Annotated in this window: 47 protein-coding genes, 2 tRNA genes, 3 rRNA genes and 2 pseudogenes (2 of these 54 only partly in view); 31 read left to right on the plus strand and 23 right to left on the minus strand. The window is 39.7% G+C overall.

The window, feature by feature from the left end:
* The 3 genes in view from F948_RS11925 to F948_RS11935 are tightly spaced (at most 18 nt apart) and all read right to left on the minus strand, a layout consistent with a single transcriptional unit that may run on beyond the window.
* Positions 1–1,361: the 5' portion of an acyl-CoA carboxylase subunit beta gene (locus tag F948_RS11925; protein ID WP_004964157.1), read on the minus strand. It extends 253 nt beyond the left edge of the window; only the first 1,361 of its 1,614 coding nucleotides appear in the window; it begins with the start codon at positions 1,359–1,361; the stop codon falls past the left edge of the window.
* Between the two features lie 5 nt (positions 1,362–1,366).
* Positions 1,367–2,245 carry an SDR family oxidoreductase gene (locus F948_RS11930; protein WP_004964160.1) on the minus strand — a complete coding sequence of 293 codons (879 nt, stop codon included), beginning with the start codon at positions 2,243–2,245 and terminating at the stop codon, positions 1,367–1,369.
* 18 nt (positions 2,246–2,263) lie between these two features.
* The gene (locus F948_RS11935; RefSeq protein ID WP_004964163.1) at positions 2,264–4,069 is read right to left on the minus strand and encodes an acyclic terpene utilization AtuA family protein; all 1,806 of its coding nucleotides are present in this window, start codon (positions 4,067–4,069) and stop codon (positions 2,264–2,266) included.
* 191 nt (positions 4,070–4,260) lie between these two features.
* On the opposite strand from F948_RS11935, the gene F948_RS11940 reads away from it, so the two are divergent.
* Genes F948_RS11940 through F948_RS11950 form a run of 3 tightly spaced genes read left to right on the plus strand, consistent with a single transcriptional unit; the run spans position 4,261 to position 5,751 of the window.
* Positions 4,261–4,860 (plus strand): TetR/AcrR family transcriptional regulator, encoded by a 600-nt coding sequence (locus tag F948_RS11940; RefSeq protein WP_004964166.1) that lies wholly within the window; start codon positions 4,261–4,263, stop codon positions 4,858–4,860.
* Entirely contained in the window at positions 4,857–5,252 is a 396-nt protein-coding gene (locus F948_RS11945) for a DUF2750 domain-containing protein (RefSeq protein ID WP_228128838.1), read from the plus strand. Before F948_RS11940 ends, F948_RS11945 begins: the two co-directional genes overlap by 4 nt.
* Position 5,253: 1 nt before the next feature.
* Positions 5,254–5,751 (plus strand): GNAT family N-acetyltransferase, encoded by a 498-nt coding sequence (locus tag F948_RS11950; protein ID WP_100222376.1) that lies wholly within the window; start codon positions 5,254–5,256, stop codon positions 5,749–5,751.
* Positions 5,752–5,794: 43 nt separating this feature from the next.
* On the opposite strand, the pseudogene F948_RS11955 reads toward F948_RS11950, so the two are convergent.
* From F948_RS11955 to F948_RS11995, 9 genes and pseudogenes are all read right to left on the minus strand, one after another.
* A pseudogene (locus F948_RS11955) lies at positions 5,795–6,967 on the minus strand (acyl-CoA dehydrogenase family protein).
* 93 nt (positions 6,968–7,060) lie between these two features.
* Complete coding sequence (locus tag F948_RS11960; protein ID WP_004964184.1) at positions 7,061–8,224, minus strand: acyl-CoA dehydrogenase family protein; 1,164 nt, start codon at positions 8,222–8,224, stop codon at positions 7,061–7,063.
* 168 nt (positions 8,225–8,392) lie between these two features.
* Positions 8,393–8,950 carry a DUF4256 domain-containing protein gene (locus tag F948_RS11965; protein ID WP_004964186.1) on the minus strand — a complete coding sequence of 186 codons (558 nt, stop codon included), beginning with the start codon at positions 8,948–8,950 and terminating at the stop codon, positions 8,393–8,395.
* A gap of 245 nt (positions 8,951–9,195) precedes the next feature.
* Positions 9,196–9,585 carry a hypothetical protein gene (locus tag F948_RS11970; protein ID WP_004964189.1) on the minus strand — a complete coding sequence of 130 codons (390 nt, stop codon included), beginning with the start codon at positions 9,583–9,585 and terminating at the stop codon, positions 9,196–9,198.
* Positions 9,586–9,690: 105 nt separating this feature from the next.
* Positions 9,691–9,805 (minus strand): 5S ribosomal RNA (gene rrf, locus F948_RS11975).
* Positions 9,806–9,979: 174 nt separating this feature from the next.
* Positions 9,980–12,870 (minus strand): 23S ribosomal RNA (locus tag F948_RS11980).
* A gap of 424 nt (positions 12,871–13,294) precedes the next feature.
* A tRNA-Ala gene (locus tag F948_RS11985) sits at positions 13,295–13,370 on the minus strand.
* A 70-nt stretch (positions 13,371–13,440) separates the two neighbouring features.
* Positions 13,441–13,517, minus strand: a tRNA-Ile gene (locus F948_RS11990).
* A 59-nt stretch (positions 13,518–13,576) separates the two neighbouring features.
* Positions 13,577–15,113: ribosomal RNA gene (locus F948_RS11995) — 16S ribosomal RNA — on the minus strand.
* Together the 16S, 23S and 5S rRNA genes with 2 tRNA genes alongside form the textbook arrangement of a ribosomal RNA operon.
* A 565-nt stretch (positions 15,114–15,678) precedes the next feature.
* Here F948_RS11995 and F948_RS16165 point away from each other — a divergent pair.
* Genes F948_RS16165 through F948_RS12005 form a run of 3 tightly spaced genes read left to right on the plus strand, consistent with a single transcriptional unit; the run spans position 15,679 to position 17,869 of the window.
* On the plus strand, positions 15,679–16,152 hold the full coding sequence (locus F948_RS16165; protein WP_075696875.1) for a regulatory sequestration protein YfiR: 474 nt from the start codon (positions 15,679–15,681) through the stop codon (positions 16,150–16,152).
* Between the two features lie 5 nt (positions 16,153–16,157).
* Positions 16,158–17,381, plus strand: a complete 1,224-nt coding sequence (locus tag F948_RS12000; protein WP_004964192.1) for a diguanylate cyclase DgcN/YfiN — start codon at positions 16,158–16,160, stop codon at positions 17,379–17,381.
* 8 nt (positions 17,382–17,389) lie between these two features.
* A complete protein-coding gene (locus tag F948_RS12005; protein WP_004964195.1) occupies positions 17,390–17,869 on the plus strand; it encodes an outer membrane lipoprotein YfiB in 480 nt (159 codons plus the stop codon).
* Between the two features lie 43 nt (positions 17,870–17,912).
* Here the strand turns inward: F948_RS12005 and F948_RS12010 are convergent, their stop codons facing one another.
* Positions 17,913–18,923, minus strand: coding sequence for a metallophosphoesterase (locus tag F948_RS12010; protein WP_005403209.1), 1,011 nt, complete (start codon positions 18,921–18,923; stop codon positions 17,913–17,915).
* Between the two features lie 163 nt (positions 18,924–19,086).
* Here F948_RS12010 and F948_RS12015 point away from each other — a divergent pair, with 163 nt between their 5' ends.
* Positions 19,087–20,652 (plus strand): phospholipase D family protein, encoded by a 1,566-nt coding sequence (locus F948_RS12015; RefSeq protein ID WP_017397356.1) that lies wholly within the window; start codon positions 19,087–19,089, stop codon positions 20,650–20,652.
* Here the strand turns inward: F948_RS12015 and F948_RS12020 are convergent.
* Entirely contained in the window at positions 20,645–21,472 is an 828-nt protein-coding gene (locus F948_RS12020; RefSeq protein WP_004909182.1) for a lysophospholipid acyltransferase family protein, read from the minus strand. The genes F948_RS12015 and F948_RS12020 overlap by 8 nt on opposite strands.
* A gap of 395 nt (positions 21,473–21,867) precedes the next feature.
* On the opposite strand from F948_RS12020, the gene hflX reads away from it, so the two are divergent.
* The 5 genes from hflX (at position 21,868) to F948_RS12045 (ending at position 25,527) form a co-directional block, all read left to right on the plus strand.
* The gene (gene hflX / locus F948_RS12025; RefSeq protein WP_004909184.1) at positions 21,868–23,217 is read left to right on the plus strand and encodes a ribosome rescue GTPase HflX; all 1,350 of its coding nucleotides are present in this window, start codon (positions 21,868–21,870) and stop codon (positions 23,215–23,217) included.
* Positions 23,218–23,254: 37 nt separating this feature from the next.
* Positions 23,255–23,617 carry a hypothetical protein gene (locus F948_RS12030; RefSeq protein ID WP_005403212.1) on the plus strand — a complete coding sequence of 121 codons (363 nt, stop codon included), beginning with the start codon at positions 23,255–23,257 and terminating at the stop codon, positions 23,615–23,617.
* A gap of 12 nt (positions 23,618–23,629) precedes the next feature.
* Positions 23,630–24,298 (plus strand): LrgB family protein, encoded by a 669-nt coding sequence (locus tag F948_RS12035; RefSeq protein WP_004909187.1) that lies wholly within the window; start codon positions 23,630–23,632, stop codon positions 24,296–24,298.
* An 87-nt stretch (positions 24,299–24,385) separates the two neighbouring features.
* Positions 24,386–24,829: a DUF2147 domain-containing protein gene (locus F948_RS12040; protein WP_017397357.1), complete on the plus strand. Its 444-nt coding sequence runs from the start codon at positions 24,386–24,388 to the stop codon at positions 24,827–24,829.
* A gap of 236 nt (positions 24,830–25,065) precedes the next feature.
* On the plus strand, positions 25,066–25,527 hold the full coding sequence (locus F948_RS12045) for a DUF2147 domain-containing protein (protein ID WP_004909191.1): 462 nt from the start codon (positions 25,066–25,068) through the stop codon (positions 25,525–25,527).
* A 49-nt stretch (positions 25,528–25,576) separates the two neighbouring features.
* Here F948_RS12045 and F948_RS12050 read toward each other — a convergent pair whose 3' ends face one another.
* Positions 25,577–27,760 carry a carboxy terminal-processing peptidase gene (locus F948_RS12050; protein WP_004909194.1) on the minus strand — a complete coding sequence of 728 codons (2,184 nt, stop codon included), beginning with the start codon at positions 27,758–27,760 and terminating at the stop codon, positions 25,577–25,579.
* A 235-nt stretch (positions 27,761–27,995) separates the two neighbouring features.
* On the opposite strand from F948_RS12050, the gene nagZ reads away from it, so the two are divergent.
* Together nagZ and F948_RS12060 are read left to right on the plus strand one after the other, a co-directional pair.
* Positions 27,996–29,015 carry a beta-N-acetylhexosaminidase gene (gene nagZ, locus F948_RS12055; protein WP_004964208.1) on the plus strand — a complete coding sequence of 340 codons (1,020 nt, stop codon included), beginning with the start codon at positions 27,996–27,998 and terminating at the stop codon, positions 29,013–29,015.
* A 129-nt stretch (positions 29,016–29,144) separates the two neighbouring features.
* Positions 29,145–29,987 carry a class I SAM-dependent methyltransferase gene (locus tag F948_RS12060; RefSeq protein WP_004964213.1) on the plus strand — a complete coding sequence of 281 codons (843 nt, stop codon included), beginning with the start codon at positions 29,145–29,147 and terminating at the stop codon, positions 29,985–29,987.
* Between the two features lie 43 nt (positions 29,988–30,030).
* Here F948_RS12060 and F948_RS12065 read toward each other — a convergent pair whose 3' ends face one another.
* Positions 30,031–31,341, minus strand: a complete 1,311-nt coding sequence (locus F948_RS12065; protein ID WP_004909199.1) for an alpha/beta fold hydrolase — start codon at positions 31,339–31,341, stop codon at positions 30,031–30,033.
* Positions 31,342–31,685: 344 nt separating this feature from the next.
* On the opposite strand from F948_RS12065, the gene F948_RS12070 reads away from it, so the two are divergent.
* The 3 genes from F948_RS12070 (at position 31,686) to pta (ending at position 36,582) form a co-directional block, all read left to right on the plus strand.
* Positions 31,686–32,951 (plus strand): glutamate-5-semialdehyde dehydrogenase, encoded by a 1,266-nt coding sequence (locus tag F948_RS12070; RefSeq protein WP_004964216.1) that lies wholly within the window; start codon positions 31,686–31,688, stop codon positions 32,949–32,951.
* A 285-nt stretch (positions 32,952–33,236) separates the two neighbouring features.
* Entirely contained in the window at positions 33,237–34,412 is a 1,176-nt protein-coding gene (locus tag F948_RS12075) for an acetate/propionate family kinase (RefSeq protein ID WP_004964219.1), read from the plus strand.
* A gap of 34 nt (positions 34,413–34,446) precedes the next feature.
* Positions 34,447–36,582, plus strand: a complete 2,136-nt coding sequence (pta, locus tag F948_RS12080) for a phosphate acetyltransferase (protein WP_004909207.1) — start codon at positions 34,447–34,449, stop codon at positions 36,580–36,582.
* Between the two features lie 68 nt (positions 36,583–36,650).
* Here pta and F948_RS12085 read toward each other — a convergent pair whose 3' ends face one another.
* Entirely contained in the window at positions 36,651–37,547 is an 897-nt protein-coding gene (locus tag F948_RS12085; RefSeq protein WP_004964222.1) for a DMT family transporter, read from the minus strand.
* Positions 37,548–37,728: 181 nt separating this feature from the next.
* On the opposite strand from F948_RS12085, the gene F948_RS12090 reads away from it, so the two are divergent.
* The 3 genes from F948_RS12090 (at position 37,729) to F948_RS12100 (ending at position 40,903) form a co-directional block, all read left to right on the plus strand.
* Positions 37,729–38,595 (plus strand): helix-turn-helix transcriptional regulator, encoded by an 867-nt coding sequence (locus F948_RS12090; RefSeq protein WP_004964224.1) that lies wholly within the window; start codon positions 37,729–37,731, stop codon positions 38,593–38,595.
* Positions 38,596–38,734: 139 nt separating this feature from the next.
* Complete coding sequence (locus tag F948_RS12095) at positions 38,735–40,261, plus strand: fumarate hydratase (RefSeq protein ID WP_004909213.1); 1,527 nt, start codon at positions 38,735–38,737, stop codon at positions 40,259–40,261.
* Positions 40,262–40,360: 99 nt separating this feature from the next.
* Positions 40,361–40,903, plus strand: a complete 543-nt coding sequence (locus tag F948_RS12100) for a DUF2059 domain-containing protein (RefSeq protein WP_004964228.1) — start codon at positions 40,361–40,363, stop codon at positions 40,901–40,903.
* Positions 40,904–40,926: 23 nt separating this feature from the next.
* On the opposite strand, the gene F948_RS12105 is transcribed toward F948_RS12100, so the two are convergent.
* From F948_RS12105 to tig, 4 genes are all read right to left on the minus strand, one after another.
* The gene (locus F948_RS12105; RefSeq protein ID WP_004909219.1) at positions 40,927–41,643 is read right to left on the minus strand and encodes a DUF2846 domain-containing protein; all 717 of its coding nucleotides are present in this window, start codon (positions 41,641–41,643) and stop codon (positions 40,927–40,929) included.
* Positions 41,644–41,794: 151 nt separating this feature from the next.
* Positions 41,795–43,105 (minus strand): ATP-dependent Clp protease ATP-binding subunit ClpX, encoded by a 1,311-nt coding sequence (gene clpX, locus F948_RS12110; protein ID WP_004951909.1) that lies wholly within the window; start codon positions 43,103–43,105, stop codon positions 41,795–41,797.
* Positions 43,106–43,132: 27 nt separating this feature from the next.
* Positions 43,133–43,738 carry an ATP-dependent Clp endopeptidase proteolytic subunit ClpP gene (gene clpP / locus F948_RS12115; protein ID WP_004909225.1) on the minus strand — a complete coding sequence of 202 codons (606 nt, stop codon included), beginning with the start codon at positions 43,736–43,738 and terminating at the stop codon, positions 43,133–43,135.
* Between the two features lie 197 nt (positions 43,739–43,935).
* Entirely contained in the window at positions 43,936–45,267 is a 1,332-nt protein-coding gene (tig, locus tag F948_RS12120; RefSeq protein ID WP_004909227.1) for a trigger factor, read from the minus strand.
* A 384-nt stretch (positions 45,268–45,651) separates the two neighbouring features.
* Between tig and F948_RS12125 the strand changes: the two genes are divergently transcribed.
* From F948_RS12125 to F948_RS12150, 6 genes are all read left to right on the plus strand, one after another.
* Positions 45,652–47,940 carry a TonB-dependent receptor gene (locus F948_RS12125; RefSeq protein WP_004964235.1) on the plus strand — a complete coding sequence of 763 codons (2,289 nt, stop codon included), beginning with the start codon at positions 45,652–45,654 and terminating at the stop codon, positions 47,938–47,940.
* A gap of 97 nt (positions 47,941–48,037) precedes the next feature.
* Entirely contained in the window at positions 48,038–48,721 is a 684-nt protein-coding gene (locus F948_RS12130; protein ID WP_004678505.1) for a Fe2+-dependent dioxygenase, read from the plus strand.
* A 451-nt stretch (positions 48,722–49,172) separates the two neighbouring features.
* Positions 49,173–50,870, plus strand: coding sequence for a 2-isopropylmalate synthase (gene leuA / locus F948_RS12135; protein WP_004964237.1), 1,698 nt, complete (start codon positions 49,173–49,175; stop codon positions 50,868–50,870).
* A 103-nt stretch (positions 50,871–50,973) separates the two neighbouring features.
* Positions 50,974–52,134: a homoserine O-succinyltransferase MetX gene (gene metX / locus F948_RS12140; protein WP_004964240.1), complete on the plus strand. Its 1,161-nt coding sequence runs from the start codon at positions 50,974–50,976 to the stop codon at positions 52,132–52,134.
* The gene (metW, locus tag F948_RS12145) at positions 52,134–52,727 is read left to right on the plus strand and encodes a methionine biosynthesis protein MetW (protein WP_004678509.1); all 594 of its coding nucleotides are present in this window, start codon (positions 52,134–52,136) and stop codon (positions 52,725–52,727) included. Before metX ends, metW begins: the two co-directional genes overlap by 1 nt.
* Positions 52,724–53,311: a tetratricopeptide repeat protein gene (locus tag F948_RS12150; RefSeq protein WP_004964242.1), complete on the plus strand. Its 588-nt coding sequence runs from the start codon at positions 52,724–52,726 to the stop codon at positions 53,309–53,311. The genes metW and F948_RS12150 overlap by 4 nt, the downstream gene beginning before the upstream one ends.
* A 528-nt stretch (positions 53,312–53,839) precedes the next feature.
* Here F948_RS12150 and F948_RS12155 read toward each other — a convergent pair.
* Positions 53,840–54,159, minus strand: a pseudogene (locus F948_RS12155) (transposase).
* 100 nt (positions 54,160–54,259) lie between these two features.
* A complete protein-coding gene (locus tag F948_RS12160) occupies positions 54,260–54,736 on the minus strand; it encodes a helix-turn-helix domain-containing protein (protein ID WP_004677047.1) in 477 nt (158 codons plus the stop codon).
* A 349-nt stretch (positions 54,737–55,085) separates the two neighbouring features.
* Between F948_RS12160 and rdgB the strand changes: the two genes are divergently transcribed.
* The 5 genes from rdgB to F948_RS12185 all read left to right on the plus strand — a co-directional run.
* A complete protein-coding gene (gene rdgB / locus F948_RS12165; protein WP_004964253.1) occupies positions 55,086–55,709 on the plus strand; it encodes an RdgB/HAM1 family non-canonical purine NTP pyrophosphatase in 624 nt (207 codons plus the stop codon).
* Positions 55,710–55,875: 166 nt separating this feature from the next.
* Entirely contained in the window at positions 55,876–56,091 is a 216-nt protein-coding gene (tatA, locus tag F948_RS12170; protein WP_004909247.1) for a Sec-independent protein translocase subunit TatA, read from the plus strand.
* 12 nt (positions 56,092–56,103) lie between these two features.
* On the plus strand, positions 56,104–56,547 hold the full coding sequence (tatB, locus tag F948_RS12175; RefSeq protein WP_004964257.1) for a Sec-independent protein translocase protein TatB: 444 nt from the start codon (positions 56,104–56,106) through the stop codon (positions 56,545–56,547).
* Positions 56,548–56,618: 71 nt separating this feature from the next.
* Positions 56,619–57,329 (plus strand): twin-arginine translocase subunit TatC, encoded by a 711-nt coding sequence (tatC, locus tag F948_RS12180; protein ID WP_171133387.1) that lies wholly within the window; start codon positions 56,619–56,621, stop codon positions 57,327–57,329.
* 182 nt (positions 57,330–57,511) lie between these two features.
* A protein-coding gene (locus F948_RS12185; RefSeq protein ID WP_004964263.1) for a PhoX family protein crosses the window boundary here: on the plus strand, positions 57,512–57,671 show its 5' end (the start). 2,039 nt of this gene lie beyond the right edge of the window; only the first 160 of its 2,199 coding nucleotides appear in the window; the start codon lies at positions 57,512–57,514; its stop codon lies off the right edge, out of view.

A 57,671-nucleotide genomic window follows, 5' to 3' on the forward strand; every position in this document is an offset into this window, starting at 1 on the left:
CGCAACACTTTCCCCGCTTGTGCTGCCCCCATTACCGCAACATGTGAATTTGGCCATGCAAAGATAAAACTTGGAGAGAGACTACGCCCACACATCGCATAGTTGCCTGCACCGTAGGAACCAGCCACAATAATCGAGATTTTCGGTACAGTCGCATTCGCAACTGCTTGGATTAATTTCGAACCATGCTTAATGATGCCGTTCTGTTCAGCATCTGTTCCCACCATAAAACCTGTAGTGTTATGCAGGAATAAAAGTGGTCGTTTGGTCTGCTCACACAGATGAATAAATTGTGCTGCTTTGACCGCACCTTGTGGTGTGATAGGTCCATTGTTGGTAATAATGCCAATATGTACACCACCCATTTTCGCCCAACCACATACGGTTAAAGCATCGTATTCCTGTTTAAACTCAAGAAAATCTGAATCATCAATAATACGAGCTACAACCTCTTTCATATTAAAAGGTTGCTTTGGATCTTTGGGAATAATGCCAAGCAACTCTTCAGGCGCGAAACGCGGTTCTTTGTAGTTTTGATTTAGACTAGTGGTTTGTTCCTTCCAATTCAAATGCTCTAAAATCTCACGAGCAAGTCGAATCCCATCTGCATCATTTTCCGCCAAATATTCTGCTACACCTGAAACTTGGGTATGCATTTCAGCACCGCCCAACTCTTCAGCCGTTGCCACCTCACCAGTCGCAGCCAATAACAATGGCGGACCAGCCAGTAACATTTCGGTTTGTTTGCGCACCGCGATCACATAGTCAGACAGACCAGGCTGATATGCTCCACCTGCTGTGGCATTACCATGTACCACCGAAATTTGTGGAATCCCTGCCGCAGACATCCGTGCTTGATTGGCAAATGTCATACCGCCATAGGTAAATACTTCAGCAGCATAGTTAAGATTCGCCCCACCACTTTCCGTTAAAGTAACAATCGGTAGTTTTTGTTCAAGTGCGATTTTCTGTAAGCGTAAGGTTTTCTGTACACCCATCGGTGACATAGTTCCACCTTTGATCGCACTATTACTCGCAGAGACTAGGCAGCGTACACCACTAACAAAACCCAAACCCGCAATAATCCCACCACCTGCTTCTGAGCCATCTTTATCATCATGCATGTTGTAGCCAACTAGACCACATAACTCGACAAAAGGTGAATCCGCATCCAATAGTAAGCGCACACGTTCTTGCGGCAAAATTTTGCCTTTCTTATCAAACTTTGGTTTAGCCGCATAAGATTTATCAATACTCTTTTGCTGTACTGCACGTACTTCCGCAATTTGATTCAACAAAGCTTCACGGTTTTGTTGATACTGCTCACTACCGACTGCAATTTCAGATTGGAGAATGGTCATTCTTCTTATTCTCCAGCTTTGTCTTTAAAAATTTCTGGAATAAAAGCACGATGGAAACCATTAAAAGACTGGCTATTGGTTGCATCTGCCAATGGATACATGCGTGTTCCCTGAGATGCAGCACCATCAATACGTAAAGTTACCCCTGAAACAAAAGCCGCTGCATCAGAAAGCAAATAACAAATTGCTGAAGAAATTTCAGATTCTGTACCCATACGTTTTAGCGGAACATTACCTGCCAAACTCGGAATGATCACTTTGGCAAAGTCACCACTATAGTTGTCCATACCTGATGAAATAATCCATCCTGGCGCAACTGCATTGACGCGCACACCCGATTTACCCCATTCTACAGAAGCCGTTTTAGTCAGGTTATCCACACCTGAGCGTGCTGCACCTGAATGCCCCATACCTGGCATACCACCCCACATATCTGCGGTCATGTTGACGATGCTGCCCCCATGTTTAGCCATCCATTGGTTATAGGCTTCACGCATTAAATAGAATGTAGAATGCAAGTTATTGCGAACCACAGCATCAAAGCCATTAGCAGAAATATTTTCCAATGCCGAAGGAAATTGCCCACCTGCGTTATTCACTAAACCATCGAGCTTGCCAAATTTTTCAATGACTTCAGCAATCATGCTTTTGACTTGTTCTTCATCACGGTTATCACAAACGATAAAATGGACTTTTCCACCATCTTCGCTAATTTCTGCTGCAGTTTTTTCTAACTTTTCAATTTTTCGACCTGTAATCACAACTTGAGCACCTAGAGATGCCAGCTCATGTGCTGTACAGCGTCCAATACCTGAGCCACCACCTGTGACGATAATCACTTTGTCGTCAAATGCATCTGCTCTGAAAATTGATTGATAACCCATTTGATTTACATCCCTTACTTATTTTTCTAACAATTTCGCTGGTACTTTGACTGGCATATCTAACAACTGCTGTGCAAAAGCCTTACCTTGGGGATCAATGCGTAAACTTGTGATCCCACCGCCACCTAAGGCATTTTCCAACATAAAATTCAGTGCATTCATCGCAGGTAATTCATAACGAATGACCTTTGACTTTTCTGGATCTAAAACATGCTGCATATAGTCTGAAACATTTGCTTCAGTGAGCGCCGCTCGAATCCACGGCAAATATTCTGCTTTACGCGCAATCACACCAATATTGCTGTGGTTGCCTTTATCTCCACTACGAGCATGAGCAATCTCAATCAAAGGCACTTCTACTTCATCACCTTTATAAGTTGCGACATCACCAGTTGGATAGGGAACAAAATTCTGTGTAGCTAAGCCTGTTGGAATCTGAACTGGATGACGTTGCCCCTCAAAATCAACCTCAATCTTGATTTGATCTTTATCAATCAAGAAAGAAAACAACTTGACCACTGCTGAGGCTTTAGGGCGACCACCGACAATGCCCGCTAATGCAGGTGCCATACCTGTAGAAGCTTGTGCGATTTCCGAAGCGAAGAACATACACGCTTCTTTAAACAGATGTTTGACTGCAATTTTGACCACGACTTCACGACTTTCTTTAATGCGTGCATGTGCCCCATAGGTGCTTTCAATACCTAAAATTTCGATCGATTTTTCTGTAAATGGAGGAACAGAACGTAAAGCCAATACACGCTCACATTTATTAATAATGGCATTGGCAATGGTTTGTGCTTTCTCAGGCGCTTCGCGACCTGCGATTAAGAAACTGACTAAAACACGATAACCATCAGCATAAGTGGCACTCACTTTATATTGTTGAGTTGGTGCTCGACCTGTTGCACCTGTAACTTTAACTCGATCATCACCCACTTGTTCTAAATAGACTTGGCTAAAATCAGCTGTCACATCAGGAAGTAAATAGGCTTGTGGATTGCCAATTTCATAAACGATTTGCTCTGCGACCGTTGCAGTCGACACTAAACCACCTGTACCTTGTGGTTTAGTCACAACAAAAGAGGAATCTGCACTGACTTCTACAATTGGAAAGCCCATGTTGTCAAAGCCTTGTACTAAACGCCAATCAGTAAAATTACCACCTGTACATTGAGCACCACATTCAATTACATGCCCAGCCAATGAACCTTGTGCGAGTTTGTCATAGTCATCCAATGACCATTTGTATTCATGCAACAAAGGTGCAAGTACCACAGCCGAATCAACTACACGACCTGTAATCACAATATCCGCGCCCAAATCCAAAGCGTCACGAATAGCAACAGCACCTAAATAGGCATTACTGCTCGCCACATGTGCAGGCAAAGGCTCACCATTAAACATTTCTTTGATATATTTTTGCTGTAGTTCAGTGTGCTTTGGCAATACATCGTCACCAAGTACCACAGCTACTTTTAAATCTAAGCCCTTTTCATCAATGATTTTTTGTAAAGCATCACGACAAGCTAAGGGATTTACCCCACCTGCATTACTGATTACTTTGATTTTCTTTTCAGCAATTTTATTGATCAGTGGAGACATCACACGACTAACAAAATCCAATGCATAACCATGATTAGGATCAGTCATCATTGCTTTAGCCATGATTGACATGGTAATTTCAGATAGATAATCAAAGACCAAATAATCAATATCACTCAGATGCACCAACTGAAAAGCAGCTGTATTGGTATCGCCCCAAAACCCAGAAGCACATCCAATTTTTACTAACTTTTGGTCATCCTGCTTGACGCTTGTCATGAGCTTTCTCATTATTATTAAAAACAACACAACATTACCAAGCAAGTGCTTGGTTTGTAAAGTGCAGAATGATATGCTGTATTAGCAAAAACAGACAAATTCAAGCAAATGCTTGTTATAAAAAGATAAGACAATTCATGAAATGAATTTTGTTACAATACACTTTGATTAAACGGGATAGACGGACAGGCATGATCGCAACTTCAATTGAGCAAATACCAAAAATCGTATGTTTTGACGATAGCCCACGTGGACGTTTGCTCTTAGGTGCCGCCTATCTGTTTTATAAGCAAGGCTATGATAAAACCACGGTTCGCCAACTTGGTGAATTTATTGGTATTCAATCAGGTAGTCTCTTTCATCACTTTAAAAGTAAAGATGACATTCTTGCTACTGTGATGGAACAAACCATTATTTATAACTTTGCACGGCTTAAAGAAGCGGCTGAACGATCAAATGATCCTGAACAGCAATTGCGTGATTTAATCAGAGCTGAATTGATTTCAATTACTGGTGATACTGGAGCGGCTATGGCGGTGCTGGTACATGAATGGTTTGCTCTTTCTAAAGAAAAACAAGAATACCTTTTGAAAATGCGTAATGAATATGAGCAAGTCTGGCTTGATGTGATTGAAAAATTACGTACTCAAGGCAAAGTCAAACATGATGCATTTATTTGGCGACGTTTGGTCGGTGGTTCTATTTCCTGGACGGTGACTTGGTATAGACCTGAAGGTAAAGTCAAAATTGATGAATTGACAGAAATGGTTTGGGAAATGGCTTTGAAATGAGTTATCGAATGCATCCAAAACAACTAGAAAATGTATTTGCGTTAACAAGCAAACAACGTTATGAACATTTTATTTCAAAAGTTTGTGATTGGGAGGAACTTTGGATTCTAGAAGACAATAATGAAAATTTCCTAATTATTACTCCGCAACAGGACCTCGAATATTTACCTGTATGGCCTCATGCTGACTACGCATTAGCTTTTCATGAAGTTTACCCATCGCTTAAACCATCACAAATACAGTTAGATACCTTTCTTGAAATATGGCTTCCAAATTTAAATAATGACGGTCTAAAAGTAGGCGTGTTACCTAATCTAGGAACAACCGTTTGGATTATAGATCCTCTCGATTTAAAAGAAGAATTAGAAAATGAACTAAAGCAATATGAATAAAATAGAAAATATTTATTTACGTAAGCCTCAACTCAGTGATTTAGCTGAAATCAAAAAAGCCTACCAAAATAGTGTTCATCTACATCAACCATGGACATATCCTCCTACAGATTTTGAACAATACCTACAGCAAGAATATCGTTATTTTGTCTGTTTAACTGAAAACCATACAATTGTAGGAACCTTTAATATATCGAATATCATTCGAGGTCACTTTCATTCTGCTTATATAGGCTATGAAGCCTTTTATCCATATATAGGTCTTGGATATATGCGACATGGGCTTCAACTTATTTTACAAGAAGCTTTTCAAACACTGAACTTGCATCGATTAGAAGCGAATATCCAACCTGAAAATTCTCGCTCCATTCACCTTGTGGCAGGAGCAGGCTTTGTTAAAGAAGGGTTTTCACGCCAATATTTACGCGTTGGTGGTAAAGAATGGAAAGATCATGAGCGTTGGGCGATTTTAAATCATGAGTGGATTGAATCCACATAATTTTAAAAGGGGATGAATTAGTGATCACCCCCTTTTTTACCAATTAATATTGCAACTGCTTACTAATCAAATCCTTCATAATTTCTTCGGCACCACCACCAATCATATTCACCTTCACTTCACGATAAATGCGTTCGGACTTCATACCTCGCATAAAACCCATACCACCCAAGGTCTGTACCGCAGCATCAGCACAGAATTGCATCGTACGAGTAGCAACGTTCTTAAGCATTGATATCTGTGCAATGAGCTCACTACCTTGCAGTTCTTTTTTTCCCATTCGATATGCAGTATCTTCCAATAACGCACGAGTAGCTGTAAGTTGCGTAGCCATATCGACAAGTTTATGACGTACCACTTGATGATCAATTAGGCGCTTGCCAAAGGTTTTACGTTGTTGTGCCCATTCCAAAGCTTCTTCATAGCAAACTAATGCATAACCATAGGCTATCGCTCCTAGCCAAAAACGCTCCATATTAAAGTTATTCATAATCACTTTAAAACCAGCATTTTCCTGACCAAGCAAATGACTTACTGGTACCCTCACTTCATCAAAATGTAGGTGTGCTGTGTCAGAAGCCCACCATCCCATCTTTTTTAAAGGTGATTTTGTAATCCCTTCACTATGCGCATCTATCAAAAGCATCGAGATCCCTTATGGACCTTGTCCATTCGGATCTGTACGTACTGCAACCGTATAATAATCAGCTCGAATACCTGAAGTAATAAAGGTTTTCTCGCCACTCACAATATAATAATCCCCGTCACGAACTGCTTTTGTTTTTAAAGCGGCAACGTCGGAACCACCACTCGGTTCAGTAATCGCTAGGGCTGAAATTTTTTCACCTGCAATAATTTGCGGCATAACTTCATCACGAATCTCAGGACGTGCAAAGTGATGAATCGGTGGAGTACCAATGCTATGAATCATCAATGAAATATGAACCCCACCCGATGCTGCTTTTGCCATCTCAATTGCAGCAAGCAATACATGAAATGCATCAGCTTCAGGAATTCCTCCATGTTCTGCATCGAAACCTAAACCAAGTAAACCAATGCTAGCAGCTTTTTGATAAAGTTCTCGCGGAAAAGTGCCTGCTTCATCCCATTCATTTACATAGGGTGAAATTTCTTTTTCAACAAAGCGTTTAACACTATCTGCAAAAGCTAGATGTTCAGATGTGTAATAAATTGGGTTAAGTGATAAACCATCCATGCTTTTTCCTAAATTATTATTTAACTCATTCTTGTTATGCGGATAAGGCTTTAAAATCAACTTCCTCTTGATTCAAAGCCTTTAAAATTTGTATTAATAGCCAAGTTGACGGCTAGCGAGATCTTTCATGATTTCCTCTGCCCCACCACCAATCATGTTGACTTTCACTTCACGATAAATACGTTCTGATTTCGTACCACGCATAAAGCCCATACCACCTAATGTCTGTACCGCAGCATCAGCACAAAATTGCATCGTTTGTGTTGCAACATTCTTAAGCATACAAATTTGCGCAATCAGTTCATTTCCCTGTAATTCAGGTTTTCCTAAACGGTAGGCTGTATCTTCCAATAATGCGCGAGTTGAAGTTAAACGTGTCGCCATATCCACCAGCTTGTGACGAACGACTTGATGATCAATTAAGCGTTTACCAAAAGTCTGACGCTGTTGGGCCCAATCCAAAGCTTCTTCATAACAAACCAATGCATAACCATAGCTACTGGCAGCAAGAAAAAAACGCTCCATGTTGAAGTTGTTCATGATGACGAAGAAGCCCATATTTTCTGCGCCGAGTAAATTTTTAGCTGGCACGCGCACATTATCAAAATGCAAATGAGCTGTATCCGATGCCCACCAACCCATTTTATCTAGTTTTGATTTTGTAATGCCTTCACTATGGGCATCAATCAGCAACATTGAAATACCATTAGCACCCTTCGCATCGGGATCAGTTCTCACCGCAACAGAATAATAATCTGCACGAATACCTGATGTAATAAAGGTCTTTCCACCACTGACAATATAATCATCACCATCTCGGACCGCTTTAGTTTTTAAAGCTGCAACATCTGAACCACCACTGGGTTCAGTAATTGCCAATGCAGAAATTTTCTCTCCCGATAAAATTTTTGGTAATACTTCAACTTTTACTTCTTCTTGAGCAAAATGTTGAATTGGTGGTGTACCGATCGTATGTGAAAGCAAAGATGCAGCCAAACCGCCTGATGCACATTTCGCTAGCTCGACTGAGGCAAGTAGAGTATAGAATGCATCCGTCCCCGCAATACCTCCATAATTTTCATCAAAGCCAACGCCGAGCAAGCCAATATCGGCTGCTTTTTTATAAAGCTCTCGAGGAAAGGTTTCTGCTTCATCCCATTCATTAATAAAAGGGCTAATCTCTTTTTCAGTAAAGCGCCTAACACTCTCAGCAAATGCTAAATGTTGCTCAGTATAATATATGGGATTAAGTTGCATGCTTGCTTCCTGACGATTATTGGTCATTGTTTTCGAATATTTAGTGAGCACTAAGCTATCAAAACCAAAATAACCAAGCAAGCGCTTGGCAAAATTTAAGATTAAAAAAATATTCAATTGGTTCGTTTACTTTAACTTCCTACAAGGAATCATTCATCCCAATGGAACTTAGATTTTTAACAAACTACGAAATCCTCGAGTTGAATAATATGATTGGGCGCCATTGTGATAGGTGAAAACTCGTTCGTAGCGACTATCACAAAAAATAGCTCCTCCTTTTTCCCGAATATCATCTGGCGTTTTCACCCAACTCGAAGTCTTTAAATCAAAATGTTCAACAGACTGTAATTGCTTATATTGTTCTTCTGTCAGCAATTCAACCCCCATCACTTCTGCTTCATTAACAGCATCGCTAATTGGTTTATGCTCTTTCCGTGAATTGAGTGCATCTCGATCGTAGCAAAGACTTCTGCGACCTTTGGGTGATTCTAATGAACAATCATAAAATATGATGTCAGATGAGTCTGAATATATTGATACTATGTCAGGTTCTCCACCTGTTTCTTCCATTTGATGCAATGACCATAATTTATCTGGTACTTGTTTTAATCTTTCCTCAACCTGATACCAACTTAAGTTCAAATGTCGATGCATGTTGTTTTCAAAGCGAATTTTTAATTTTTCCAACAATAACTTCTTCTCACTCTCAACCAATTGTTTTTCCATTATATTTACACTCCACTTTTTCAATAATCTATTATTTATATCTATGTAAATGATGAAAACTAGAATAACCACTTAATCAAATTTTCACTTAAATGATCCATTTTATAAATATTTAGATTAAAAATAGAACAAAAAACACGTCTGACTTTTAGCTATTATAGAAATTTGAGTTCAGAATTTTTACTAATTATATATATGATTTATTTAAACTTAATGATTTTTATAGCTCTTAGATTTAATATTAACTATGAAATAAAGTCACTAACTATTAGCCTATTTCTCCAGAGATACTCAAATTTAGCCAAAGTAGCGACAAAAATTGCTTCTCCACCAATATGCATAATTCCTAATGTCGTCATTTCATGCCAAAACCACCATATTATAATCAAACAAATAATGCACCAAAATCCATTTGCTATAACAAGAATATTGATGAGAGTAGCTGATCGCCTTCTATAATTTGCTAGTATAAATGAATAACATGCATACAATAAGTTGATACAACCAATGAAAATGATGATGTTTTTTGATAAATGATACATTTGACTTAACGATTGTGCTGCAAGCAAAACTATTAAACCTGCTGAAACAGCTGCACAACAATCTACCCATAAAATATTCTTTTGGATCATCATTATAAATAATCTAAGTCTTTATAGGGATATTAGCATAAACCCTATTTTCTTTTTTGCAATAAAAAACACCCCTAACCGTTAGGTTAGGGGTGTTTAGTATTTAAAAGCTGGCGATGACTTACTCTCACATGGCAAACGCCACACTACCATCAGCGCGAAGAGGTTTCACTTCTGAGTTCGGGAAGGGATCAGGTGGTTCACTCTTGCTATTGTCGCCAGCAAACTGTTGTGGTGTTTTCGGGTCTTATTCACATTAATTAATAATGTTTGCCTTACTTACGATCCAAAGAGTTATTAACGGATTAGATAATTGGTCTGTATTGTAACTAGTTTGTACACTAAATCAAGTTATGTATTGAATTTATCTTGAATACAACAACTGTTTGGGTGTTGTATAGTCAAGCCTCACGAGCAATTAGTATTGGTCAGCTTCACACGTCACCGTGCTTCCACACCCAACCTATCAACGTCCTAGTCTCGAACGGCTCTTTAGAGGAATAAATTCCTAGGGAAATCTTATCTTGAGGTAGGCTTCCCGCTTAGATGCTTTCAGCGGTTATCCCTTCCGAACATAGCTACCCGGCGATGCCACTGGCGTGACAACCGGTACACCAGAGGTTCGTCCACTCTGGTCCTCTCGTACTAGGAGCAGATCCTCTCAAATTTCCAGCGCCCACGGTAGATAGGGACCGAACTGTCTCACGACGTTCTAAACCCAGCTCGCGTACCTCTTTAAATGGCGAACAGCCATACCCTTGGGACCTGCTTCAGCCCCAGGATGAGATGAGCCGACATCGAGGTGCCAAACACCGCCGTCGATATGAACTCTTGGGCGGTATCAGCCTGTTATCCCCAGAGTACCTTTTATCCGTTGAGCGATGGCCCTTCCATACAGAACCACCGGATCACTAAGACCTACTTTCGTACCTGCTCGACTTGTGGGTCTCGCAGTTAAGCGCGCTTTTGCCTTTATACTCTACGCGTGATTTCCGACCACGCTGAGCGCACCTTCGTACTCCTCCGTTACTCTTTAGGAGGAGACCGCCCCAGTCAAACTACCCACCAGACATGGTCCTCGTCCCGGATTACGGGACAGAGTTAGAACCTCAACATTACCAGGGTGGTATTTCAAGGACGGCTCCATTGGAACTAGCGTTCCAACTTCAAAGCCTCCCACCTATCCTACACAAGTAAGGTCAAAGTTCAATGTCAAGCTGCAGTAAAGGTTCACGGGGTCTTTCCGTCTAGCCGCGGGTACACTGCATCTTCACAGCGATTTCGATTTCACTGAGCCTCTGCTGGAGACAGCGCCGCCATCATTATGCCATTCGTGCAGGTCGGAACTTACCCGACAAGGAATTTCGCTACCTTAGGACCGTTATAGTTACGGCCGCCGTTTACTGGGGCTTCGATCAAGAGCTTCGCTTACGCTAACCCCATCAATTAACCTTCCAGCACCGGGCAGGCATCACACCCTATACGTCCACTTTCGTGTTTGCAGAGTGCTATGTTTTTAATAAACAGTTGCAGCGGCCTGGTTTCTGCGGCTGCCAACCGCTCAGGGAGCAAGTCCCATCACCGTCAGCAGCGTACCTTCTCCCGAAGTTACGGTACCATTTTGCCTAGTTCCTTCAGCAGAGTTCTCTCAAGCGCTTTGGTCTACTCGACCTGACCACCTGTGTCGGTTTCGGGTACGATTCCTGTGTAACTGAAGCTTAGAGACTTTTCCTGGAAGCATGGTATCAGCCACTTCACTGTACAAGTACAGCTTGCTATCGACTCTCAGCATAGAGCACCCCGGATTTGCCTAAGATGCATGCCTACGGTCTTCCACCTGGACAACCAACGCCAGGCTGACTTAACCTTCTCCGTCCTCTCATCGCATTACACAGAAGTATTGGAATATTAACCAATTTCCCATCGACTACGCCTCTCGGCCTCGCCTTAGGGGTCGACTCACCCAGCCCCGATTAACGTTGGACTGGAACCCTTGGTCTTTCAGCGAACGGGTTTTTCACCCGTTTTGTCGTTACTCACGTCAGCATTCGCACTTCTGATACCTCCAGCATACTTCTCAATACACCTTCATCGGCTTACAGAACGCTCCCCTACCACTTGACTAATGTCAAATCCGCAGCTTCGGCACATAGTTTTAGCCCCGTTACATCTTCCGCGCAGGCCGACTCGACTAGTGAGCTATTACGCTTTCTTTAAAGGGTGGCTGCTTCTAAGCCAACCTCCTAGCTGTCTATGCCTTCCCACATCGTTTCCCACTTAACTATGATTTTGGGGCCTTAGCTGGCGGTCTGGATTGTTTTCCTCTTGACTACGGACGTTAGCACCCGCAGTCTGTCTCCCGGATAGTACTCATTGGTATTCGGAGTTTGCATCGGTTTGGTAAGTCGGGATGACCCCCTAGCCGAAACAGTGCTCTACCCCCAATGGTATTCGTCCGAGGCGCTACCTAAATAGCTTTCGGGGAGAACCAGCTATCACCAGGCTTGATTAGCCTTTCACCCCTATCCACAAGTCATCCCCTGGCTTTTCAACGACAGTGGGTTCGGTCCTCCAGTTAGTGTTACCCAACCTTCAACCTGCTCATGGATAGATCGCCTGGTTTCGGGTCTATACCCAGCAACTAAACGCCCTATTAAGACTCGATTTCTCTACGGCTCCCCTATTCGGTTAACCTCGCTACTGAATATAAGTCGCTGACCCATTATACAAAAGGTACGCAGTCACCGAACAAGTCGGCTCCCACTGCTTGTATGCATGCGGTTTCAGGATCTATTTCACTCCCCTCACAGGGGTTCTTTTCGCCTTTCCCTCACGGTACTGGTTCACTATCGGTCAGTCAGGAGTATTTAGCCTTGGAGGATGGTCCCCCCATATTCAGACAAGGTTTCACGTGCCTCGCCCTACTCGTCATCATTATGTGTGCCCTTTCGTGTACGGGAATATCACCCTCTACGTTCGCACTTCCCAGAGCGTTCCACTAAAACACACATAACTTAATGGGCTGCTCCCCGTTCGCTCGCCGCTACTAAGGGAATCTCAATTGATTTCTTTTCCTAAGGGTACTGAGATGTTTCACTTCCCCTCGTTCGCTTCATAAACCTATGTATTCAGTTTATGATACCCGCCTTATAGCGGGTGGGTTCCCCCATTCAGAAATCTCCGGATCAAAGGATATTTGCCGCCTCCCCGGAGCTTTTCGCAGGCTATCACGTCTTTCATCGCCTCTGACTGCCAAGGCATCCACCACATGCACTTAATTACTTGACTATACAACCCCAAACAGTCGTTAACACATACAAGTGAGTGTTATCGTTGCAAACTTAATTGCTACTGGTTTGTTGTCTGTGAATTTAATCACCATACAGCTTCAATCTAAATTCATATACCAAAACGCTTGATTCAGTGTTTTTGCTAGTTCTCAGATTAAATATTAATTTAACAATTACTTGTTATCTTCCTATTTAATCGAGTTTGAACAATTTATTTCAGACTCAATTTTCTAATCTGTTAATGATTAACTACCACCTCGTCGGTGCGTAGTAAACTGTGATAAATCACAGAAGTTAAGAAGCTATTTGCTTACTAAGTTCTGTAATCTTTAGCTCCAAGCTTCGTTCTATGTGTGCCTGCGCACAGCATAGCTGTTTGCTTAAATTCTCGGACAAAGCGTTGCTTTGTTTACCCTCGAATTTGGTGGAGACTAGGAGAGTCGAACTCCTGACCTCCTGCGTGCAAAGCAGGCGCTCTACCAACTAAGCTAAGTCCCCAGCTTTAATCATAATGAACGACATATCTTTTTATCTAGCAGCTTGTGATTATTCATCACTTCGTCAGTAGTGGTGGGTCTGACAAGACTTGAACTTGTGACCCCACGCTTATCAAGCGTGTGCTCTAACCAACTGAGCTACAGACCCTCAGATACATCTTCGAAGAACAACTTGTTGTGGATTCTTACCGGTCACCAATCTTTCGTTAAGGAGGTGATCCAGCCGCAGGTTCCCCTACGGCTACCTTGTTACGACTTCACCCCAGTCATCGGCCACACCGTGGTAAGCGTCCTCCTTGCGGTTAGACTACCTACTTCTGGTGCAACAAACTCCCATGGTGTGACGGGCGGTGTGTACAAGGCCCGGGAACGTATTCACCGCGGCATTCTGATCCGCGATTACTAGCGATTCCGACTTCATGGAGTCGAGTTGCAGACTCCAATCCGGACTACGATCGGCTTTTTGAGATTAGCATCACATCGCTGTGTAGCAACCCTTTGTACCGACCATTGTAGCACGTGTGTAGCCCTGGCCGTAAGGGCCATGATGACTTGACGTCGTCCCCGCCTTCCTCCAGTTTGTCACTGGCAGTATCCTTAAAGTTCCCATCCGAAATGCTGGCAAGTAAGGAAAAGGGTTGCGCTCGTTGCGGGACTTAACCCAACATCTCACGACACGAGCTGACGACAGCCATGCAGCACCTGTATCTAGATTCCCGAAGGCACCAATCCATCTCTGGAAAGTTTCTAGTATGTCAAGGCCAGGTAAGGTTCTTCGCGTTGCATCGAATTAAACCACATGCTCCACCGCTTGTGCGGGCCCCCGTCAATTCATTTGAGTTTTAGTCTTGCGACCGTACTCCCCAGGCGGTCTACTTATCGCGTTAGCTGCGCCACTAAAGCCTCAAAGGCCCCAACGGCTAGTAGACATCGTTTACGGCATGGACTACCAGGGTATCTAATCCTGTTTGCTCCCCATGCTTTCGTACCTCAGCGTCAGTATTAGGCCAGATGGCTGCCTTCGCCATCGGTATTCCTCCAGATCTCTACGCATTTCACCGCTACACCTGGAATTCTACCATCCTCTCCCATACTCTAGCTTCCCAGTATCGAATGCAATTCCCAAGTTAAGCTCGGGGATTTCACATCCGACTTAAAAAGCCGCCTACGCACGCTTTACGCCCAGTAAATCCGATTAACGCTCGCACCCTCTGTATTACCGCGGCTGCTGGCACAGAGTTAGCCGGTGCTTATTCTGCGAGTAACGTCCACTATCCAAGAGTATTAGTCTCAGGAGCCTCCTCCTCGCTTAAAGTGCTTTACAACCATAAGGCCTTCTTCACACACGCGGCATGGCTGGATCAGGGTTCCCCCCATTGTCCAATATTCCCCACTGCTGCCTCCCGTAGGAGTCTGGGCCGTGTCTCAGTCCCAGTGTGGCGGATCATCCTCTCAGACCCGCTACAGATCGTCGCCTTGGTAGGCCTTTACCCCACCAACTAGCTAATCCGACTTAGGCTCATCTATTAGCGCAAGGTCCGAAGATCCCCTGCTTTCTCCCGTAGGACGTATGCGGTATTAGCATTCCTTTCGGAATGTTGTCCCCCACTAATAGGCAGATTCCTAAGCATTACTCACCCGTCCGCCGCTAAGATAAGGTGCAAGCACCTCATCTCCGCTCGACTTGCATGTGTTAAGCCTGCCGCCAGCGTTCAATCTGAGCCATGATCAAACTCTTCAGTTAAAATCATTTTGCACCTTAGTTAAGACAAGGTGCTAATTCTGGCTCATCAATTTTCTGACTAAAAATTCGCTCAAATAAACTTCGAGAAATTTCTACCATTCAATCAATGAAAATTATTTCGATCGATCAACCAGTAAAAATCCACACAAGTTGTTCTTCTATTCTCTTAATGATCTTCTCGATGATTCGTCATCATCAAGCTAGGTCGGCTATATTACTCTAAATTTCTTTAAAGTCAACAGGTAATTTAGATATTTTTAAAACTTATCAACCAACCCAAGAATCCAACCATTTTAGCCAAATCCTTGTTTCTCAACAAGTTTTTATCCGCATCACCGCCGATGGATGTGCATTCTACAGTATTTCTAATCGCTTGCAATACCTTTCCAAAAAAAACTTATTCAACAGAACACTTTTTAGACTGAATAGTAATTTTTTATCATTTAGATTTGGTATTAAGAACTTTTTTTAAACAATTAACTCCAGTAGAATGTGCCACTTGGTTCACATTTTTGGTTTTTTTTGATTGAAAGTACGGTTTTTACATGCAACAGCTCAATTTATATTGCTTATAGTTTCAATAACTATAGGTCACCTTTGTTACGCTCGTTCAAATCATACCTTTTATGAACTGACGTTAACTATCTTAAGTTATACTAAATGGCCGAACACATCTAAACCCGTGATTTGTGTTTTAGATAATCCAGAAGCAGCCAATCAATTTCAAACGAGTATTAAGCTGCTCACGTACGACTATCAGGTTCAATCTGTTAATACAAAAGAATTTCCTAGAACAGAATGTCATGTGGCGTATTTTTCAAATACCTCACCTCAACAACAACAATCTTTAATTCAGTCTTACCCATCTCGCTATTTACTTTCACTGAGTACTAATAATCCTGCATGTGAAATAGGCAGTATTTTTTGTCTTTACAATAGAAAATCATTTCCTACGTTTAAAGTTAATTTGGATGCATTAAGTTATTCCAAGGTTCACATCGACCCTCGAGTCTTAATCTTGGCGAAGAACACGGAGTAGTTAAAGTGATTTCAAATTTATATCGATCTACTTCATTACATGCATTATTCCGTAAATCTCAATTTACTATTTTTGCTATTACTTTTGTGATTTGCTCATGTACTTTCGCTACGATTTCTATGTTTACAATGGAAACCTACGCCAAACAAAATCTGCAGTTGTTAAGCCAAACGGTTATTGAACGGATTCAACCAGCAGTCGTGTTTAAGGATAAAGGGGCAATTGATCAAATTTTAAAGGATTACACAACCGAACACGCCATACGTAGTATTCATGTTTATGATCCACAACAACAATTGTTAGCAGAAAGTACAAAAAAAATAGCCAGTACGTCTTTTTTACAAAAAATGTTGGATGAATGGTTCCTGCATGATCCAATTAAACTGATGATTTTCCACCACCAAAAGAAGGTCGGAGAATTGGTTCTTTATGGTAGCTCAGAAAATATTGTTCACTTTTTAAAGACGATTATTATTGGTTTAGCAATTTCAATGTTTTTTATCGTGATTGCATTACTTTGGTCAGTCAATTTAACTTATCGTCAAATTATGCAAGCAATCAAACCACTTACACATATTGCTCAGCTAGTCAGTGATCAAAAAGCTTATAACTTAAGATTTCCTAATAATCACATTAAAGAATTCCAAAATTTGAACAATGTATTTAATGAGCTATTAGAGGAAATTCAAATTTGGAATACGAACCTACAAAAGGAAAACAGGCAGTTATCCTTCAAAGCTCATCATGATCAACTTACGACACTTCCTAATCGTCATTTTTTCTATGAAGAATTATTGAATATCTTTGAAAATCCAAGTTATAGAGAAAATTCTGCTTTAATTTTTATTGATAACAATAAATTTAAAGTCATTAATGATCGTTATGGACACTTAGCAGGTGATGCTGTTTTAAGAGAAATGGCACTACGTTTAAAACAATCTGTCAGACAAGAAGATTTTATTGCTCGCTTAGGTGGTGATGAGTTTGCGATTATTTTGCATTCAATTCATCACGCTGATCATCTCGAAGCGATTGCTGAAGGTTTACTCGCAAGTTGTAAGGAACCTTTAGATTTTAACGGTGAAATTATTCACTTTGGTTTTAGCTTAGGTATCGCTTTCTCCCAGTATGCAGAGAATCCAGAAGATTTGGTAGTGCAAGCAGATCAAGCGATGTATAAAGCTAAAAATTTAATCCCTCATTGGTTTTTATATAAACCAGAAATTTAGGACATGTTATGCGCGCTCAAACCATTAAAATTTCATTTATAGCGTTACTCTGCCTAACATTGGCTGGCTGCTTGAGTTTTGGTCCATTGAAGTATCGTCAGGTCAAAATGTTAAAAAAAGAAGGCTTTGTGCTGACAGAAGAAGGCTGGAGCTTAGGATTACCTGAACGATTACTTTTTGATTTTAATAAATCAGATATTAAACCTGAGAATGGCAAAGAAATTGTTCGCTTGGCCAAACAACTTAACAAGTATGATCTACAAAAACTCAAAATCGTGGGTCATACAGATGATATTGGAAACCCTGAATACAATCAGAAGCTTTCTGAAGAGCGAGCTCAAAGTGTTGCAGGCATTTTCTTGAACGAAGGCTTTAAACAAACAAATTTAAATGTGATTGGTCGTGGTTCAAATCAACCGTTCGTACCTAACACATCAGATGAAAATCGAGCTAGTAATCGTCGTGTAGCGATTATTATTATTCCTTAAAGTAAAACTTACTGAGAAAAGCCAACTGTAATGTTGGCTTTTTTTATTTTAGCTCAATGATATCTATTGTCGGTGGAACTCTGAATCGAAATGGTACACCAACCATACCTGTACCTACGGTCACAAATACATCAGCATGTTCGTGGGTATAAAAGCCCTTTTTATGCCCTAAAATCGAGACTCGCTTCATAATATAATTAGTAATCCACGGCAATTCAATTTGCCCACCATGAGTATGTCCAGAAACCATCAAAGGTCGTGTAGGCAATTCTGGAACCATATCTACGGTATCAGGGTTGTGAGACAATATTAGCCATGGTTTATTCTGTGGTAATTCAGGCATGTATCGCATGTTCGCTTTACCTGCCCAAAGATCTCCAACACCGATCAATCGAAACTCGTCAAACTCAACAATCTTCCCCTCTATATCTATAACATCATTGTGTTCTAATGCTTGTTTCAACAACGCTTGAATCGGTGGCCCAGGATATTGCTCATCATGATTACCAGGTACTGAATAAACTGGCGCATGGATTTCACGCAAAATTGCTAACTCTTGAACCAATCTATTTTCAGGCTCATAAGTCCAATCACCTGCAACGACAACAAGGTCTGGTTGTTGCTGATTCAGTTTTTTAACGATGGTTTTTAATTGGCGTTCATGTCCTGAAAATAATCCAACATGCATATCGGCAACAACTGCCAATTTTATTGGTCTAGTAAACTCTCGGTCTGGATGTAAACGATATTGATGATGCTTCACTTGAACAATATGAGGTTCAATAAATCGAGCGTAAATTAACAAACTACTCAATAAAAATACGAAAGTACTTTGGTGCAGACTATAATAGTCAGACCAACCTGTATATAAGCTAAAAAACCATAGTGGAATTAACAAATAGGATAAATAAAAGGCTAATAAATGAATAAACGCTTTAAAAGGATGTATAGTTTCAGTCCGAGATTGATGAATCCAAGCTTGAATTAATCCCCAAAGTGCTAGAAGTGCAAAAATAGCATAGAAAATAAAAATAACTGTATCTGAACTATACATTACAGACTTCATCAACCTCACCTAAGGACAGCATGCTTATATTTATCTTTTTTGATGAAATGCTATACTCAAGCACAACATTTAATCAGTAATAATTATGACGCAATTTTCTCAGATAAATAGTCAGCATACACATATAAGTACAACTACTTACAATAAAACTATGCTTGCGATTTATTGCAGTATTGCGATCGGCGTTAGTGGCTGTAGTACCTTACCTGAACATAAAACCTTGCCTACAGCTTCAGTTGCCGTAGAACCTATTGACACTTCAGAAACCACTTTAGCTCAAATCATCGAGCCTTTACAGCAACAAAACCCAAATTTGACTGGGTATCATGTTCTTTTTGAACCTTTAGAAGCATTGGCGGCTCGTCTAAGTTTAATTGATAAAGCTGAAAAAACTTTAGATCTTCAATATTATATTTGGGATAATGACAAAGTCGGTGCACTCGCCTTACATGCACTGATTCGAGCAGCGGATCGCGGCGTCAAAGTACGCTTATTGATTGATGATAATAATGCCAAACAAACTGAAGGGATTTTCCTCGCCTTAGCACAGCACCCTAATATTCAAATTAAATTATTTAATCCATATCGTTTTCGCAAATATCGTGCTTTAGATATGATTTTTGACTTAAAACGCATTAACCGTCGGATGCACAATAAGAGCTTTATTACAGACCATCAAGTTGCCCTGATCGGTGGTCGAAATATGACAAATCAGTACTACAATGTTAGTGATAGTTATCAGTTCTCTGATGTTGATGTCATGCTTTTCGGTACGGCAGTCAATGATATTTCCCAATCTTTTGATGATTATTGGAATCATGAATATGCTTATGATGTTAGAGAAATCGTCAATCCCAAATCACATCGCTTGAGCTACGAAAGTTTAAAACAACAATTAGATGATCACTATAAAAAATCAACAGTGCAGAATTATCTTGATTTAACCAGCGAATCCACCGCGATCAAGTCACTAATGAATCGCGAGATTGCATTAGACTGGGTTAAAGCTGAAGTAGTAAAAGACTCTCCCGACAAAGTGAAAGCAAAAGCAAAAAAGCATGAACATTTAAACTTTCAGCTGATCAATCACCTAGAAAAACCTGAAAAAAATATCGACTTGATCTCTGCTTATTTCGTTCCAGAAAAAAAGGGTGCGAAAACATTAGGCGACTTAGCGCAAAGTGGTGTTAAAGTTAGAGTTCTAACGAACTCTTTTAAAGCCAATGATGTCGCTGTAGTACACGCTTTTTATGGTAAGTATCGTCAGAGATTGCTTGAAGACGGCGTTCAACTTTATGAATTTGTACCAGCTTTAGACAAAGAAGATTTGGATAAGCATACCGATGATTTGGCAAAAAAAGCCAAGGTCAATATGAAAGGTTTAAGCCGTTCAAGTTTACATGCCAAACTGATGGCTTTAGATGAAAAACAGGTATTTATTGGCTCCTTTAATTTCGATCCACGCTCAGCTTATCTCAATACAGAAATCGGGGTTTTATTAAATAGCCCACCTCTAGCCCAAGCTGTTCATAACACGATGGATCAAAATTTAAGCAAGTATGCATATAAACTGGTGCTCGATGCCAACAAAAAAATTAATTGGCAACGTCAAACTAATGAAGGCATGATTAATCACACCAAAGAGCCTCGAATGAAATGGTGGCAAAAAGCTGGTGTAAAATTCCTGTCATGGCTACCTATAGAAGGCTTTATGTAACATCGCTGTCAGGCATCACTTTTAATACCTTACGATGTAACTCAGCAAGTCCCTCTCTCATCTTTTGATCAACTTCTTTGGTCAGTGTATCGACTGTATGTCCAGTTACAGGAATTGCAGGTAAAGTTAGTAAGTGAGCCGTGACTTGAGGCATTTCCAAAACTCTTTGTACATGCTCTGCAAAAGACATTTCACCAATAAAAGGTGCGATCATGTCCAATTCACCTTGTTGGTTGACATAGCAAATCACGCAAATCTGCACAGGACGCTGAGCTTCAATCGCTGCCCCCAATAATCGACCATGAACTTTTTTGACTTTACGACCATCTGTCGTGGTGGCTTCTGGGAAAAAAAGAACAGGAATATCTTTTTTCAAAAACTCAGTGATCTGTTCTTTAATTCGGAGAGAATCACCTGAACCACGTTTAATAAAAAGTGTTCCACCGCCCTTTGCAAGATTGCCTAAAATTGGCCATTTCTCAACTTCAGCTTTTGCCAAAAAGAAAATGCGAGCACCTGAACCAAGCACCGCTACATCTAACCATGAGATATGATTGCTCACCCAAAGCGCTGACTCACGAGGAATAGTTCCATGAACTTGTACCTCAATATTGAAAACCTCGCATAAACGTCGACAAAAATACTGTACATAACGTGTGTTAACAGGGTTATTAGGATCTTTATATAAGCCGTGACGATAAATGAGATAAAAACCTTCACCAATCGTTTCTAAGCCCGAAGCCAATTTTCTACTGTATAAACTAAATTTTGATAACAAATTTAAAGGTGTACCAGTAACTGCTGATGTTTCTTGAGTCATAAATCACTAAAACCGTATGCAAGTCTGCATGTTATTAACTTGTTATATCACGCAAATATCTTTAGATAAAAGTTCCATTGATGACAAAAAGCGAACGTGGAGATAATTTTTTTCAATTTTAAATGAATAAATAGATTGATTACCATAATTAAATCGAAATAACTGATCAAAAGGTAAGATTATGACTCCCGAAATGAGCACTCACCACGAAGACGTTAAAATTTCTTATGGATACGCTCTTAAAATGTTTCTAGGTTGGTCAATTTTATATATGGGCACCCTGATTGGCTTTATTGAGTTATTACGTCGCAATCTCATATAAACAGTCTAACTTTTTGCCCTTTCGTTGAAGTTTATTCTAGAATAGGGGTTCAATACCTAGGATAAGATACAGCGTGGAAAATATTACACAGCGACAAAGTGGTGAGCGAGCAGTTTTAGTTAGTATCTCTGTTCAAATGCTCGATGACCTTGATGCTGAAGAGTTCCAATTGCTCGCACAATCCGCAGGTGCAGAAATTCTTGAACATATTTCTGTACAAAGAAATAAACCAGATCCTAAATTCTTTATTGGTTCTGGTAAGGTAGATGAAATTGCTGAATTGGTACAAGAATTAGAAGCTGAGTTAGTCATTTTTGACCATTCGCTCTCTCCTGCTCAAGAACGGAATTTGGAACGCATCCTGAAATGTCGTGTAATTGATCGCACTGGACTTATTTTAGATATTTTCGCCTTACGTGCCCGTACACATGAAGGTAAACTTCAAGTTGAACTTGCACAACTCAAACACTTATCCACTCGCTTAATTCGCGGTTTCACTGGGAATTTAGAACAACAAAAAGGTGGTATTGGTCTTCGAGGTCCAGGTGAATCACAATTAGAAACAGATCGTCGTCTGATTCGTGTTCGAATTACTCAACTCAAAGACAAGTTAGTTAAAGTACAACAAACTCGATTACAAGGTCGTGCAGCACGTCAGAAAGCGGCGATACCGACCATTTCTTTAGTCGGTTATACCAATGCTGGAAAATCGACTTTATTTAACATCTTGGCAAAAAGTGATGTCTATGCAGCAGATCAATTATTTGCAACCTTAGACCCAACTTTAAGACGTTTGGAATGGGATGGTATTGGTACCGTTGTTTTAGCTGATACAGTTGGTTTTGTCCGCAATCTTCAACACGACTTAGTTGAATCTTTCAAAGCAACCTTAGAAGAAACTTTAGAAGCAACATTGCTATTACATGTTATTGATAGCAGTAGTCCCAATATGGATGAACAAATTGAAGCCGTTGAAAGCGTGTTAAAAGAAATCGGAGCAGATGCCCCTATTTTGCATGTCTATAATAAAATTGATCTCAGTGGTGATGCAGCAAAAATCATCTACAAAGCCCCCGATGTTCCAGATCGAGTTTATGTCTCAGCACATTCAGGACAAGGACTTGAATTATTGAGTCAAGCTGTTCAACAATGCCTTATGGGACAGTTACAACACTTCGATTTAGTTCTTAAACCTGCCTACGGTAAACTACGCACTCAGCTATACACTCTGAATGTTATTCAATCAGAACATTATGATGAGCAAGGTAATTTACAGTTAACCGTGTGTATGGCACCTAATAAACTTGAGCAGCTGATTAAACAAGCTCATTTGCCATTCGATGAAATTCTGGGACAAAAAACGACTCTTTTCCAACGACCATTGGAAGAGTTCGAGCTAAATGACACCACCATATCGCATTAACAGCGACCTTGAGAATATAGATACGAGTTTAAGAGAAATGAAAGATATAGATTGGACAGCTTGGTTTTGCACGATCCTGTTAATTATTGTGTTTCGTGAAGGTGCTGTTGCAATTACCAAAGTCTTTCACCATCCTGAATTAGGTAATTTAGTAGGTCTTATAGGTTTATTGGTCACATTATTAATATGGAGACGTTTCAGAAAAATCTCGAATCGTCTCATTGATACCAATAACAAAATTATGAAAGAGAGTGCTTTCGCCTTTCTTCCCATTTGTGCTGGTTCATTAATTATGTTGGTACATTTGGGCAAAGAAATTCCAATGTTTTTGTTTGTATTAACTCTCAGTACTTTATTGCCATTGTGGATTTACGCAAAAATGGCAAAACGCTGGTTATAGGAGTCTCTAAATATGTTCATGATTATTTATGGCTTTATAATCACGTTAGTTAGCTATCTGATCGCTAAACCACTGAATAAACGTATGCCACAAATTCCACTGATTGTCTTTGCGATGTTTATCGTGATTGGTTTTCTGGCTGTCTTAGGAATCCCCTACGAGCAATACATGAAAAGTGTAAATGATGTTTTTAATCATTTACTAGGTTATGTCACCGTTGCATTAGCAATTCCATTGGCTGCAATGCGCTATGATGATTTACCCCTCAAGTCTATGCTCGGTATTTTATGTTTTGCCAGTATCAGTGCGGTCGCTTTACCAATGGGACTTGCATATCTTTTGCATATGTCTGAACCGACAATCTTGGCTTTTGCAACTCGTGCAGTCACCACGCCTATCGCATTAAATATTGCAACCTTACTGCATGCTCCTTTAATGATGGTGACCTTGATTGTAATTTTATCTGGCGTGATTGGTGCTGCATTTTCTCCATGGATTCTGAAGCATATTCATGATGAGCGTGCATCAGGTTTGGCTTTAGGTTTAGCTGCACATGCGATTGGTACAGCACAAGCTTGGCAACGTGGTCCTGTCACTGGACGCTATGCTGCTTTTGGTATGGCTGTAAACGGTGTATTTACAGCGATTTGGCTGCCTACATTTATCTTGTCTTTATCTTAAAATTTGCCGCAAATATCACATAAAGATTGAACTAGTTGCCACAAATCCTACATAATAGAATATCAAACGTTAAAAGGATTTTTAATGATGGGCAAACAACTTATAGGTGCATTATTTTTATCAGTGATCAGCAGTTTTTCATTTGCAAATGACATTACAGGAATTTGGCAAAGCATAGATGACAAAACTGGCGCACCTAAAGCATTGATTGAAATTCGTGAAGAAGCGAATGGCACATATTCAGGAAAAGTCATCAAACTTACGCCTCGTGCAGGATATACACCTAAGGAAACTTGTGTAAATTGTCCAGCGCCATATACCAACAAACCTATTTTAGGTATGGATGTGGTAACAGGTTTAAAGCATGGTGAAGGTTTGAACTATACCAATGGTCGTATTCTTGATCCAAATACGGGCAAGATTTACAGTATGAAAGCGAAATTAAGTTCAAATGGAAAACGATTACACTTACGTGGATACCTCGGTGTTTCTGCTCTTGGTCGTAATCAAATTTGGATCCGCAATGATTAAATCTTGAAGAATATCGAGCATCTAGTCCCATACTACAACTTATTTAAGACTACGGTTCAGCACTAAAAAAGCCTCATTAATGATCATTTAATCATCATGAGGCTTTTTTATTTCTAGTAAAAAATCATTGAAATTTCAAATATTAAAATAATTAACAATTGTAAAATAATGATTGAATCTATTGTTAGTAATCCGAAATAATAGCTAAACAACAATCATGGCTGAGAGGCTCAAACATGTATAAAAAAGGTATTACATTTTTCATTTTATTTAGTCTTGGCCATTTCGCTTTTGCTCAAGATATTACGGGTATTTGGCAAAGTATTGATGACCTTACGGGTGCACCTAAAGGCCAGGTCGAAATTACCCAGGAAGCGGATGGCACCTATACAGGCAAAATAACCAAAATCACCCCACGTACAGGTTACACACCGAAAGAGTTCTGTACGGGCTGCCCTGCCCCTTATACCAACAAACCGATTGTCGGTTTAAATGTAATTACCAAGCTTAAGCACAAGAGAGACCTCACCTATACAGGTGGACGAATTCTCGACCCCAATACTGGCCGTGTATATAGCCTGGCAGCAAAACTCAGCTCAAATGGACAACGCCTACATCTACGGGGCTATGTCGGGGTTTCTGTATTGGGACGCAGCCAGATCTGGATTCGAGTAAATAATAATAAAGCTGCCGAATAATACAAAAGAAGCCCTGATGATCAGGGCTTCTTTCTATGACATTTAAAGATTATCGACCTTGCAATTTTGCATAATCCAATAAAACATTTGCAGCTTCAGTAATAAAAGTTTCTTCCTCAGGTAGCGATGGACGAAGATGAGCTTTCATTTTTGCACGTGACTCAACCAAAGCATCTATTGAAGCTTGATAACTTTCCCAATTTGCATAAGGAGCCTGTCCCGTCGCTTTACGACGTTGGTTTTCTGCATCTAAAGTTTGCTTCTCAAGATCTATCAATTCCGCTCGACGTTGATCAATATCCAATACTACTTTCTTTTGATCAGCCGTTTTTTGTGAAATTGCTTTACGCTCCTCTAAATACTTAAACTGCGGATCAAGTGCTACACGTTGCTGAGATAACTGAGTTAACTTCACTGTATACGGCTGAACTGAACCTTCACGTTTAAATGGCGCAGTAGGAATGGTATCCCATTTCAAGGCATTCTTAGCTTTACGCTCACCAAATTCATCGTTATAAATATCGACCAATTTAATATCAGGAATCACGCCTTTATTTTGAGTACTTCCACCTGTAACGCGATAAAACTTACGCTGTGTTAAGGTCGCCTGACCATGTGCCAAAGAATCTAGTTGAACTTGGGCTGTACCTTTACCTGTGGTAGTACTACCAATAATGATACCGCGCTCATAATCTTGGATCGCTGCAGAGTAAATTTCACTTGCAGATGCAGATGCTAAGTTAACTAGAACCGCCATAGGTCCTGCATAAATTTGCTCGCCCCCATCAGTATCTTCAAAGACATTCACATTACCGTTGCCATCTCTGATTTGTACCACTGGTCCAGATTTAATCACTTGTCCAAGCATACGAGCAACTTCTTCTAAAGAACCACCTGGATCATTACGCAGATCGACTAACACACCTTCTACTTTTTGTGCTTTTAATGATTCAAACGCTTTTGCAGTATCTTCAGACACAGAGCGATATTCAGCACCAGCACGACGTGAACGATAATCAAAATAGAATGATGGAATTTCTATGACACCAAAAACATGCTTTTTGCCATCTCGATTGATTTCAACGGTACGTGAACGAACACCTGCATCTTCTTCTTGGATGACATCACGCACTAAAGTAACATTACGAGCCTGACTCATAGATGCCCCTGGACCAAGTAAGCGCACAACGACTTTTGTTCCACGTTTACCACGAATCAGACCAACAATCTCTGAACTCGGCCAACCAATGACATCAACCATTTTTTCGCCATCTTGGGCTACGCCAATAATACGATCGCCTGATTTGACTTGACCAGATTTACTTGCTGGCCCACCCTCTACGATGGTTTCAATTTTGGTGTAATCTTCATTGCCACGTTCAGGACGAATCGATACACCAATTCCTTCCAACTGCAAAGTTGTTTGACGATTCAGCTCCATTGCATCAATTGGTGGATAGTAATTGCTATGTGGATCATAGGTCGCCAACATTGCATTTAGAGTTTTATCTAAAACATCATCACTTTTTATACGACCTATTCTTTCTAACTGACGTGTATAACGCTTAGTGAGCGTTTGAACTGGCGTGAGGTCTTCTGGACCCGTCAAATCTTGACCATTGGCAAGAGAAGGATTTGCCTTTAATGCCTTTTGCTTCGCTTGCTCTTCTTCTTTACTGATCGTCAAATTGATCAACTGTGAAACTAGCATTTTCTGCCAATGACTTTGTTGATCTGCCGATGTTTTGAAATACGGCGCTTTTTCACGATCAATCTCAAGATAAACATCTTTTTGATTTAAGTTTTGTGGCTTCTTCAACTCTGCCAACATGTATTCATAAAACTGCTTCAAACGTTCACGATATTGAGCATGAATGGCATATGGTCCAGTCAAGTTCCCAGCTTTTAAAGCGCTACCAAAACTTGAGCCATATTTATTTTTATAGTCTTCAACTTCACTGCTTAAAAATAAAGAATGATCTGGATCTAAACTATCCAAATACATATCCAAAATACGATTAGATGTTGCCGCATCTAAACGCATATTTAAATAATGTTGGCGATCAACGAGTGTTGCTAACTGGCGTGCGACTAGTGCTTGTTCTTGTGAAGGTTTAATTACCGTCGAAACGACTGGCGACTCTGTCGCTGCAAATGCCTCATTTACAGTATGAGAGAAAAATAATCCACCAGTCGCTATTGCAACTGCACACGCTATCATTTGAAGTTTCATAAAATTTTGGTACTTCCTTGGATATGGCAATTATTACACGCTGATCGAATCGAGATGAACATATTTCATTCGTTTTTAACCAATGTGTCTACTTATCGGCTGTGTTAAATAAGTGACCAACAAGTATTTATCATCAATATCATGTAGTTTTATCATATTCTGTACTGACAAAATGTAGCAAATCATTGCACAATTTATCTATCGTTTTTTACATCAAAATTCAAACGGAATCTATATGATCGGCGCATTGATGCTAGATATTGCTGGCACAGAACTTACACAAGAAGATATTGAACTATTACAAGCACCGCAAGTCGGTGGAATGATTTTATTTGCTCGAAATATTGAATCACCTCAACAAGTACGTGCTTTAACCGATCATATGCGACAAGTTCGCCCTGACATTTTGATTGCTGTAGATCAAGAAGGTGGACGTGTTCAACGTTTAAGACAAGGTTTCACCCTACTTCCTGCAATGGGAAGACTTGGAGAACGTTACTTAGATCAGCCAGAACAAGCCGTTACTTTGGCTGAGCAATGCGGTTGGCTGATGGCAACTGAAGTACTGGCTGTAGGTATTGACTTCAGTTTCGCACCTGTACTGGATCTAAATGACATTAGTGATGTGATTGGTGATCGTGGTTTTGCTAAAAATATGCAAGATATCGTACCTCTTACAGCAGCCTTTATGCGTGGTATGAAAAAAGCAGGCATGGCAACTACAGGCAAACACTTCCCTGGTCACGGCTCAGTCAAAGCCGATTCGCATGTTGCAGCTGCAATTGATAGCCGCTCATATCAAGAAATTTATGACAAAGATATGCAAAGCTTTATTCAGCTTATGCCTCAATTAGATGCTCTTATGCCTGCACATGTGATTTATGATCAAGTTGATCCAAATCCAGCAGGCTTTTCTCCATTTTGGTTACAACAGATTTTACGCCAAGAACTAAAATTTGATGGTGTACTATTCTCTGATGACTTAAGCATGCAAGCCGCATGTGTTGCAGGTGGTGCAGATGCGCGTATTCAAGCAGCATTAAATGCAGGTTGTGACATGGGGTTGGTGTGTAATGACCGTGCAGCTGCATGTATCGCTTTAGATGGTATTGGAACATTGGCTTTACCAAATCAACAACGTTTAGAACGTATGCGCGGTAAAATTCCAAATATCGAAGTGGGTACTACACTCGTGTTAGATGAAAATTGGAACAACGTCAGAAAAGTCATTGAAGAGTTTAAGAATTCGTTTTAGCTTGCGATAAATAAAAGATGATTTAACTCATCATCTGATTGACCTGTTCAGGATTGAATGGGTCAACATCCTCGCGCAAATAGGTTGTGCATGGAAATAGAATAAAATTAAGAATTGAGTCTAGGACAGATGACACAACAACTTTCAAAACATCGCCACATATCATTTACTGCGCACTATACGGGATACATTTGGTATCAAATGGGGATTTCTCATCCTGTCTTTGCTACGGCGAAAGGAAAAACGCTGGCTGCGCTTGTACATCCAATCGAAAGCTGGGCTGAGAAATATGTTGGTGGCAGTATGCGCACAACGTTGAAACAACGCCATACGATGCTTGATCAGCATTTAGAAGATCTTATTCAAAAGTATCCAGACCTTCAGGTGCTTGAAATTGCGTGTGGATTATCACCACGTGGATGGTGGTTTAGACAGCACCACCCAAGTATTTGTTATCGTGAATTAGATTTGCCTGATATGGCAGCCACCAAACAAGCGGCACTACAACAAATTGAAACCGACGCTGATGATGTACTTTCTGTTGATTTATTTACCGAAGCCTTTGCTTCTGCATTTACCGTTTTTGATCCTCATCGTCCCTTGGTTGTGATCAGTGAAGGTTTAATCAACTATTTTGAAAAACCATTACTACAACAACTCATTCAAGCTATTACCAATTACGGTCGTGATTTTAAACAATTACATTATCTCACTGACCTTTATCCCGAACCCACCCAAAATAAACTAGCTACAATTATTTGGAATAGCAGCAGATTACTGAAATGGATGTCGAGAAGCGCTTTTAGCTTTCATTTCAAAACACCAAAAGAAGTTGAACATTTTTTCCACGAAGCAGGTTTTCATCAAGTTATCGTGCAACAGCCTAAACAATTTTTTGAAAATGTAACGTTGGAAAATTCAGAACAACATTTAGGTGATCTTGTATGGATGATTAAAGCATCAAATTCTTAAAATAAAAAAGTGGTCATATAGACCACTTCTTTTTTTACAATAATTAAGCTTGTTTCTGACGCTCAATAAATCGAAGCAAACGATCTGCAACTTCAAAATTGCCATGTTTAAATAAAATACGTAATCCTTGCTCAGTTGCACCAAAGATTAAGCATTCGATTTTAAAATCGCCCTCTTCATCAGATAAATGCAATGCAAGATCACGTGGATGTTGCTTCACAAACTCTAACTGCTCAAGTTGTTCTAACTTTAAGTAAACACCAAAGAAAGTAATATCAACAATTTCTACTGGCGCTTCTGTCACATCATGGCGATGTGATAATTTAGAATGAGGATTGAGTACAGGAATACGCTCTTCACCACGACGTTCAATTTTTTTCATTTGATCACGTGTCATGGTGATAATTCCATCAAGATTGTCGATGGATTCACCCTTTAAAAAAGACGTAAACAAATTCATGGTTTCTTTGCGACGCTGCAATTGAGGTACGTGATCGGCATTCGCAATTAAAGCAAATTCCATGTTCTCGCACTGAAGCGCAAAATCAGCATTTTCGTGAGGCAAAGTAAAGCTATCGTACTGTCCTGCAGCTACCAAAGTTTTACACTGAGGTACAGGTACATCACTTAAGCGCAACAAACGATTGCAGTTGATTTCATAACGCTCACGCTCTGTCGCGGTAAAATCTGCCATCTGTCTAAAGAACAAGCGCTTAGCTGTCGGAGACATCCGCGTTTTATCAAGCTTAGCATGATTTACAAGGTACAAAATCACTGCCTGACCAAACTCCTCCATGCGGTCTTCTCGCATGAGGTGAAGTGATTCTTCAAGTAGCATACGCCAGCTTTTACGGGTCTTTTGCATCACACCCATCAATACCATACGGTCAACCAATTCCGGTCGTTGATAGGCAAATGATGATGCGACAACCGAACCCAATGACATTCCCATCACGGAAACTTTCTCAATTCCGACGATATCAAGCCATTGACCGAGCATCTTAGACAAATCTGGTAATTCTAAAATTCCAGCGGACTCACCTGTATCAACATTGCGAATCTGCTGATTTGCACCCATTGACGGTAAGTCGATTAAAATAACAGGCCCACTCTCAAAGAGTTGCTCAACACAATACTTATAAGAGTTAAAGTTTTGAAATGCGCCCCCGACAATTACAATTGGCGTATTGTTGATCGTTTTAGGATCTGCAATTGCCATATATTCAATTTTCCAACCATCTATCCATGTTGTACGCGCTGGTTGTTTAAAACTGTTTTTATTGTAAATGTCGAAAAAACCAAAACCTGTATAGGTATGATTTAAATCCGAGTCCATTTGGATAATGGAATTCATATCCTTCCTCCATCCTTGTTTATTTTTCTGCTGCAAGAGTCTCATTTTTGGCGATTTCTACTTGCAAATTAACAAATTTATAAAATTTGTATTACATTTATCCTCTACATTTTTCATTCTATACAAATGCACGTTTTATACGCAATCATTTCCTTCACCACTCGTCCTGTTTAAAGCAATAATCTTTTGCAAAATATTTTATATTTAACATGTGCATCTCATTTATATAAGAAAAATTGCGCTAATTAACAATTTATAATTTCTTGAATTATGAGTTCAGGCTATTCATTGTTCTTCATTTGACTGTTACTATCATTATAAATACATGCAATCGTTAAAATGCTATGCAAGATTCTATTGAAAACTATATGCAACAGGTTGGTACTCAGGCACGTCGTGCGTCTCGAGTTTTAACTAGTGCATCCACTCATTTGAAAAATCATGCACTGTCTGCTATTTACACGGCTTTGGAAAATAACCAAGCGCAAATTTTAGCAGCCAATCAAATTGATATGGAAAATGGGCGCCAACGCCAATTAGATAATGCGCTTTTAGATCGCTTGGAATTAACCCCTGCTCGTTTTAAAGGGATGTTACAAGGATTAAAAGATGTCATTGCTTTGGTCGATCCTATTGGTGAAATCACAGATCTTGCTTATCGCCCCTCAGGGATTCAACTCGGAAAAATGCGTGTACCGCTCGGTGTAATTGGAATGATTTATGAATCACGTCCAAACGTAACACTTGAAGCAGCATCATTAGCTTTAAAATCGGGAAATGCCATTATTTTACGTGGCGGTTCTGAAGCACTTGAATCCAATAAAGCGATTGCAACAGCAATTCAACATGGTTTACAGGTTTCAGGGTTACCTGAACATGCAGTTCAAGTTATTGAAACATCTGATCGTGCTGCAGTTGGTCATTTGATCACAATGACTGAGTTTGTTGATGTGATTGTGCCACGTGGTGGTAAAAGCCTCATCGAACGAATTAGCAATGAAGCTCGCATTCCTGTCATTAAGCACTTAGATGGCAATTGCCATGTATTTGTTGAAGCTCAAGCAGATTTACAAAAAGCGTTACCAATTGCATTAAATGCCAAAACACATCGTTATGGCGTGTGTAATGCGATGGAAACACTTTTGGTTGATGAAGTGATCGCAGAAGAATTCTTACCGAGTATTGCTGAACTCTACGCAGAAAAACAAGTTGAACTACGCGGTTGCCGTGAAACTCAACGTATTCTTGGCGATTCAGTAAAAACGGCGACTGAAGAAGACTGGTACACAGAATACTTAGGGCCAATCTTGGCGATTAAAGTTGTCAGTGGCATGGATGAAGCGATTGATCACATTAATAAATATGGTTCACATCACACTGATGCCATCATCACTGAAAATTTCAGTTTAGCGCGTGAGTTCCTTGCACGAGTAGACTCAAGCTCAGTCATGATTAATGCTTCGACTCGTTTTGCAGATGGTTTTGAGTATGGTCTCGGTGCCGAAATTGGTATTTCAACCGATAAAATTCATGCACGTGGTCCAGTTGGCTTAGAAGGCTTAACGTCACAAAAATGGATTGTATTTGGTGATGGTCAAATTCGCCAATAAGATAATCCTAGAATAGATCGATCAAACACGATAAAGCATCATTTTGATCTTTATCGTGTTTTTATACAAAAGATACGATTAAAACAAACAAATCAATTAAAAGAACATTTTAATTTACAGACTATACTGATCAGATTCAATTATAAATCAGTTGTATAGGCTAAAGTCTATCTTCGCCTAAGTTACAACCCATGTTAAAACATTGCGCTTGATTCCACTGCCCCATGCGTTGCAGCAAGATCAAAGTGTTCGTCATAAAATTTAAAATCAGTTAGGTGTTCAAACGTGGCTAAATCTGTACTTGTAATTAACTGTGGTTCATCGTCGATCAAATATGCGCTTGTTTCAGAACGTCGTGAAGATCGTATTTATGGCTTGGCAGAAAACTTAGGCTCTGCTGATGCGCGTATTAAGGGGGTAACGGTCGGTGGAGAACCGCTTGAATTATCAATTCCACATGCAGACCATGCCAAAGCGTTGGAAACTTTGTTAGCTCGTTTAGCAAATTATAATCCTCAAGCAATTGGACATCGTGTGGTTCATGGTGGAAATCTAACGAAAGCCGAACTTTTAACACCTGAAATCGTGAAGCGTATTGAAGCTGCCACACCACTTGCACCTCTACACAATCCTGCGCATTTGATAGGAATCGAAGCAACCATGCGCTTATTCCCAGAATTACCGCAAGTTGCTGTTTTCGATACTGCATTCCATCAAACGATGCCTGAACGTGCATATCGTTATGCATTGCCACAAAATTTATATACTGAACATCAAGTACGTCGTTATGGCTTCCATGGAACTAGCCATGCCTATGTCACTGAACGTGCCAGCGAACTTGCAGGTGCCAAAAATCAAGGCGGCTGGCTCAGCGCTCACCTAGGTAATGGCAGTTCTACATGTGCAGTTTGGAATGGTCAAAGCCTTGATACCTCTATGGGTATGACACCTTTAGAAGGTGTAGTTATGGGTACACGTAGTGGAGATGTTGATCCAAGCTTACATTTATTTTTAGCTAGTAACTTAGGGTGGGATATTCAAAAGATCGACACCATGCTAAACAAAGAAAGTGGTTTACTTGGTTTATCAGGCTTATCCAATGATATGCGTACCCTTGTGGAAGCTTCTGAAAATGGTCATGAAGGTGCGACTCTAGCAATCGAAGTGTTCTGTTATCGCTTAGCAAAATCTCTGTCAGCTTTAAGTTGCGGTCTACCACGTTTGGATGGTTTAGTATTTACGGGTGGGATCGGTGAAAACTCAGCTTACGTACGTGAAAAAACGTTGGGATATTTACCACACTTCGGCTTACAGTTTAGTCAAGATAACAACAATGCCCTAGCACGTGGTACTGAAGGACGAATTGATGCTGGAACAGGTCCTCAAATTTGGGTTGTTCCAACCGATGAAGAAGGGCGTATTGCCAAAGAAACACGTCAAGTCATTGAACAGACTGCTTAAACCACAAAACAGTTAGACAAAAATTAAGGTCATTATGAATACAATTTTATTGATCCCTACAGGTGAAGGTGTTGGTTTAACATCAGCATGCTTAGGTATGATTTACGCATTGGATTGCAAAGGAATTAACGCAGGGTTTCTAAAACCTTTTTCACAAATTGCAGATACCACTATTGACCGTACTACTACGCTGTATAGTCACCTTTTTCAACATAAGTCAGTTGAACCGATTATTTATGAAAAGTTAACTCAACTAATTGCTTTAGGTGAAACTGACGAATTACTCGAAGAAGCAGTTGCCTTACATCGTCAAATCGCTGCAAATCATGATGTCATTATTGTTGAAGGACTTGTCCCAAATGGTCAGGATCATTTTGCTAGTGAAATCAATGCCGCACTTGCACAAGCACTAGATGCACAAGTCGTATTAGTCAGTACAGCTGATCTTGCAGACCCACGTAAAACAGCTGAAAAAGTTGATGCACATCTACGTCAATTTGGTGGTGCTGCATCAGCACGTACTACAGGTGTGCTCTTTATGCGCACCAAAGGACTTCCAGAAGGCACGGCTGAGATTCCTGTTACACTCGACCCAAGCTTACGTTTAGATGAAAAAATTGCAGAATTCTCAAAAGAACTGCAACGTTATAATCGTTTTATGGGCACAGATGACTTACCGATTATTGGTTTAGTCCCTTTTAGCAACATTCTGAGTGTTCCACGAAGTTTAGACATTGCATCGGTGGTTGATGGGACTTGGTTACACGAGGGTGAAGCAAAGCAACGTCGAATTCTCCATACCAGCTTGATTGCTTCAGATATCGAAGCCGAATTGCAAAAATTCGTTGCTGGTGAGCTGATCATCAGTGCAGCACAGCGAACTGACACTTTACTTGCAGCCAGTGTCGCAACTAGCAACGGGATTCCTTTAGCTGGATTAGTTTTAACAGAACAATCAGCCCCAGCGAATAACGTTCTAGAGTTCTGCCAAGGTGCCATAAAACAAGGTTTACCTATTTTACACACACCTTTAGATACGCTAGAAACAGCTCAGCGCTTACACCATTTTGGTAATGAAATCCCAGTCGATGATACTGAGCGTGCTGAACAAGTAACTCGCTTTGTTTCTAGTCATATTGATAATAACTGGCTTGATCAACACACTCAGAATAATCTACATCCACGATTATCCCCTTCTGCTTTCCGCTATGAGTTGGTACAAAAATCGATTGCAGCCAAGAAGCGTATCGTTCTACCTGAAGGTGATGAGCCACGTACTGTTCAAGCTGCTGCAATTTGCCAATCTCGCGGAATCGCGCACTGTATCTTGCTTGCAAAACCAGAATCAGTTGCTGAGGTTGCAAAAGCACGTGGCATTCAACTACCAAGTGATTTAGAAATTATTGACCCTGACAGCATTCGTGACCAATATATTGAACCGATGGTTGAATTGCGTAAAGGTAAGCTTGATGCACTACAAGCTAAAGCTCAACTGCAAGACACTGTGGTTCTCGGTACGATGATGCTAGCACTTGATCAGGTTGATGGTTTAGTTTCAGGTGCCATTCATACAACGGCCAATACTGTACGTCCAGCATTTCAATTAATTAAAACTGCACCAAATTACTCACTGGTTTCATCAATCTTTTTCATGCTATTGCCTGATGAAGTTTATGTATACGGTGACTGTGCAATTAATCCTGATCCAAATGCTGAACAGCTTGCAGAGATTGCGATTCAATCGGCTGATTCTGCAAAAGCTTTTGGTCTCGACCCTCGTATTGCAATGATCAGTTATTCAACAGGAACTTCGGGGACTGGTGCGGATGTGGAAAAAGTTGCAGAAGCGACTAAAATTGCAAAACAACGCCGCCCTGATTTATTGATTGATGGTCCTTTACAATACGATGCAGCATCCGTTGAAAGTGTCGGACGCCAAAAAGCACCAGACTCGCAAGTAGCTGGTCGCGCCAACGTATTTATTTTCCCTGACCTCAACACAGGTAATACCACCTATAAAGCGGTACAACGTGCTGCCAATGTTGTAAGTGTCGGCCCGATGCTACAAGGCTTAAACAAGCCTGTAAATGATTTGTCTCGTGGCGCTTTGGTCGATGATATTGTGTTTACCATTGCCTTAACAGCAATTCAGGCAAAGCAACAAGACTAGTCCGACCTTTTTGCAATAAAGAAAAAGCCATCACTTGATCAAAGGTGATGGCTTTTTTATGTTCTTAGTTATGAAGTTTTAATTGCTCTGAATCGTGGCAGTTTGATAAAGAAAATTGCATTACCACATAAAATGAGAATCACACCAATCACCGCATTCATTTGCCAGTGATAACCTTCCCATATAGTCGATATAACCAACGCTACCAAAGGAAATAACAAGGTACTATATGCAGCTTTCCCCGCTCCAATTCGACCAACCAAATAAAAGTAAGCCGTAAAGCCAATCACTGAACCAAAAATCGCTAAATAGAGTAATGCGCTAACCGAACTCCCTGACATGCTCGGAAAAAAGTTGTCATGCTTAAACCATGAAATTAAAGCCATTAGCAAAGAACCATACAACATTGCATAGGCATTAGTCGTAAAAATATCCAATCCATGTTTTTGATGGCGCGTACTAATCATATTGCCCAGAGAAAAACCATAAGTTCCTAAAATACATAGTCCAATACCCATCAACGTATTGCTATTCAAGGTTGTACCCATGACATCGTGCCAAAACAAAGCGATGATCCCAAACAGACCAAATAATGCAGCAGGATAAAAACGGGACGATATGTGCTGAGCAAAAAATAGTTTGGCATTGATCGTGTTGAAAATCACAGCCATCGAAAAGATCACTGCTTCCAAGCCACTACTAATGTATTGCACTGCATAATAGAAACAGACAAAGTTAAATCCAAAAATACAGCATGCCTGCAACATGCAAAATAAATGATCGTGAGTTGCCAGTCTTTGCAACTTTCGACTCATCACAACAAAAGCAAACAAAACGATTGCTGAAATAAAAAATCGCCAAAACACCGCAACTGTGGTCGATATTTCACTTTGCTGTTGCAGTGTAATTGCAATCCATGTCGTCCCCCAGATCACCACAACCAAAGCATATAACAATGCATTCATAGCTTTTTAACCAAACTTAATACCACACCGAATAGTTTGATATTTGCAGCATTTCTTTTCTTTCATTTTCTTGTGATGGTTGTCATTAGCTTGTGTTTTTTAATGTTCGTTATATTCAGATGACAACTAAGGCTGAACGTCCTACACTTAAAACAATCATACTTAACACTTTGTATAGAAGATGAAATATCAAATTCTTGATCAATTACAGCAACATAAAGCTCAATTGCTTGACTCAGTTGAATTGGGTTCAGGTATGCAATTGGCCATGTGGGAAAATAATCAAGATCGCGTCAATGTCTGTAGCAATCACCATACTTTAAGTATGTATATTCATGGTGGTTATCAGAGTTATCAAAAGACACCTCAAGGTTGGCACAATGGCGGTGGGCCTGACCGTATGTGCCTCATGCCCCAAGATTATGAGTCAACATGGGACTTGCGTGATCCACTAACTTTTGTTCATCTTTACTACACAGAACAACATCTAAAACGTGTAGCAGAACAAGTTTGGGATAAAGAACCTAGCCAAATTATTTTAAATCCACAAATCTTCGTCGCTGATCCACAAATCTCAATGATCTATCGGCATTTTTTACTGAATGCTGAATGGGAAAACCGCGAAAATCATTTACAGATGAGTACAGCAACTACGCTATTGCTTAATCATCTCATCAAGAATTATAGTCATGCACAGTGGCAAGCACCTGTCGTAAAAGGTGGGCTTTCACCATATGTGCTCAAACAAGTTTTGCAATGGATTGATCAACATTTGCATTTAAGTTTGACGCTCACGGATTTAGCCGAACAAGCGCAATTAAGTGAATATCATTTTGCGCATATGTTCAAACAATCCATGAAAATGCCACCACACCAATACGTCATGCAACGTCGACTTGAGTTAGCCCATCAAGCTCTACACTTAACTAAATTAAATTTAACAGAAATTTCAATGCGATATGGCTTTAGTTCGAGCAGTCATTTTAGCCATCGTTTTAAAAAACATTTTGGATACGCACCTTCACTGCTGCGAAAAAATCAAAACTAATTATTGAAGTTTCACATATTTTAAAATCTACTTTTGTATATAGACCTTTAGCCAAAAGTCGTTTAAAACTCCCACAATCCAAGCTTTTTGTCATATAATTTAGCCCGCCAGCTTATCGCCCGCTCAAGAGAATTTTGATATGACAACGATCATCAAACAAGATGACTTGATTACATCAATCAAGGATGCCCTCCAGTTTATTTCTTACTATCACCCTCAAGACTTCATCCAAGCGATGAGCCGTGCTTATGATCGTGAAGAAAACAAAGCTGCAAAAGATGCAATTGCTCAAATCCTCATCAACTCACGTATGTGTGCTGAAGGTCATCGACCAATCTGTCAAGATACAGGGATCGTCAACGTTTTCCTTGAAGTCGGCTTAGATGTTAAATTTGATTTAACCATGAGCTTAGACGATGCAGTGAACGAAGGTGTACGCCAAGGTTACTTAGAAAACTCAAACGTACTTCGTGCTTCAGTGCTTGCTGATCCAGCTTTTGGTCGTAAGAATACTAAAGACAATACACCTGCTGTCATCCACTACAAACTCGTACCAGGTAATAAAGTTGATATTACCGTTGCAGCTAAAGGTGGTGGTTCAGAAAATAAATCCAAACTTGCGATGCTAAACCCATCTGATTCAATCGTAGATTGGGTACTTAAAACTGTACCAACAATGGGTGCAGGCTGGTGTCCACCAGGTATGCTCGGTATTGGTATCGGTGGTACTGCAGAAAAAGCCATGATGCTTGCAAAAGAAGCACTCATGGAAGAAATCAACATGGACGAATTACTTCGTCGTGGTCCACAAAGCAAGATGGAAGAACTCCGTATTGAGATCTTCGAAAAAGTAAATGCACTGGGTATTGGTGCTCAAGGTCTTGGTGGTTTGACGACTGTTCTTGATATTAAAATCAAAGACTACCCATGTCACGCTGCGGGTAAACCAGTGGGTATGATTCCGAACTGTGCTGCCACTCGTCACGCACATTTCCAATTAGATGGTACAGGCGTAGCACACATCCAAGCACCTAAACTTGAAGACTACCCTGCTGTAACTTGGGATTCATCTCAATCAAAACGTGTGAATCTAGATACGATCACACAAGAAGAAATGAATTCTTGGAAACCAGGCGATACATTACTTCTTAACGGTACAATTTATACAGGTCGTGATGCTGCACATAAGCGCATGGTCGACATGTTAAATAATGGTGAAGAACTTCCAGTCGACTTAAAAGGTAAATTCATTTACTACGTTGGTCCTGTTGATCCTGTTCGTGATGAAGTCGTTGGTCCTGCTGGTCCTACAACTGCAACGCGTATGGATAAATTTACGCGTCAAGTCTTAGAAGCAACTGGCTTGTTCGGCATGATCGGTAAAGCGGATCGTGGTCCAGCGGCTGTTGAAGCAATCAAAGACAATAAAGCAACTTACTTAATGGCTGTGGGTGGCGCTGCTTACCTCGTTTCTAAAGCTGTACGTGAAGCTGAAGTTGTTGCATTTGCTGACCTAGGTATGGAAGCAATCTACAAGTTTGTGGTTGAAGATATGCCTGTTTCTGTTGCCGTTGATGTGAATGGTACGTCTATCCACGCAACTGCTCCAAAAATCTGGCAAGCAAAAATTGGTAAAATTCCAGTTGTAGATGCTGCGGCACAATAATCCGCTCATCAAAAAAATAGCCGGATCACTGCATTCGGCTATTTTTTTACTTAAAGCTTCTGTTAAATTATAAAAATGAATAAGAATAACGAGTCAAATATGAACATAAAACCATTCCATTATCTGTTGCTATGCCTTGCTATTTGTACTTCACAGGATATATCAGCTACTCCTGCGCAAACTAAATCTGTTCAAGAATTAATTAAAACCAGTGACTTAGAAAAAGTACTGAACAACTCCTTTGAAGAAATGCAACCTGCTCTAGACTTAGAAGCTGAAAGGATTATCTTAGGTATTTTAAATAAAGAAAAATTAACAACCAATCAAGAACTCTTAGCAGTATTAGAACTCAGCCAATTATTAAAAGAGACTAGTTCAAAATTATTTGCTCGACCTGAAACAATTCAAGCGATTGAAAAAATTTATAAAGACACACTCAGTGAAGAAGAAATTCAGGCTTATTTAAAGTTTTTAAAAACCCCTGAAGGTAAGTCAATCAATCAGAAAAACTTACAGATTAGTACAAATGTATTTCAATATATGAATACCCTAAGTCAAAAAACGCTAAGCGATCCTGAACAAAGCATTCAATTGAAAGAGCAATTTCTATCTATCATTCAACCACTAATTCAACAGGAATAGAAATTGCTCATTAATACAATCAATTACCAAGTTAAAGGATTCCACAGTTTAAATGGTTTAACCAAGTGAACCTCTGACTTTTGATCATACTTAGCAGGTTTTAACTCCTGAGGCTTAGAACGAACTTTACCTGAAGCATCTTGCGCAACAAAATTATAACTAGATGATTTTAATCGAGTAAATGCAATTTCTTGACGTGCCACTTTCTCTGGCATTGACATAAATGGACCTGTTGGTTCACTTCTTGGTAACTTATTCTCTTCGTCATATTTAATGAAATAAGTTTGAGCTGCATCAACTGTAAAATCTAAATATTTCGGTTTTTGAAAATGTAGGCCTGCTAGAGGACGACTTACACTTAAGCGATAAGTTCCAGCTGGTAATTCCAACCAATAATAATGATTATGTAATAGACTTGGAATGCGATGACCATTGATAAATAGATTAGCAGCAGCAATTTCTTGGCGATTCCAGCGAGTGTCTGGGCGATATAAATAGACTACCGCGGCTTGCTCATTTTGTGGCTTGATAGGAGCGTAATATTGACCTAATTTTTGGTTTACCCATCCACCAACAGTAAAACCACCCACATGATATTGATCAAATAAACCTGGTTTCTTATCTGTATCGACAGGAGGTAAAGTTGCTGTTAAGACGGCTGGATTTTCTTCAACTGCTTTATGACTTTGACAGCCCGCCAAAATCCCTACACAACATAATGACAATATTAAATAACGCATGACATCCCTCAAGGCGTTTTCTTGGATTTATTTTTAACGGCGCAAAACTATGCGGATTATTCAATTTTTAAGATTAACACCTCACCGTTCAATTGCAAATAAAAAAAGCATGAAAAGCTAAGCCTTTCATGCTTTTTTAGATGAATGTGAATTAAGCAGATTTTGAATCTACAACTTTCAAATCTTTCTTCTCAATCAATTCAGCTGTCGTCGTTTGTGGTAAACGCTCTGGCTTATATGTCGGTTTAGCTGTTCCATTAATCACAGCCTCATCAACAATAACCGTGCCTACATCTTTGCGACTTGGTAAATCATACATTGTTTCAAGTAGTACATTTTCCAAGATAGAACGTAGACCACGTGCGCCAGTATTACGCTCAAGAGCTTTCTTCGCTACTGCTCGTAATGCAGACTCATCAAATACGAGGTCAACATCTTCCATCGTGAATAAATACTGATATTGGCGAGTTAATGCATTTTTTGGTTCAGTCAAAATCTGCATCAATGCTTCTTCATCCAACTCATCAAGCGTTGCAATCACTGGCAAACGACCGATAAATTCAGGAATTAAACCAAATTTCACCAAATCTGTTGCTTCAACTTGACGGAATAACTCAGAGACTTTTTTACTGTCATCTTTATTTTTCACATCAGCTGTGAAACCGATACCGCCTTTTTCCTGACGTTGCTGTACAATTTTTTCCAAACCTGAGAATGCGCCACCGCAAATAAATAATATATTTGAAGTATCGATTTGGATAAATTCTTGTTGAGGATGCTTACGCCCTCCTTGTGGAGGAATCGAAGCAACTGTACCTTCAATCATTTTTAATAATGCTTGTTGTACACCCTCACCCGAAACATCGCGAGTAATCGATGGATTCTCAGACTTACGCGTGATCTTGTCGATTTCATCAATATAGATAATGCCCTTTTGAGCTTTCTCTACATCATAGTCTGCCTTTTGCAGCAATTTTTGCACGATATTTTCAACATCTTCACCCACGTAACCAGCTTCGGTAAGTGTTGTCGCATCCGCCATAGCAAAAGGGACATCAAGTAAACGTGCAAGTGTTTGAGCAAGTAAAGTCTTACCAGAACCTGTTGGTCCAATTAATAAAATATTACTCTTAGCAATTTCGATGTCTTGATGTGCATGATGTGTTTGCCCAACTTTCAAACGCTTATAGTGGTTATACACAGCAACAGATAACGTTTTCTTCGCAAGATCCTGCCCAATAACATATTGATCAAGCGCTGCACGTATTTCATGTGGCTTTGGCAGTGCTTTGGTTGCCCAATCACCCGCTTCAACCTGTTGACTTGTTTGAACTAAGTCTAAGCACACATCTACACATTCATTACAAATATATGCGTCCTCACCTGCAATCAGTTTCCCGACTTCAGACTGCGTTTTACCGCAAAATGAACAATGTTTTTGTCCTTGAGGATGTTCGGACATATTTACTCCAATCTTGAATCTTAAAAATTACGGACGCTTACTAAGGACTTGATCAACCAAACCATACTGTTTTGCAGCTTCAGCCGTCATGAAATTATCACGATCAGTATCACGAGCAACTGTCTCGTAATCCTGTCCGCTATGTTGCGCCATTAAACGATTTAAACGCTCTTTAATAAACAAAATCTCACGTGCATGGATTTCAATATCAGATGCTTGTCCACGGAAACCACCTAATGGTTGATGGATCATCACACGTGCATTTTCCAAGCAATAACGTTTACCTTTTGCACCAGCATTCAAAAGGAATGCACCCATAGAGGCAGCTTGCCCCATACAGTATGTCACAACATCAGGCTTAATAAACTGCATGGTATCGTAAATTGCCATACCTGCCGTTACCGAACCACCTGGAGAGTTAATATAGAGGTGAATATCTTTTTCTGGGTTTTCTGCTTCTAAAAATAACATCTGCGCGACGATTAAATTCGCCATGTTATCTTCAACTTCACCTGTCAAGAAAATAACACGCTCACGTAACAAACGTGAGTAAATATCAAAAGAACGCTCACCACGAGATGATTGTTCAACGACAACAGGAACTAAAGCATTTTCAATTGTTGGAACATACATATGTTTACTTATTCCTAAATTATTGTGACTCGATCTATGCCAACAATATGAGGGATAATCGCTGAAATTGCAAAAGGTTCAATCTGAAATATTCGAATATTTAGACTAAAATCTGGCATTTTTTAGACAAATTAACACATTCATAACACATATAAAAAAAGGCGCATTACGCGCCTTTCTTTTCAACTTTTAAAAGATTAGCCACGGCGAGCTTGTTGTTCTTTTAATAAGTCTTCGTAGCTTACAGCCACATCATTTACTTTAGCAGCAGCCAAGATGTGATCAACAACTTGGTCTTCTAACACAACTGCTTCGATTTGAGCACGTTGTTGTTTGTCATTTTTGAAGTATTCAACAACTTCTGTTGGATCTTCATAAGAAGAAGCCATGTCATTGATATAAGCATCAACACGTGCTTGGTCAACTTCAAGCTTAGCGTCAGCTAATACTTTGCTTACCAATACACCAAGTTTCACTGATTTTTCAGCTTGTTCTTTGAACAATTCATCTGGAAGCATGCTGCTGTCAAATGCGCCTGCACCTTGAGCACCAAACTGTTGCGTGAACTGTTGGATCATTTGTTGACGTTGACGATCAATTTCTTGAGCAACCATTGATGCTGGAACTTCGATTTCGTTCGCAGCTACAAGCGCATCAAACGCAGCTTGTTTAACTTGGTTGCGAAGACCGTTACGAACTTCACGTTCCATGTTTTTACGAACGTCAGCTTTTAACTTGTCTAAGCCTTCTTCTTCAGTTAAACCAAAGATTTTTAAGAATTCAGCATCAATCTCTGGAAGCTTTTGTTTTTCAACAAGTTTCACAGTGATTTTAAACTGAGCTGCTTTACCTGCTAAGTTTTCAGCTTGGTAGTCTTCAGGGAAAGTTACATCAATAACTTTCTCTTCGCCTTTCTTCATGCCAACGATACCGTCTTCAAATCCAGGAATCATACGACCTGAACCAAGAACAAGTTTAAAGTCTTCAGCTGCACCGCCTTCAAACTTCTCACCATCAACAGTACCTTCGAAATCGAAAGTCACTTGCATGTCTTTTTTCGCCATGCCTTTGGTTTCAGTCCAAGAAGCACGTTGCTTTTGTAAGTTTTCAATCATTACATCAACGTCTGCATCGTTGATTTCAGATGATTTACGATCAATCTCTAAGTCAGCAAAAGATTTAACTTCTACTTCTGGATACACTTCTACAGTCGCTTCATAAACTAAAGCGTCATCTTTGTTTTCAACTTTTTCAATGTTCGGCATGCCTACTGCATTGATTTTTTCTTGTTGAATTGCTTCGAATACTGTATCGCGAATAAGGTCATTCACAACTTCTTGATAGATGCTCGCACCATATTCACGGCGAACAACATTTAAAGGCACTTTACCTGGACGGAAGCCGTTGATCTTCACAGTTTTGGCAGTGCGTTTTAAGCGAGCTTCAAATTGCTCGTTAACACGGCTCGTCGGTACAGAAACATTTAAACGACGGGCAACGCCCGAAACCGCTTCAGTCGTTACTTGCATGGCTTCCTCGATATATAGTTAGTAGTAACAATTTTTAAAGTGCCACATTATATGACAACTTTGCTGATATACAAAATTCGACAAGCATTCTAGCAGTAAAAGTTGATCTGAACATATCAGCAAGTCATCCACGATTTATTATTTTTCATAGTTTATGAATAAACTCGGTTGTTCTTGGGTAATTTCGTGAAGAATTCTATTAGATCAATATGCTTAATTTTCACCCAATCAATTACAACACAATCTTACATTTCGCTACACTATTCTATTTCTTTTTCCAAATTTATATGATCTAAGCATCGTTAAATCCAATCGAGAAAAATTGCATATAAGAATAAGAATAATTATTATTTGCATGAATTTTAAGGTTTACATGGATACGATATGTCTTCTTTTATCAGAACACGTAAGAAGTTTGTTTCATCTGCGATTGCATCATCTCTTTCTATGATTGCAACTGCAGCAATCGCGCAAGATAAAGAAAATGTGGTTCAACTCCCAACGATTCATGCAGAAGCAACTGCTGAACAATTAAAAGTTGATGTATCTGCAAACAATAAATATGTTGCGCCATTAAAAGACACACCAAAATCAGTTTCAATTCTTTCTCAAAAATTACTTCAAGAAACGAACTCAAATACCCTACTTGAGGCTCTCCGCAATGAACCTGGCATAACACTTGGTGCTGGTGAAGGTGGTGCCCCTTATACAGATATTCCATATATTCGTGGTTACAACAGTCAATCTGCAATTTACGTAGATGGTGTGAGAAACTCAAGCGCCCAATCTCGTGATATGTTTGCAATTGAGCAAGTTGAAGTTACCAAGGGTTCAAGTTCTGCTTTAACAGGTGGCAACGGAGTCGGTGGTAGCATCAACCTAATTCCTAAAATTGCTCATGAGGGTACCCAATATCAAGGTACTGTTGCGGGTGGTACTGACAACTACAAACACATTCAGCTTGATGCCAACAAAGACTTTGGTAATGGTGTTGCCGGTCGTGTTGTCGTTATGGGTCATGAAAATGAAAAGCCAGGACAGCATAATGGTGCAGAATACGCTCGTGTTGGTATTGCACCTAGCCTAGCTTTCGGTTTAGGAACTGAAAATCGTGCGACCTTAAGTTACTACTTTATCAAAAGTAATGATGAGCCAGATTCAGGCATTCCATTTAACAATCCGAATATCTATGAAAATGATGGTGTAACTCGAAAAAAACATATCCCCTTAGATGCTGTTAAAGGCGATGGTAAACCTGTTTCAGTTAAACAAGGCTCTTACTATGGCTGGAAAGCACGTGACTTTGATAAACGTGAAAATCACATCGGCTCATTGAAACTTGAACATGATTTTAATGATGATTTAACACTGAGTAATATTGCATCTTATAGTTTATCCAAAGCAGACTATATCAATACAAACCCAGACGATTCTAAAGGCAATATCTATAGCGATAAAGTTTGGCGTCGTGCAACCCAATCGATTCGAGAAACACAAGCCTTCACAGATCAACTGTCTTTAACTGGCAAGCTCAAAACAGGTTTATTGACACATAGTTTTAATGTGGGTGCTGAATATAGTCATGAAGAGACCGAACGTGGTACTTACAACATGACATACCCCGGCTACCTAGATAAGAATGGTAATATTGCTGTTTCAACTACAGGTTTCAATAATACCTGTCAAAATAATGATGGTTGGTGCACAAGCTTAAGTAATCCATCTGGCAATGCACCTTGGTTAGGTACAACCACAGCAAACCTAAAACAAAGAATCACAACCAATGAAACGGTATCAGTCTATGCTTTAGACAGTATTGAATTCAATAAATACTGGTTACTAAATCTAGGTGTACGTTGGGATCAATTTGACTCTGAATTGGACTTTAAGAAAGATTTCGTAAGAGGTTCAACCACAACTCCTGCAGGAACAGTATATAGCAATGATACGGATTTCTTCTCATATCAAGCTGGTGTAGTATTCCGTCCTACTGAACACGGTAGCATCTATGCAAGCTTTGCGACTTCTGCAAACCCTGTAGGTATTGATGTCGATGTAGATATGGATGCGGCAAATCAGACGCTTGATCCAGAAAAAGCTCGTACATATGAAGTAGGTACAAAATGGAGTCTCTGGGAAAACCGTGCAAACATTAATGCTGCACTTTTCCGAACAGAAAAACAAAATACACGTATCGCAATTGATGCCGAAACATCAGCAAATGCTGGTGAAAGCAAAGTTGATGGTTTTGAACTGGGCTTAACTGGTCATATTACTGACAAATGGGAAATGGCTTTAGGTTATAGCTACCTTGACAGTAAAGTAGAGAAAGCTGCGTACAACAAGGTTGCTCAAGAAGGCAAACCACTACCATTTGTTGCAAAAAACAGTGCTAGCTTGTGGACAACCTACCAAGTTTTACCAAAACTAACCTTAGGCGCCGGTGTTCAATATCGTGATAAAGTTTTCTCTGACACAACATCACCGAAAATCTTGCCAACATTCACTATCTATAATGCAATGCTTCAGTACGAAGTTGATGAAAATGTCGATCTTCAGCTAAATGTTAACAACATTTCTGATAAGCGTTACTTTACAAGTGCTTATACCTCTCACTATGCAAATGAAGGTGATGGCCGCAACGCAGTTCTTGCGATCAACTTTAAGTACTAAATCCCTTAAAAAAACTAGGGTATTTACTTAAACTCATCTAAAATAGCCTCACTATGAGGCTATTTTTTATAATAATCAATTGAAAGGGATATGCTCAGTGATCCATCACATTCCGAATGTTTTGACAAAAGAACAAGTCGCCGAATTCCGTAAATTAATGGAAGCAGCAGATTGGGTCGGTGGAAAAATTACAGCAGGCACACTCTCAGCTTCCGTAAAACGTAATCAACAACTTTCAGAGAGTGACCCTTTAACCCACCAACTTAGTGCACTTGTGATGGATGCAATTTGGAAAAATCCAACTTTCCAAGCAGCTGCACTCCCCAAGCAAATGATTCCACCTTTGTTTAATCGCTACGATGAACACGAAAGTTTTGGTTTTCATGTCGATAATTCAATTCGTTTAGTGAGAGGGACTCATCAACAACTTCGCACAGATTTATCGTGTACTTTATTTTTGAGTGAACCTGAAGAATATGATGGTGGTGATCTCGTTATTGAGGATACTTATGGCTACCATGAAGTGAAATTACCAGCAGGTGATGTCGTACTCTACCCTTCAACAAGCTTACATGAAGTCAGTAGTATTACGCGTGGTACCCGATTTGCTTCATTTTTTTGGGTACAAAGTTTGATTAGAGATGATCAAAAGCGTCATATGCTCTTTAATTTGGATGAAAGTATTCGTCAACTTCGCATAGATCATGGTGATGCATATCCAGAAGTAATGAAACTCACCAATATTTATCACAATCTCATTCGTATGTGGTCAGAACTCTGACCACTTCATTTTTCGTCATGCTGAATAAATTCTATAATTTTTATTAAAAAATAGACTGATTTAGAAAAAATATCCCACTCAACTATCAATTCTTGCAAAAAACAGGAAAACATTTTCCACAATTAAGAGCTAGAATGCTGTTATAGACCTTTGCAGCCAGCTTATTTTCACCTAGACTGATTTTTATTAGATGATTAATATAGCTGCAAAACCGAATCATAATTTTGAATGGTTGATGATGAAAACAAATTACGGCTTTACCCATCCGTCGAATATAAACCATCTTGCTGCTCTCCTGATGCTGCGCCTCGCGCGCATATAAATTTTCCTGTCTAGTTTTAGGCACTTAAAACATATTCTCTTTAAATTAATTGTTATAGACACCATATATATTCGTAGCACGTTGCATTTATTTTGAAGCAGCAACCATGCTACAACAAGGAGTTATCTCATGATGTTGGCTGACCCAAGCAAGAAATACCGCCGTATGTATCAGCGTGTGGATTTACCAGATCGCCAATGGCCGAACAATGAAATCAATCAGGCGCCCATCTGGATGAGTACCGATCTTCGTGATGGTAATCAGGCCATTTTTGAACCGATGAACATGGATCAAAAATTAAAAATGTTCCACATGTTGGTTAAAATCGGCTTCAAACATATTGAAATTGGTTTCCCTTCAGCATCTCAAATTGACTTTGACTTTACTCGTAAGTTAATTGAAGAAGATTTGATTCCAGAAGATGTGTACATCGAAGTGTTGGTTCAGGCCCGTGACCACTTGATTGAGCGTACCTTTGAGTCTTTGGTTGGTGCAAAACGTGCGATTGTGCATATCTACAATTCAAACTCACCAACATTCCGTCAAAAAGTGTTGAATGTAGATGTAAATGGCGCGAAACAACTTGCCATTAATGCAGCAAATAAAGTGAAAGAATACGCAGCGCAATATCCTGCAACTGAATGGATATTCCAGTACAGCCCAGAGTGTTTCTCTGCAACAGAATTGGAAGTTGCCAAAGATGTCTGTGATGCGGTTACTGAAATTTGGGAAGCATCTCCAACCAATAAAGTGATTTTGAACTTACCTGCAACAGTTGAAGTTTCAACACCAAATGTTTATGCAGATCAAATTGAGTGGATGCACCGTAACTTGCAACGTCGTGATGGCGTAATTATCTCAGTTCACTGTCACAATGACCGTGGTTGTGGTATTGCTGCATCTGAATTAGCCATTATGGCAGGTGCTGACCGTGTTGAGGGTTGTGTATTTGGAAATGGCGAACGTACGGGTAATGTCGATGTTGCAGCAATTGCCTTGAACATGTATACCCAAGGTGTTGCACCAAATTTAGATTTCTCGAACATCAACGAAATCATTGCAACTGTTGAAGAATGTACAGGCTTACCTGTTCACCCTCGTCATCCATATGCAGGTGATTTAGTCTTCACAGCTTTCTCTGGTTCCCACCAAGATGCGATCAAAAAAGGCTTTGAGTTCCAGAAAAACGAAGAAATTTGGGATATGCCTTATTTACCAATCGATCCTAAAGATTTAGGTCGTGACTATGACGCTGTTATTCGTGTAAATAGTCAATCAGGTAAAGGTGGTATCGCATATTTATTAGAATCAAACTATAACGTTGCATTGCCACGTCGTGTTCAGATTGAATTTAGTCAAATTGTTCAACAACATACTGATGAGAATGGTACTGAAATCAGTGCACACGAGATCTGGACATTGTTTGAGAAAACTTATGTCGATATCAAAAACCATCACTACCAAACTAAACATTATCAATTATCAGACATCAATGGCACACAAATCATTGAATTAGATATTGAAATTGAAGGTGAAATTCAACGCCTACGTGGTGAAGGTAACGGCCCAATCTCAGCAATGTTAAATGCTTTACAGTTGCCGATTGACGTTGTGAACTATGAAGAACGTAGTATTAGTTCAGGTGCAAATGCCAAAGCCCTTGCATTGATTGAACTTCAAGTCAAAGGTACAGGTAAGAGTGCATTTGGTGCAGGTGTACACGACAACATCGTAACCTCTTCAATCGATGCGATTATTGCATGTACCAATCGTTTAATTGAACAAGGCGTACTTACAACTGAGCAAGTTGCTGCTGCGGCAGTTTAAGCAAAGCTGAGTTGTAATATCAGAAAAAATGACTTTTGAAAGGATACCTGAATTGGTATCCTTTTATTATTGATCAAAGATTTATACAAGGCGAATCATTCCAGTGTCTTTTCCATCGGATTCAGTGGGTTTAGTCACACCACAAAAATTTCAATTTGAGCAACCATTAGAGCTTGAATGTGGGCGTATCCTGCCACGTTTTGATTTGATGGTTGAAACCTATGGAACACTTAATGCAGATAAATCCAATGCAATCTTAATTTGCCATGCATTATCTGGGCATCATCATGCTGCGGGTTATCATCATGCAGATGATAAAAAAGCAGGTTGGTGGGATAGCTGTATTGGTCCCGGCAAAGCGATTGATACCAATCATTTTTTTGTCGTTTCTTTAAATAATATCGGTGGCTGTAATGGTTCTACAGGACCAACTTCACCAAATCCAGAAAATGAAAACCGTCCTTATGGTCCTGATTTTCCACTAGTTACAGTTCGTGACTGGGTAAAAACTCAAGCCATGCTATCTGATCGTCTTGGTATTGATATTTGGTATGCGGTGATTGGTGGTTCTTTAGGTGGCATGCAAGCACTACAATGGTCATTGGACTATGCTGATCGTTTAAAAAAATGTGTCATTATCGCCAGTGCACCAAAACTTTCGGCACAAAATATTGCCTTTAATGAGGTTGCCCGTCAGTCAATTCTGTCTGATCCCGATTTCCATCATGGACGTTATCTGGAACATGACAGTTATCCAAAACGTGGGTTAATTTTGGCACGCATGGTGGGTCATATCACCTATCTTTCAGAAGAAGCCATGAAACAGAAATTTGGTCGGGACTTAAAATCGGGCAAATTTATGTACGGCTTTGATGTTGAGTTTCAGGTTGAAAGCTATCTGCGTTACCAGGGCGAACAATTTAGTCGCAATTTTGATGCAAATACTTACTTGATTATGACCAAGGCCTTGGATTATTTTGATCCATCTCGTGAGTATGAACATTCCTTGACAAAAGCAATGAGCAAGCCTAAATGCAAATTCTTGGTGATTTCATTTACGACTGACTGGCGTTTCAGCCCAAGTCGTTCACAAGAATTAGTTGATGCTCTAATTGATAATCATAAGCCCGTCAGTTACTTAGATATTGATGCAGAACAAGGTCATGATTCGTTCTTGTTCCCTATCCCACTCTATGTGAAAACATTAAGAGCCTTTTTAGGTGGAGCGCAACAGTTGCAATCGACCCGTTTGGAGAATATCTAATGCGTATAGATCAACGACTGGCTGAAAGATGGATTAAACCTGATTCCAACGTACTGGATTTAGGCTGTGGTGATGGTGAATTACTGGCGCATATGAGCAAACAGCATAATATTCGTGCTTATGGATTAGAAATTGATCAAGAAAAGATTGCAATTGCCATCAGTCGAGGGTTAAATATTATCCAACAGGATTTAAACTTGGGTTTAAGCCGTTTTGCCGACCAGTCGTTTGACTCTGTGGTTATGGCACAAGCTTTGCAAGCTGTAGATGCGCCCGATGTATTACTTCGTGATATGGTGCGTGTCGGAAAACAGGCAATTATTACTTTTCCAAACTTTGCGTATTGGAAGACTCGTTCTTTTCTTGCATTGAAAGGGAAAATGCCTGTCTCGGAAGCTTTACCCTATATGTGGTATAACACCCCGAATATTCATTTATGTACTTTCCGTGACTTTGAAGCCCTATGTGCTGAGAATCGGATTAAAATTATTAATCGACTTGCCGTCAATGGTGACCAACAAGGTAGTATGCTCAGTAAGCATATGCCGAACCTATTTGGTGAAGTCGCAATTTATCGAGTGAGCGCTCTATGAAAAAGACATTTATCAGCACATTTTTATTTGGTCTGATCAGTATACAAGCGCACGCTGACTATGTTGCTCAACCACAATCAGTTGCAACACAGGCAGCGCGATATTCAGTGATGGGTATCAGTGAATTACAAAGCGCAGCAAAATCTGGTCAAGCTGGGGCACAATTTTATCTAGCAACACGTTACCAGTTTGGTAAAGAAGTGGCTAAAGATGAAAAACAAGCTTTCACTTTATTCAAGGCAGCAGCAGATCAAGGTTTATCTGCTGCACAGTTAAATGTCGGTCGTATGTATGCAGATGGCATCGGTACGAAGAAAGATGAAGCTTTGGCGCGTAAATATTTCGAGAAAGCTGCGAGTAATGGCGATAACCGTGCCAGCTTTAATCTGGCGATGATGGAAGAGCAAAAGAAAAACTATGTTGGTGCTTACCAATGGTATGAGCTTTCAACCCGTGATGGCATGCTTGACACTAAAGTGATTAGCCTGTCTGAAGGTAAGAAAACAGCGTTGGCTGCAAACTTAACTCAAGACCAGATTCGTACTGCACGTGACCGTGCTGATAAATGGATTCAGGCACAGTAGTTTTAATTTATAAATTCTATTTTTCTCCTAAGAAGAGTAAAATAGAATTTATTTTTACAGAATAAATTATGACAAGAAAAATAGTTTTAATTCTATTATTGACTATCACCACAACTTACCTAACTTTGTTTATTCCAAGAACTGCTAATGTCACTCGTTTAAATATTATGGGTTGCGAAAAATCTTGTGAAATTGTTGCAGCAGGTTTTCCACTCCCCTATCTATATGATGGTTATACCTCACCTATAGGTTCACTTTCATTAAACCCTTTTATCATTCTTTTAACTAATATTGATATTTTTTCAATATTGAATTTTTCCATTAATTTACTCTTTTGGTTTACTTTCTTTTTTTTATTTTATATACTTTTAAGAACACTACTAAAAAAAACAAAGAGGCAAGAATGAAAATAGGATTACAAACTTTAATAATTTTTTGTATAAGTGCTAGTTGTAAAACTTATGCAGATAACCTGCCCTCTCAATTAATTCAAGTGAAAGAATATAATACAGGTGATATAAGTATCAACTAAAAAGTAAACATGTATTCATTACCAAAACCCTTTGAAATCTGCCCAACCCAACGCTCTATTTGATCTGCCTTCATCACCTTAAAATCCCGCCAGTTATACTTCATCTGCTTCCAAACCATCTCAATTCTATTCAGCTCAGGACTATACGCAGGCTGCGTTTCACCTGTGCTGCTACACCCATCAAATAGGCATAAAACCAGCGACTGTTAACGGACTCCTGTAGGCAACTGGTGATCAGATGACCCGTTGACAGCAGACAACCCATCACATTAACTCGCTTTAGTCTTACAGCATCAACCGCATGAACATCGCCTATCTTTGTCCATGCATAACGGTTATCTGGCGTAGCCGAAAATCCTGTTTCGTCCACATAGCCCAATACAATTTCACCACGTGCCGCTTGCTCACGTAATGCTTCAATCTGCTGTTGCGCTTGTCCAAATGCGGTCGGGTCTCTTTTTTTTCAAGCTGTGGCGGGTACGTTTGAAGACCATGCCTGAATCTCGCAAAAACTTGCGAAGAGTTTCAACAGACACCGATACACCGTGTTTTTCATGCAGTTTGACTCGGATTTGTTCTGCATTGAGTGGGCTTGTGTTGACCCACTCTAAGATTTGAGCCTGATAGTTTGAGGTCAGTGTATTGGGACGGCCTGAGCGATGGCCTTCTTGAATCGATTCAAACTGATGTAGCTCCCAATGTCGGCGTTGTAGCCTTATGGTTTCTGGGATACGCTCTTGTAACGCAGCAACTTCGGCAACAGTTTTACCTTCGGAAAGCCAGAGAATGGTTTGGGCACGTTGTCTTTCACGCCAATGTGCTGCATGCTTGGTCAGGAGAATTAGTTGTGCACGCTGTTCTAAGCTGAGTGGGACGGTAACAATCCGTGGCATGTGCAAACATCGTTTAACCAAAAATGTCTTTTCGCATGTTTAGTTGTTTTTGTCAACTTACAGGTTCCAAACGTATCATCTTCGGTGCTATGAGATATATTCCCTACGCGTTAAAAATATCATACTAAATTCTTTCTCCCTGCAATAGATATTGCTATATATTTTTTCTTTTTAAAACAATGGATTAAGATCATATTTGAGATTAATAACAATAAAAGCAATATAATACAATTTCAATTATATTGTTTTTGTTTTCCATGAAATTTAAAATATTATTAAATTCACTGTACAAAAACTTTTCTATCTTTTACGTAAAATTCAACTTAATTTATATTGGTCTAAAATTAATATGTCTACTCCCCTCTGGTTCAATCAAGGCAGTCTTGTGCTGGCAAGTAATAACAAAGGTAAAGTTGCGGAATTTGAACATCTTTTTCAGCAACTCAATCTGCCTGTTGAAATCATTCCCCAAGGAAAACTCAACATTGAAGATGCCATCGAAGATGGTTTGAGCTTTGTGGAAAATGCGATTATCAAGGCACGTCATGCAGCCAGAATTTCGGGTAAACCTGCGATTGCTGATGATTCAGGTTTATGTGTGCCGATTTTAGGTGGTGCACCTGGCATTTACTCCGCACGTTATGCAGGCGAACATGGCAATGACGCTGCCAATAACCAGAAGCTTTTGGCCGACCTTGTACCATTCCGCAAAGAGGGTGAAGCGATTGAGGGTATGTTTGTCTGTGTTCTGGCGCTAGTGACCCATGCAGAAGACCCACTGCCACAAATCTTTCAGGGCATTTGGAAAGGTGAGATTTTAGAAGCTGCTCGTGGAGAAAATGGTTTTGGCTATGATCCCCTATTTTGGCTGCCTGAACTCAATCTTTCCAGTGCGGAACTCAGCAAGGAAAAGAAAAGTAAAATCAGCCACCGTGGTCAGGCAATGCAATTGTTTAAAGCGAGCTTGAGCTAATTTCTATAGAAGCCTGAACCACATATTCGGGCTTCTTTCTCCTCATTTATTCCCTTTCTTATAAAATCATTTTGCATCATTCTTGTCGCAAAACTGCAATATAAGTGTCACATCCTTGTCATGCCAAGCTGTTGAGATATATACAAAGTTTGATAGGAATAAAATTATGGCTGGTTTATCAATTTGGCACGTACTCATTTTCGCAATCGTGGTTATTTTACTTTTCGGTACATCAAAGCTTAAAAACTTAGGTAAAGATGTCGGTGGTGCAGTTAAAGATTTCAAAAAATCAATGAAAGATGACGAAGCGTCAGCATCTCTAAATGAACCTCGTACGATTGATGCACAAGTAAAAAATACTGAAAGCTCAATCAAAAGTTAAGCGAGCAACAATATGTTAGATGTTGGAATGTCCGAACTTTTGGTGTTCGGCATTATTGCTTTACTTGTGCTTGGACCAGATAAATTACCTCAAGCAGCTCGCTTTGTCGGGAAATGGTATGGCAAAGTGAAGCGCCTTGTCAGTAATGTGCAAAACGATATTGATCGTGAATTACGCCTATCTGAATTACGCGAGCAGATGCAGCAAGAAATGCAACGTATTGCTGAACTAGAACAAAAAATGCAAGCTCAAATGTCTGAGCTCGAACAACAAAAACGAGAAATGTTTGTTCAACCAAGCAAACAAGAACAAACAACAGATAACATTAGTTTTCCTACTTATCACTATGTGAAAGAGCATTCTTCATTTGTATATGTGGAAAAAAATATTCAAAAGGCTCAGACCACTATTTTTACTTCACCAGATCATCAACCTGAATTTAAGGTGGCCGTATGAGTACATCCTCTCATTCTCAGTTACCTGCTCAATCGATTGACGAATCAAAGCAAAAGATTGAACTTGAAGAAATGCCGATTACCAAGCATTTAATGATCTTGCGTCAGCATTTATTCAAGATCGTTGGAATTTTATTACTCTTATTCTTTTGTTTATTACCATTTGCAAATCGTACCTATCAGTTACTTTCTGAACCTTTGCGAGCACAGCTTCCAGTTAGCTCATCAATGATCGCAACAGATGTGACTGCAACATTCATGGCGCCCTTTAAGCTGAACTTTTTTGTTGCACTGATGTTAGCAATGCCTTTTATTATTTATCAGATTTGGGCATTTGCTAAACCTGCATTATATGAACGCGAAAAGACACTTGCTCTTCCGTTATTACTAAGCAGTATTTTTCTATTTTACGCAGGAATTGCCTTTGCATATTTTGTTGCATTACCTTCGATTTTACATTTTTTCATCAGTGTTTCACCTGAAACTGTAGCGCCAATGACAGATATCAATAGCTATCTAGCGTTCTGTTTAAAACTATTTCTCGTATTTGGTTTAACCTTTGAGATTCCAGTGATTACACTACTTTTGATTCTGATTGGAGTCGTGAGTACACAAAGTCTGATTGAGAAACGAAGATTTATCATTGTTGGCTGTTTTTTCGTAGCAATGTTTGTTACACCGCCTGATGCTATTTCTATGATCATGTTAGCCGTTCCGATGTGGTTATTGTTTGAGATTGGATTATTTTTTGGCAAGATTATCGAAAAAAGAAAAACAGCTTGATTACTTAGTTCTTATTACTAAAAACAGGCTTCTCGCCTGTTTTTTTTAATTTTATTACTTTAATTTTTAATTGATTTTTCACAAAGCTGTCACACAAGTGTCAAGGCTTCGTCACATTTAAACATTAAGTTTATTGGGGGAAAACTTTTAGAACAACTGTTATATTTTTTAGGAAAAATTCCATGACCGAGCTATCGCCATATCATGAAGATCAAGAGTTGGATAACAACACATCGGATAATATTCATTTCCGTGACATTTTAGAACAGCACATTAGTCGCCGTAGTCTCATCACTAAAACTGCGAGTGGTGCTGTTGCATTAACTTTAGCATCGACATTAA

This window comes from Acinetobacter junii CIP 64.5 (genome assembly GCF_000368765.1).
Lineage (GTDB): Bacteria > Pseudomonadota > Gammaproteobacteria > Pseudomonadales > Moraxellaceae > Acinetobacter > Acinetobacter junii.

Coding starts and splice junctions, on each gene's coding strand:
- F948_RS11930 (WP_004964160.1), bottom strand. CDS start 2,245: ATGGGTTATCAATCAATTTTCAGAGCAGATGCATTTGACGACAAAGTG.
- F948_RS11935 (WP_004964163.1), bottom strand. CDS start 4,069: ATGACAAGCGTCAAGCAGGATGACCAAAAGTTAGTAAAAATTGGATGT.
- F948_RS11940 (WP_004964166.1), top strand. CDS start 4,261: ATGATCGCAACTTCAATTGAGCAAATACCAAAAATCGTATGTTTTGAC.
- F948_RS11945 (WP_228128838.1), top strand. CDS start 4,857: ATGAGTTATCGAATGCATCCAAAACAACTAGAAAATGTATTTGCGTTA.
- F948_RS11960 (WP_004964184.1), bottom strand. CDS start 8,224: ATGCAACTTAATCCCATATATTATACTGAGCAACATTTAGCATTTGCT.
- F948_RS11965 (WP_004964186.1), bottom strand. CDS start 8,950: ATGGAAAAACAATTGGTTGAGAGTGAGAAGAAGTTATTGTTGGAAAAA.
- F948_RS11970 (WP_004964189.1), bottom strand. CDS start 9,585: ATGATGATCCAAAAGAATATTTTATGGGTAGATTGTTGTGCAGCTGTT.
- F948_RS12005 (WP_004964195.1), top strand. CDS start 17,390: ATGCGCGCTCAAACCATTAAAATTTCATTTATAGCGTTACTCTGCCTA.
- F948_RS12010 (WP_005403209.1), bottom strand. CDS start 18,923: ATGTATAGTTCAGATACAGTTATTTTTATTTTCTATGCTATTTTTGCA.
- F948_RS12015 (WP_017397356.1), top strand. CDS start 19,087: ATGCTTGCGATTTATTGCAGTATTGCGATCGGCGTTAGTGGCTGTAGT.
- F948_RS12020 (WP_004909182.1), bottom strand. CDS start 21,472: ATGACTCAAGAAACATCAGCAGTTACTGGTACACCTTTAAATTTGTTA.
- F948_RS12030 (WP_005403212.1), top strand. CDS start 23,255: ATGAAAGATATAGATTGGACAGCTTGGTTTTGCACGATCCTGTTAATT.
- F948_RS12035 (WP_004909187.1), top strand. CDS start 23,630: ATGTTCATGATTATTTATGGCTTTATAATCACGTTAGTTAGCTATCTG.
- F948_RS12040 (WP_017397357.1), top strand. CDS start 24,386: ATGGGCAAACAACTTATAGGTGCATTATTTTTATCAGTGATCAGCAGT.
- F948_RS12045 (WP_004909191.1), top strand. CDS start 25,066: ATGTATAAAAAAGGTATTACATTTTTCATTTTATTTAGTCTTGGCCAT.
- F948_RS12050 (WP_004909194.1), bottom strand. CDS start 27,760: ATGAAACTTCAAATGATAGCGTGTGCAGTTGCAATAGCGACTGGTGGA.
- nagZ (WP_004964208.1), top strand. CDS start 27,996: ATGATCGGCGCATTGATGCTAGATATTGCTGGCACAGAACTTACACAA.
- F948_RS12060 (WP_004964213.1), top strand. CDS start 29,145: ATGACACAACAACTTTCAAAACATCGCCACATATCATTTACTGCGCAC.
- F948_RS12065 (WP_004909199.1), bottom strand. CDS start 31,341: ATGAATTCCATTATCCAAATGGACTCGGATTTAAATCATACCTATACA.
- F948_RS12070 (WP_004964216.1), top strand. CDS start 31,686: ATGCAAGATTCTATTGAAAACTATATGCAACAGGTTGGTACTCAGGCA.
- pta (WP_004909207.1), top strand. CDS start 34,447: ATGAATACAATTTTATTGATCCCTACAGGTGAAGGTGTTGGTTTAACA.
- F948_RS12085 (WP_004964222.1), bottom strand. CDS start 37,547: ATGAATGCATTGTTATATGCTTTGGTTGTGGTGATCTGGGGGACGACA.
- F948_RS12090 (WP_004964224.1), top strand. CDS start 37,729: ATGAAATATCAAATTCTTGATCAATTACAGCAACATAAAGCTCAATTG.
- F948_RS12095 (WP_004909213.1), top strand. CDS start 38,735: ATGACAACGATCATCAAACAAGATGACTTGATTACATCAATCAAGGAT.
- F948_RS12100 (WP_004964228.1), top strand. CDS start 40,361: ATGAACATAAAACCATTCCATTATCTGTTGCTATGCCTTGCTATTTGT.
- F948_RS12105 (WP_004909219.1), bottom strand. CDS start 41,643: ATGCGTTATTTAATATTGTCATTATGTTGTGTAGGGATTTTGGCGGGC.
- clpX (WP_004951909.1), bottom strand. CDS start 43,105: ATGTCCGAACATCCTCAAGGACAAAAACATTGTTCATTTTGCGGTAAA.
- clpP (WP_004909225.1), bottom strand. CDS start 43,738: ATGTATGTTCCAACAATTGAAAATGCTTTAGTTCCTGTTGTCGTTGAA.
- tig (WP_004909227.1), bottom strand. CDS start 45,267: ATGCAAGTAACGACTGAAGCGGTTTCGGGCGTTGCCCGTCGTTTAAAT.
- F948_RS12125 (WP_004964235.1), top strand. CDS start 45,652: ATGTCTTCTTTTATCAGAACACGTAAGAAGTTTGTTTCATCTGCGATT.
- leuA (WP_004964237.1), top strand. CDS start 49,173: ATGATGTTGGCTGACCCAAGCAAGAAATACCGCCGTATGTATCAGCGT.
- metW (WP_004678509.1), top strand. CDS start 52,134: ATGCGTATAGATCAACGACTGGCTGAAAGATGGATTAAACCTGATTCC.
- F948_RS12150 (WP_004964242.1), top strand. CDS start 52,724: ATGAAAAAGACATTTATCAGCACATTTTTATTTGGTCTGATCAGTATA.
- F948_RS12160 (WP_004677047.1), bottom strand. CDS start 54,736: ATGCCACGGATTGTTACCGTCCCACTCAGCTTAGAACAGCGTGCACAA.
- rdgB (WP_004964253.1), top strand. CDS start 55,086: ATGTCTACTCCCCTCTGGTTCAATCAAGGCAGTCTTGTGCTGGCAAGT.
- tatA (WP_004909247.1), top strand. CDS start 55,876: ATGGCTGGTTTATCAATTTGGCACGTACTCATTTTCGCAATCGTGGTT.
- tatB (WP_004964257.1), top strand. CDS start 56,104: ATGTTAGATGTTGGAATGTCCGAACTTTTGGTGTTCGGCATTATTGCT.
- tatC (WP_171133387.1), top strand. CDS start 56,619: ATGCCGATTACCAAGCATTTAATGATCTTGCGTCAGCATTTATTCAAG.